Raw genomic sequence first — 40795 nt, 5'->3', positions numbered from 1 at the left:
GATGCGCGAGATGGTAGCGGCGCTGAGTTGCTCCTCGAAGGCCGCAACAGCACGCTCGAGGTCGCCGGATAGATCGAAGCGTTTGCGGACACGTTCAAACAACGCTCCTTGGAACCCGCGCGTTTGAGGCATGGGCATGGGCGCTGCATTCCACGTGGATCTCGCTTTCGGGTGTACGACCATTGACTCATGTCGGATGTCCGCTCCGATTCAGATCTCGATCTTCAAAGAACCGTAGGCCTTCTAGTTTGCCCCCAGCATGGATAATTCCATAACACCGGATCAACGAATTTCCGCTGTTGGTGCAAGGCGGACGTTCGTCGAAACAACGATGTCCGCTAAGTGCCAACAGCGGACGCTGCCCCGTGCAGGTGCGCAATGACGCGATTTCCCGGTCCGTTCGCCGACACTGCCGCCCAGCCTACGTCTGCCCTGTGACGTCAGCAGGAGGTTGCCGCACTCTCGCTGTCATCGCCGGAGACTCACAAGAAGTTGCCGACTAAGTTCGAACCACGAAGCAGGAAACGCGCTGCGTGCAGCGGTGGGCACGCTACGCCTCGCGAACGCTAGGATTTCCGGCCCGCGCAAGTACGATCGCCGCGGCGATCGCTTCCAGCGTAATCGCTAACAGCAGCGCAGCGCCGTAATCGCCTCTCCAGTCGCGGATGAGACCGATCAATCCGGGACCCAAGGCGCCGACCGTGCCGCTGATCGAGGTGAACAGCCCCATTACCACCGTGAAGTTTTGCACCTCGAACTCCCGGTGGATGATCAGCGGCGGTAGCGTGATGAGGTTTCCGACCGAGAAACCGAACACGGCAGAGGCTAGCAGCACGAGCTGGACGTCGTCCGTCAGGCTGATGGTCGACACCGCCACGGCCTGGCTCGCCAGCGAGACAGCGGCAGCAAGGCGCGGATCGAGACGGTCGGCGACCACGCTAAGCGAGAGCCGTCCGACGAGCGCCATCAAAGTCATCACGCTGACGGCGAGCCCTGCTCTGACAGCTCCGATCTTCGGCTCAAGTATCGCGATCTGGTGCACGATGAAGCCGACCTGCGCCACGATCCCGAGCGCAAAGGGAATCGCGATGGTCCAGAACGCCGGCTGGCGCACCACCTCGCCGCGGGAGATGCTGCTGGCGGGCGCCAGCGCGGATTGATTGGGGGGCGCAGCCGTCGCGCCCTCATTCGGCGGCGGGCCGATCCAGGCGAGCGTGGCCGGGACCAAAAAGATCAGCAGGACTGCGCTCGCGGCCAGCATCGCGGTCTGGAAGCCGAGGTGGCTCACCAGAACCACTAGTAATGGCGTCACGATGACACCGCCCGAGCTGGCGCCGAGGAAGGCCAAGCTAATTGCAAGGCCACGGCGCCGAACGAACCAGGCACCGACCACCGCCGAAATGATTACGGTGCCCATGCCCACCCAGCCGAGCGACATCAACGCGAATGCCGCATAGAGGGTCCACGGCGCGGCAGCGAAGGCGAGCAGCACCATCGAGGTGGCGAGGCACGCAATGCCTGCCAGCGCCAGTCGCTTCAGGCCGAGCCGCCGCACGATCTCGTTGGTGAAGATGACGACGACATTGCCGATCAAGAGCGACAGCGTACTGGCACCCGAGATCAGCGAGGCCGGCCAGCCGTTCAGCCGCTGCAGCTCTACCAGGTAGACACCCTGCCCATACAGAGCAAAGCCGAAGATCGACAGCGCCAGCAGGAAGCAGGCAAGCACGACCCTCCAGCCGGCGTAGCGCGGTGACGTCTCGTCGTGCATGTGCCGGCCTCACTCCCATCCGCTCCCAAGCGGCGCGCATTACATAGACGCCGTAGTCGTGGAAAGCGATTCAAGAATGATATCGCGAGTGTTGCGCCCGTTTGGTCGTCGCAAGCGAAGCGACTTGCCGCCGAAGCGTTAGCGAACGCGCAATGTCAGCTTCGGGTCAAAATCGGCCCTCCGCCTGCAGCGGAGCTAGGTCCGTTCACCCGTCAACAGCGGACATACGGCGAATACATCGGCATGTTCGTTTGTGCCGATTCCGGAAGTGGCCGCCTTTTACTCGATCACTTCATCGGCGCGGAGCAAGAAGGACACGGGTACCTTCAATTCGAGCGCCTTGGCCGCCTTCAAATTGATGATGAGATCGAACTTCACCGGTTGCTGTACCGGCATGCCGGCCGGCTTTTCGCCGCGCAATATCTTGTCGGTGAATTCAGCAGCGCGAGCAAACAGATCGGGGAAATTTGCCCCGTAGGACATCAGCCCGCCGGCATCGACGAACTCCCTGAAGCCGAAGATCGTCGGAATTCGCTCTTCAGTGACTACCCGCAATACCTGATCCTTGTTTGCGTTCACGAGCGGTTCGCTCAAAACGTAAAGTCCATCTGGACGCCGCTCCTTGATGCGCGCCAGGGCTGGCGCAATGTCATCGGCGAAGCGCAGCTCGAGGATTTCGGCTTCGACATTCAGCGCGGCTGCTGCCGCCCGGACACCTGCCGTTTCAACCGCAAAACCGCTGCCTGCAACATTGGCAAGCGCAGCAAGCCGGCGCATGTTTGGGACGACCTCGCGCAATAGCTCGACACGCTTGCTCGCAAGATCGCTCGGCTGCACCGTCAGGCCCGTGACATTGCCGCCGGGCCGCGACAGGCTCTTGACTAGGCCTGAGACAATTGGATCGTTGTACGCGGCGAACACAATTGGGATGCTCGATGTCGCCTCGCTCGCGATATTCACACCATTCGCCGAACTGACGATGACATCGACCTTGCGCTGGACGAATTCTGCCGCAAATTCCGTCATGCGCTGGTTGTCTCCGGCAGCCCACCGGTACTCGATCTTGACGTTGCGGCTATCAGTCCAACCCAGTTCGGCGAGCCGTTTGGTAAAGGCTGCGACCCAAGCACCATGCGACGCCTCGCTACCCGGCACCAAGAAACCAACGACCGGAGACTTGGCCGGTTGGGCGCGCACCCCAAGCGGCCAAGCCGCAGCCGCCCCCCCTGTAAGCGTGATGAAGTCTCTACGTCGCATTTCTAATCCCGCTCCCGATACTGCCAAGCGAGCGTACGCAACTTTTTGCTCAGGTCCAAGGGGCCGAATGTCGTTGGGTAGAAACTGATTTCAGGAGAGGTCTGCTTTGGGCCCAAAGCAACAGTGGATTGGCGAAGTACGCCCTTGGTCGACCGCTCGGTAATTACTCCGGTGGCTTGACGCCAAGATCGCGCAGGATCCAGAGCATCACGTCACTGTCGCGCTTGAAAATACGAGCCGTGGTTTCAAAATCGGTGGGGGAAGACAGTAGAAAGTTGTTCAACATCTGCTGGACCCTGGGGTCGGATCCCGCCTGAATCAATATCCTCGAGAGCCGTTGAACGATCTCCTGTGGCGTGCCGGCAGGTACGGCGAAGGTGGTAAATGCGCGCAAATCGTAGAAATCGCCGACAGCGCCCTGCTCGGTCATTGTAGGTGTGTCCGGATACGGTGGCAGGCGGCTGCCGACCACCCCGATGAGGGTCCCAGTTCCCGCCTGGATGACGGGTGCTGCTGCGGCATAGCTTCCCGAGGCGCCGTCCAGCGTCTGCCCCGCGATGTCATTCCACATCGGCGCCTCGCCGCGGTACTGGATGACTTGAAATTTGATGCCGTACTGTTTCGCGATCGTCTCTATGAGGACGTGCGGCGTCGAACCCACGCCGTACGATCCCCAGTTCAGGCTGCCGACCTTCTTTCCATATTCGACAAACTCTCGGAGATTCGCTGCTCCTGTCTTCTTCGCCGCTACCACCGGACCGCCGGCCCCACTGACCATCGTTAGATAAATGAAGTCCTTTTCAGGGTCGTATGGAAGGTCTTTCACCGTAATCCGGTTTTGGATGAGTGACGAAGAAATCGTGCATAAGATGGTGGTGCCGTCCGGTTCTGCGCGCTTCGCTTCGGTCACCCCGATGACGCCACCTGCGCCGGCCTTGTTTTCCACGATAACCGGCTTACCCACCTCTCGCGCTAAGTAGTCACCGAACGCGCGCGCGATCCCGTCTGTCTGGCCGCCTGCGGGGTACGGCACGACAATACGAATCGGGCGTGTCGGCCATGAGGATTGCGCCTCCGTCTTCCTGGGAGAGGCGCACAAAACCGCCGCCGACCCAGTCACGAACGTTCGGCGTGTCAGCTTTTTCATTTTCCTGCCCGTTGATATTATTGTCCATCGTCTGGGTCGCTAGGACCCAGCGGGAGTCAAAAATAGCGCAAAGCTTCCCGCCTGTCTTGGTAGCCGACTAGAGCACTGCAATTCACGCGAGGCCCTTGAACGTCAGGCTGGCATTTCCGCACGCTGAACTGTGTCCGATACGTTCTTAGACGGGGTGAGAAGGCACCCTTTTGGCGCAAGGCGGACCGTCAACGTTCCAAAACGTCCGATACGGGCCTACCCGTGTGGATCGTAGAGATGGTGACCGGGATCCAAATTTCGGTCAAACAGGAGGGATGCGCCGTAGGAGATCCGATCGATGCGCTAGTCAGCGGACGGTTCTAAAAAATTCGCGGATTTCCTTCGCCAGTTGCTCAGGCTGCTCCAAGGCTGGGAAATGTCCACCTCGCTCCATCTTGGTCCAGCGGGTGATATTTCCATACATGCGCTCTGCGAGCGAACGTGGAGGACGCAAGAATTCCTTCGGAAACTCCGCGTAACCGCAAGGCACCTGGATGCGCTCGCCCGGTGGCACAATCCATGGACTATGGAGCCGAGCATAGTACGGCCAGAAGCTCGATCCGATCGCGCCCGTCGCCCAGTACAACATGATGTTGGTTGCGAGCACATCCCGGCCAAGCCAAGCGTCGGCGTTGCCGTCGCAATCGGTCCAGGAGCGAAATTTTTCCAAAATCCATGCAGCAAGTCCCACCGGTGAATCGGACAGCGCGTACGCAAGCGTTTGCGGTTTAGTACTCATGATCTGGATGTAACCGGTTTCTTCCTTCAGCCAGTCTGCAAGTTTCTCGAAGTACTCGTTCTCCTCATGCGTAGGAGTATCGACCGCCGGGCGCTCGCGCGGGATCGTCAGGAGCGATATCTGGATACCGCGTACGTTCTGCGGATACGCATAAGCAAGCCGCGAACTCACGAACGCTCCCCAATCTCCGCCCTGAGAGCCGAAGGTCTTGTAGCCCAGCACATCGATCATCAACTTCGAGAATGTATCGCTGATCTCAGGAATGCTGAACCGACGCTGGTTTGGTCTGAATGAGAAACCATGCCCTGGTATCGACGGAGCGACGACCGTAAAGGCGTCACCCGGATCGCCACCAAAGCTTGCTGGATCGGTCAGCATGGGAATAATTCTGCGAAAATCTGCGAACGAACTCGGCCAACCGTGCGTGAGCAGCAACGGCATCGGGTCGGGACCCTTTCCCGCGACGTGAATATAGTGAAGGTCGATCGAGTCGATCTCCACCGTGTATTGAGGAAGTTCGTTCAGCGCCGCTTCGTGCATACGCCAGTCGTACTCGTCGCGCCAAAAATCGACGAACGACCTAAGATACTGCAGGTCGACCCCGTAGTCCCATCCCGGCGCAACCTCATCGGGCCAGCGTACTTGCTGCAGCCGTTTCTTCAAATCCACGAGCGTCGCATCCGGTACCGCGATGCTGAATGGTTTGGGGGAATATGGCTTATCGCTCACGTTTCCTCCGCGCTAGTCTAGAGAAGAATCTGTCGATTTCCCGCGCGGCCAAGTCCGGGCACTCATAGTGCACGAAGTGGCCTGCATCGTCAGCGAAGGAAACCTCGACTTCGGCGAAGTACTGGTCCAGGACATCGGCCCAATCGGCCTTCAGGATCGGATCGTGGCGCCCCCAAAGAACGCGCGTTGGCACAGTTATCTTCGGAGGCCTCTGCGCGGTGCCGGCCATGACGGCCAGGCGGCCGGCATTCTGACCGATGTACCAGTTGAAGCCGCCTTGCATATTGCCGGGCCGCATGAAGTTGTCGACCCATCGATCGAGAACGGCGTCAAAAGCATCTTTCCGGTACGACCAGTGGCGCAGGAAATGGCCGATGTACGCCCGACAGCTCTCGCGTGAGGAGGCCACCAACACCGCAGCGTAATGCATCTGATGGAAGCTTTGATACCAGATCTGATTGATGTGACCGGGCTCGCTCCAGCGACTGCCCACGCCGTGCGTCGCGCAATTGAAGAAGAACAGGCCCGTAGCCCGTGCTGGGAAGCTCACCCCAAGAACCTGCATTACGTTGGAGCCGACGTCGTGACCAACGAAGCCGCAGCGACCAATGTCCATGGCATCCAGCAGCGCGACAATATCGTCGGCGAGTGTGACGGCGTTGACAGCGTCAGTCGGACCGGGATGGGAGTTCTCGCTCTCTCCGAATCCTCGAAAGTCGGGAGCTATCAGCCGATAACGGCTGGCGAGGCGCGCAAAGATCGGCTCCCACGTTGCCCAGAACTCGGGCCAGCCATGTAGCAGCACCAGCGGCGGGCCCGAGCCTGCCTCGGCGACGTGATGACGGACGCCATTGACGGTTACGAATCTGTGCTTGATGTCGACCATGCTGACGTCGGGGTTACCGTCCTCCATGACTGACATGGGCGACAGGTCCCGAGTGGGGCTCACTCGCACTGGCAAGGACCTTGGCGACAAACCGGGCGATGGCTTGCGCCATCGCTTCAGGCGCTTCCTCCTGCAGGAAATGGTATCCAGGGATCGTGACGATGTCCTGATTGGGCCACTTGCGGCAGAACTCCCGTTGAGCGCCGATCAGAAAGCCGCCGGGTTCTGCATCGATGAAGAGCTTGGGAAGGGTGCTGACCGATAGCCATTGGGCGTAGTTTTCGACGATCGCCACCACGTCCTCCGGCTCGCCTTCAATCGGCAGGTCTCGTGTCCAGGCCAGCAGCGGCAGGCGGCTGGGACCGGGATTGCGCACGTAACGGCGATACACCTCCACGGCGTCGGGGGCGATGTTTCGGAGGGGCAGCATGTATTCGATGAATAGATTTTTTTCCAGAATGATTTCTTCTCCCCGTGTCGACCGTTGAGCCTGGAAGAACGGGCGTGTAAGCGCTGGCCAGTCGTTCCAAGACGGGAATGGACGCACAATTCCTTCCATGTAGGCGATCGCCTTTACCTTGTCTTGGTTCCGGAAGGCCCAGTCAAATCCGAGCACTGAGCCCCAGTCATGGACGACGAGTATGACGTTGCGGCTGATATCAAGCGCGTCGAACCATGCATCGAGGTACCGGCGATGATCGACGAAACGATAGCCTCCGTCGGGAGCTGGCCCCGAATTCCCCATGCCGACGAAGTCCGGCGCCAGACACCGCCCAAAGGGCAACAGGTGGGGGATGATGTTTCGCCAAAGATAGGACGGCGTCGGGTTGCCGTGCAGGAAGACGATTGGGTCGCCGTCCCCGACATCCACATAGGCCATATCCGTTCCGAGCACGCGCACGCGCTTGCGATAGCAGGCTTCCTCGGTGGAGATCGGCGGATGCAGCATCGTTTGAAGTTGGGCCATGATGGGTCTCCTGTTCGTTGACACCATCTAATCGTATTTGCTAGTGTCGTTGGAGTCAACCAGCAAAGCGCGTATGCTCGTGTCATATGAGACCGTCAGAAACATTCTCGATTCCCGATGAGCTAGCGACGCTCTACGACTTTGCGAACTCGTTGGACCTGCGCCGCTATCGCGATCGGGATGGGCAACACTCCCCCTTCGACGCCTTGGGAACGCCGTCGCAGGCAACCGACTGGTTGAGAGCTCATGGCCTGTGGTCGTCGAATCAAACGCTCAACGAGCAGGACTATCACCACGCGCTCGCGCTACGCGCCGCGTTGCGAGACGTCGTCGCGATAGATCCCGCCATGCGCAACGAAGACATTGGCGCGCTGCGTCGGCTAGAGGCTGCAGCAGCGCCTTTCCCGTTGACCTTGGGAATTCGCGCTTCGCCCCCGATGCTCGAGCTTCGACCGCTCCAAGGTGTTGGTGTTGCGAAAGTCGTTGCCCAGCTATTTCGGCTGTTTGAGCTAGGTGACCTGGATCGACTCAAAATCTGTGCCTCAGACGATTGCCAATGGATCTTCTTCGATCGGACCAAGCCGGCCAATCGACGATGGTGTTCATCCAACCGATGCGGCAATCGAGCCAAGGTTAAGCGCTATCGGACCAAAGGTAACGCACTCGGTCCGCATTCACACGGCTGACTCTCGTGGAAAGCAAGCGAGTGTTCGCTCGCGCATGGGTTGGCGGTCGCAAAAAGCGGGTAGTCAACGTCATCCGTACGGTCCCCAGCAAATCAAGGGTTCGCCCGCGGCGCTCGCCGCGTTCTTCCGTCCTTTCCCGACTACAGTGTCGAGCAGCATGTCCTTGTCGAGCAGCTTCATCGCGGCCCGCAGGTCGTGCCAGTCGCGCGTCTCCACCGACATGGTTCGACGCAAGCTGTTCGGTGAGACAACGCTCTTAGCGATCTCACCGATAAGCATTTGCTTGATCGGGGAGGCAGTTCGCGAACTGATAAAGAAATTACACCCTACTTTGCGCCCCGTGACCCAACGCGACAATGCCGTGAGCACATTGCTTAAAAGTCGAACGGTGGGCAGATACATTTCAGCAATATAGAAATCACATCAAGCTCTGGACCGCAGGGCTTACGGCAACCATTCGTTCCCCCTCTTGTTTGTTTGAGTGAAAGGACGAAGCCATGAAAAATGCAGCTGTAGCATTAGCGATCGCAACCACGTTGCTGACATCGCATTCGCTAGAAGCCCGGGACCGCGTTAGTGCAGGCATGGTTGTCAGTTCCGTTACCGCCGGCCTGATAGCAAGCGCTCAGGGATGCAGTCCGGAATGTGGCGGCGCACTGTACTGGGGCACTGCCCCCGCGATCTTCGGATACGGCTACCGCGCGACGTACTACGGCACCGGATTCAGCTATCAGCCAGCCTATTATCCGGGATACGCGTATTACGTCGGGCCCCGATACCGTGGCTGCTGCCGCCAGTAGTTTGCCGAGTGGGGCGTCGAACCGCATCTGGCGCCAGCCAGATGGCCTGCTACCGGCTTGGGCAACGGCCGAACCAGGTACGCCACCAGAAGTAGGAGAGAGCTAGCGCGATTAACAATCCGCCTCCGGCGCCAAGAAAGGCGAAGCGGTAGCAGGTGAGAAGTCGCGGCCGGATGCGCCGTGAGCATCATGTGCTGCCACTGACATTCCCGCCCTCGATTTGGCAGGGGCTACGGGGAGGGGAGGGAATCGGCGATTATTCGCCGGACAACCGGTTCAGCAGCGAGGCGGCGGCCTGAAGGCGATCCGCGTCATAGATCAACTGCTCGATGTCCATGGAAACAGAGACCCCCTCGGCGATGCTACCGGCTAGCGCGCAGGCTTCTGCGGCCTTGGCGATTCGCGTGGCTTCGGTCAGCTTGGTATGAATCTCACTCAGCAACAGCTTGATCGCTGGCTCGATTGCAGCCCTGTCCATGGCAGCTTCCTCCGGGTAGCAAGGTGGCCACCACACATGCTCTGTGCTGCCCCGAAGTCGAGCAAATCCTGAGCAATCTTATGGCTTTGTCAGCCGCAAGCCGAGCATCTTGTGATCGAGCGGCTTGTCTGAAAGGCTGGCGGCTTCACAGGCATTCATTTCCGTTTCGGCTTTGCCCGCCTCGGCTTGGGTGAACGGCCTCCCCCGATCGTCCCGAGCCGCTCGACCAGGTCAACGATGCTTCGTCGGAGCCCAGCGTCCACAATTTTGGAAAATGACAGGACAAGCAGCTGTCCGTCCCTTGTTCCGAGCAGTTCGAGAAACGTGTTCGCCGCCCCTCTGTCCTCGCCGGCTTCCCATCCGCCAGGCGCGCCTTCGAAAAAGTACGAAGCCGGCACCTCAAGGACTCTGCCGATCTGCTGCAATCGGCTCGCGCCGATGCGGTTCGTGCCCTTCTCGTATTTTTGAATCTGCTGGAAGGTCAGTCCGATATGGCCGCCAAGGATCTGCTGCGACATGTTGACCTCGATCCGCCGCATCCTGACGCGGCCGCCGACGTGAACATCGATCGGATTTGGGGTTTTCGCCGCCATGATCAACTCCGCAGGTTGTGGCGGCCGGAGTGAACTACGCGCCGCGCAACTAGGGATAGGTATACGGATTATTTCCGTATTTTGACAAGGGCTTTGTGGCCTCGTGAGAGCCGAATTCGACAAACTATTCCACGACTTCGGCCACTTCGACTGGTTTAGACCGATCTGGGAGGTGTTCCTGCCCGCATTCCAGAGCTGCGCCGGGTCCGGCGCGCTGGCGTTTTGAGCTATTGAAACAGCAACTGGGACAGCCGATTGCGGAGGTGGGATTGAGAGGCTCGAGCCACCCGTCATTGGCTACACAGCCTGTTTGCGTACGTAAAAACCGCTCGGGGGAGATTATTTCCGCGCTTTGGAAATGGCCTTGATGGCATCGCGGGGATCGAAACCGATCGCTTCCGCCCATTCCATCAGTTCGACGACCTCAACCAGCTTATGCCCGGTTTCGACGTAGCTGACGTAGTCCTGGCGGCGTTTGAGAAGCTTCGCGAGATCAACCTGGCGCAGACCAGCCTTCTTGCGCTTCTCAACCAGGAATAGGCGAAGCGCATCGTGTCGCGGCGAATCGAGGTTTCGAGCCATCCCCTTGGCATCTATACTGATTCCTTGCTTATGCAAAAAATCTGTATTGAAAGCGGCAAGATTCTAGCTCGCGCGTTCCGGGAAATGGTGCGCGTAAAGAGAGCGGACCGCCGTCAGCAGGGTCTAGATTTGACCACGTTGGCTTTGCCAGGTTTCGGGCGAATCCGTCCAGGCCCCGCTATTGGCGGACAAAGGTTGTCAGGCGGCACTGGCGTATTTCAGCCCGCCGCCTTTTTAGATGTTGCGTGATCTGCGAGAGCCTCATGCGAAGGTTGGCAATCTGGGAACTGTTGCCATGACCATCATGCCTTGTCATGGCAAGCGGGGCGAAAAGGCGCCGTTCCCTCTATCCGAGAAAACGACGAGTCGCCGCGCCCCACGCGTCATGGCGACATAGAGATGCGCGGCGTCCATGAGCTCGGGATTGAGAATCAACCGACACATCTGCCTCGAGGCCCTTTAGCAGGAGGGGCGCCTGATTATCCGGCACATAGATCCTGCAACAATGAAGCGGCTACCGCCTCCTCAGCAATAGAAAGACGATGTTTCGTCATGCTCAGCGCGAGTTCATCGTCCCAGAGCGCCCTGACGGCTTTTCCGGCAAGTGTCTGTCCATGACCTGACGCCCTTCCAACGGCGGCCTCGTAGTCGCCCGCGCCAAACCGCCAGGCCTGCGCGCCGTACTCGCGAATGACGTGATTGCCAATCTGCACACCCGCCCAATCGAAATCGCCGTGGTAGCAGAGCCGGGCGCGCGCCTTCACCAGTTGCGATAGCAGACACCGCTGCGCAGCAGCCGGCATGCCATCGGTGCAGACGAGCGGCGCGCAGGAGGAGCCCAAATGATCCGCGGCGATCGCGACCAAGTTGGGATTTTCGCATACGAACACTTTTCGGCCCGCCACATCCCACGATGGTGGCGAGCGCAACAGCGACCGCAGCGACGCATAAACCGGTTCTCCCGGCAAAAGGCCGTGGTTTCCCGAATCGCGCATCGGTACGTTGAGGAAAAGCACTGGGCGCGCCAATTCGTTGACGAGTACGCCTGCTTTTGCCCAGATATCCCGGTCGCGTTCTTCCGCCGCCGCGGCGTTACTTGCTCCGAACTCGCTGTCTTCACCAGACTCGAACTCCGCGACTTCGTTGTCGCGAGCCCTAGCGGTCACTCGGCGCAAAACTGCCAACACCACGGTTGCAGTCGGCTTGCCGCTGTCGAGCGAGTGGGCATCGCCCAATACCTCGGCGGCCAACTGCGAACGCGTGATGCCGCTCGCGGGGAGGCGCTGCAATACCGCCTCGACGCGTTGACAAAGATCGCGCGCCACCGGCGGGCTCTGCCTTGCAACGCGTTTGAGCAAACCGATGCCGGCTGGAGCTTGCAGCAATCCGATCAATTCTGGGTGGATGCAAGTCTTTAGAACCTCCGACCACAGCGCTTGCAACGCGAGCCGCGCCGCTGCGAGATTCGTAATCGGCCCATCAAGCTGTTCGAGTGCATCACGCAGCGACGTGGCAATGCCCGCGTTCTGGAATGCGGCATCGAGAATCCTAACGTCAACCTGCAAGGACTGTGCGTTGCGAACCGGACGACCGAGCAGGGAAGCCAGCACGGAATGTTCCTCGGTTGTTAGCTTGTCGATGCGGAAGCCCTCAACCGCAGCGCCGGGCGGCGTCCGTTCGAAGCGCCGGCGCAAGCGCTTGCGCAGCAAGGCGTTGCGCTCGCCTCCGAGAAGGCGCTGCAGACGTGGATCGAGGGTGGGACTCATGTCGGAGCGAACCTGCGGTCCGGGTCGTTTTCTCGGGTCTTGGCACGGCCGTCCCAGTTCCAGCGCGAGACGAACACCGCGTCGATGCCTTCGCGCCGCTGCAGATGGCAGATGGCGACCCCGGGCAGTGCGGCGTAGCAGCCCCATTCGCGCTCGCTGGTGATGACGAAGTCGAGGTCGAACTCGCGGATCAGCCCCATGCAATGGGCCCGTGCGGTATCGTCGATGCCGGCGAACGCCTCATCTAACAGCATCAGGCGCGGCGCCAGCGCGTAACTCCCCTGACTGTAGAAACTGGAGACCGCAGCAAACAACGGCACGGTGAGGCCGAGCGCTCGTTCTCCGCTCGAGGCTGGACCGGAGAGCTTGCGCCATTGCCCGTCCTGCCAGCGCTCGACACGAAAGCGGTGCCAGCGGCGATAGTCCAGCGCACGGGCCAGCTGGTCGATCAAGCCCCCCGCATCTTTTCCAGCGCCTGCATCGGCCCGCTCGCGTTCGGCAGCGATACGCTGCTGCAACATGTCGCCGACCACCCTCCGGTCTTCGGCCGACCAGAGGTCCGCGCTCGTGTTCAGCAGGCGCTTGCGTGCGGCGTCGAGACCGACCGGAGCACCTTCCTCTTCAGTCAGCGGGGGCCACAACAGGCGGTAGCGTACTCCGGTGGAAGTCGGGCGTTGGCGGAGTTCCTCGTTGATCGCTTCGCGCTGCGCTTCGGCCGATTGCAGAAGGCGCTGAATCTCGGAAGCGATTTCCGCTTGGAGATGGTTCTCGAGCACGGCGCGCTCTTTCGCCGTCAATAGCTCGCTGCGCTGGGAGATCTCCTCGGCCAGGCGTGCGGCGAGGCGATCCGGCGGTTCGGGCCGGTTCTGATACACGATGCGCACGATGAGTCCCCAGTCGCTCTGTTCAGCATGCGATTGGTGACCGAGCGAACTAAGGGCGCGCTGCAGATCCGTCAGGTCGTCGCCGATCTGCCGCTGCAGGCGTGTCCACGCCTGATCGTCATCCTTAAGTTCGGACAACGCCTGTTCGGCGCGCCTAGCCACGGTGAGCGCGGGATCGATTGTCCACGGACTGTCCATGTCGGGCAGGTCGGCTCTTGGCAGCGCAGCCGCCAGCAGTCCGGTGGACGCAAAGTGCTGAAACTTCGAGATTGCCTCGGCGCGCGCGTCGCTGCGTTCTCGGAAGGCTGCGTTCGCAGTCGTCGACTTTTCACCCGCGATCGCGCGCGCCTCGCCGGATTTGCGCAGGACGTCCCGAGCGGTGTTCAACGCCGTGTCGTGGACCTCCACGGTCGCGCGCACCTCGGCTAACTGCCGTTGCAGCTCTTCGACCTTGGCGCCGACCGACGCGCGCAGCACGCCGAGCCGAACGACGGCTTCTTCTGATTCGATCTGGGCGACGCGGAATTGATCGTGCCGTTTGTTCAGATCGTCCCGGGTTTCGTTCTCACGGCTGCGCTGCCGCCGCATCTCGGGCAGTGCAAGACGCACCTCGTGAGCGACCTGCGCGAGGCTGGATTGGGCATCGTGATAGCGGTTCAGCGCCGTCTCGACGGCCGGCAGCTCGATCAATGATGCGGGCAGACGCAGATCGGTGGCATCGGCGGCGAGTAGTTGCCGCACCGTCTGGAGGGCCTGCTCGGCAGTCTGGTATTGACTGTCTGCCTCGGTCAATTGCTGACGGGCGATCTGAACCTCGCGCGCGCTGGCTACCGCCGCGAGGTGAGCATTTCGCAACGGCGCCTCGGCGGGGGCGAGGCGCCACTCGTCGGCAGCCTGATCCTGATCTCGAACGAGTTGCGCGACCTGTCCTCGGACGGCGGTGAGTTCGTCCACGATTTCTCTGAGGCGCCCAGCGATGTCGGCCAATCGCTGCACCCGCGCTGCTGCGCGGGCCGCATGGCCAATGTAGACCGCCGCCGGTTTGGTCCATGCGCCGGCGAGCGCGGCGAGCCGGAATCGACCGTCGGGGGCGACCCAAGCTTCGCAATCCGCGGGATCGTGGTCGGTGCACGCGATGCCCGACAGAAGGCGCTCAACAAACGCGGAGGGTACCGCGCCGTCGGCGGCACCGTCAGCCTGCAGCCAACCGATAAGCGATTGCACGTGCGGTCGGCGCTGCACCATCCGGACGTCATGCAGCAGTTCCATTCCGTTCGCTGCTTCCAGACGGCCGTCCGGCGAAATCCAAGCATCGAGCAGGCCGGATGCCTCTAGGGCGGCCTCGAGGCCTGCGCGCTGCACGGCCGTCAGTCCGCCACGAAAATCCACCAGTTGCCAGAACGGCGCCCCCTCGCGCGCGCTTCTGGCATCGGCGGCGCGCGTATACGGGTGGGGCGGTGCTGCATCCATCCCCGCTTCGAGGCGGTCGCGCTCTTGTTCAAGCGCATCGCGCTCCGTCTCCAGCGTCAGGCGCTGGCCGTCGAGTACGACGCGCCGCTGCGCCAGACGTACGCTGGCGCTTTGCTGGGCCGTATTCAGACATTGCAGCGCCGGGTTTTCGCCACCCAGGCCGCCGACCCAGTCAGTGAGGGCCTCGAGCGCCGCCCTTCCTTCATCGGGGCTGACATGCAATTGCTTCAGATTGGCGAAATGGCGATCCCAGGCCTGTATGAGGTCGCGGGCTTCGCGCTCGACCGCATCATCGGCTTTCTCGCGTCGATCCGCCGCGTCCTCGAGCGTGCTCTGCCTTTCGTCACGCGTTTTCTGGCATTGCGCATGCAGGAGTTCCGCTGCAGTCACCTCGGCATGACGCCGCCGCAATAACGCGATCTGTTCGCGCCGCTCGACGCTCACGCCGCGAAGCTCGGCGCACGCGTTTTCGAAAGTCTGTGGCGACAATGCGGTCAGATTGGCGGCATCGAGTGTCGCAAGCGGGCTGCCGCCGTGCAGGCTGGCGATACCGGCGGCTTCGGCGTGCGCCGCGCTGTCCTGACGCTGCTTCGCCAGCCGACGTTCGGCCTGCATCATGCGCTGGTCGGCTTGCGCGGTCTCCTCGGTGCTGCGCGTCAATCGCTGTTTCGCCTCATCGACCGCAGCCGATGCGGCTTGCAACGCACTTTGTCGTGCCTGGGCTTCGCGCTCCGCCGATTCGAGACGGTTGGCGTCCTGCATTGTCGGGTGTTCCCGCAACACATCAAGCCGGGCCTGCTCGCGCTTGAGTGCGATTTCCGCGTTGTCATGATCGGACCGGGCTGATTTTTCCTTGGCCTCGGCTGCCTCGAGCTTTGTCTGCGCGTCGGCACGCGCCCGACTGGCGTTGTCGAACTCAGTCTGGGCCTGACGTAAGGCGCGCGCCTGCCGTCGGCTTTGGGTGCCGGCGTAGATCCGGTATCGCTGTTCGAAGCGAACCACCGCTCTTTCCAGCGACTGATAGTCTTCGAGTTGACGACGATCCTCCTCCAACTGTCCGAGAGCTTGGGCGACGTCGCCGAGCAGCTCGGACGCAAGCGGCGGCAACGCCTCAGTGAGTGCGTTCGAGAGAGCCGTTTCATCGGGCTTTTTCGACAATTGCGGCTGGCGCAACTGGATCAACGTATCCATCAGGGCGTCATATCTTCTCGTGCCGAGGTGGAACAACCGCTCGTCGACAGCGCGCCGATAGCTGACGGCGGTGTCGAACACCTGGCCGCGGCCCTGGAGCGCATCGCGCAGGCGTTCCCGGGTCAACACAACCCGCTGCTCGCTCATCAGCCAGAGACCCTGATTGATGCGCTGGCCGCCTTCGGAATCCTCCACCACGAAGAACCAGCTGTCGACCTGGGGACGCGCAGCGACTGCGGCAAGGCCGGCGCCGAGCGTGAGGTAATGCGGCGTGCCATCCTCGGCGAGGCGGCCGAATTCAATCCAGGCATAACCGATCCGCCGATCGTAGTCGTTCATCAGCAGATTCCAGGACATCCTCTTGCCGATGTCGCCGTCGGGTTCGATGCGCGACGATTTGAGCTGTGCGTCGAACAGGAAGGGCAGCGTCAATGACAGCACCTTAGACTTTCCGGTGCCATTGTTGCCGCGCAGCAGTAGGTGGCCGTCACGGAACCAGAATTCCTCGCTGTCGTAGCGGAACAGCTCAACCAGTCCAAGGCGCAGCGGCTGCCAGCGTTGGCGCGTCGGGACCGGCAATGCTGGTTTCTCCGAGAGCGCGGTGAACAATGCCGGGCGGTCGTTCATGGCGGACCGTACAAGGTACCGGCAACGGCCCTCGGCTCGTCACGCTCACGAAACTCGCGGACTTCCGCATCGCCAAGCGCGAACCGGGCGATTGCGGGGCGCGGATGGAGCGCGTCGGCTTCACGCACGATCAGTTGCAGCTTTTCCAGTCGCCCGATCGCGATCTCCGCAAGCTCGCGCTCGGCGCCAGGCTCTCGCGCCGATTTGCGCCAGTATTTGCCATAACGGTGCTTGCTCTCGCGCAAGTGGTCTACGACGTCTTGCTCCCGTATCAACCCGACCTGCAGCCCGGGTGCGCCGACGGGGCGCTCCCTGTAGACCGAAGCCAGGAACTCGGCCACCAGAAGAGTGGCATGGGCGTCGGTGCCCTCGGCGGGCATCGCCACATCCGTCAGTGAGCCGGCCTCGTCCACCAACGCCAGACCCTCGGCGCGTTGCTCCGCGATCAATCCGGTCGCGTCGCACAGGCGGACCGCCATGGCGCCGCGTTGATTGACGAAATAGGCTCGGGAATCCGCGTCCAATGTGTCGATATAGACGACCGGATCGTCAAGCAGTCGTCGCGCCATTTGGCGGCGCAGAACGGTTCGCCGACCCTCATCGCTGTCGGCTACATGCTCGTCGACGAGGGCATGCAACCGCTGTTCGAGCGTCAACGGCGCGTCTTCCGAGCGGAAGGTCGACGGCCCGCGCACTGCGGCCAGCATGCCTGCGAGCACGCGGCGCTGCACGTCGTACAGCGCGTCCGCCTGCTCGCCGCCGGAATGCACGAATGCGTCTTCGTCGCCCGCGACCCTCTGCACTACGCCCAACTCGAGCAGGGTGCGGCACACCGCCACCAATTCACGCCGCTCGTGCGGCGAGCCGAGCGTGAAGCTGAAGCCGGAAGCCGCGAGCGTCGGTTCGGCGGCGAACTGCAGCAGCCGCTCACCCAGCAGCCGCAACGTGATCTGCGGGTCGGCGCGCTCGAGCACCGCGCAGGCCAGACAGAGCAGCACATACCGGCGGCGATCGTAGAAGGGCAGGCCGCGGGTGGTGTTGGCGAGATCCGCCGGCAGCTTATAGAGTCGCGCGCCCTCGTGTTCGATCTGGAGCGTCCAGCCGGTTTCACGCCCGAAAAAGTCGCGCAACGCGTCGGCTTGGCGGCGGACCGCGGGGAAGTCGTCGTGATCCGGACTCATCAGCGGCGTCATCAGCAGCGCGCGCACGGCGCTACGCAACTCCTCCTTCTGAAATTGCCGCTGTTGCTGGCCGATGTTGCGGCTGTCTATACCGGCGATGGTCATTACGGGCTGCCTTGCGTCGGTGTAATGGTGATCAAGTGGTCGCGCCCCGAGAATACGCCTTGGGGCGTGTTGATCACGGCGCGGCTGCCGACGGCGAGCGGAACGAGGGTAATCTGCAACAATCCGTCGCCGGTCTGCCGTTCTGCGAGGGTATCCGGACCGGCTTGCTCAGCGAGCACTTCACCGAGAAGTCCGAGGAACAGACCGAAAGCGTCGCTGTCGAGTTCGCCGAGGTCCGAAAGGCGTGTAGGCTGACCGGTGGCGAGGCGCGCACGCGCCGCCTCGACCTGCAGCGATTCCTGAGCGAGTTCATTGGCCAGGCGCGCGCGGGCTTCCGCACGGTCACGTACGCGGGGCAGTGGTCCGCGCGGCGCGGCCTCGCCGTATTCGCGCAGCCGGGGGTGTATCGTGAGAGGCGGCGCGTCGGCCCAGCGGGTGGAGGCTGGTAGGTCCGTCGCGGCATCCAGATTCAGCGAAAAATGGCGTGCCGGGTTGAGCGCGAAAGCCGCGCGCGCCAATCTGTGCGCCTCGCCATCGCTGCTGCAGCCGGCGAACCAGCCGGCGAGCATCCGGAAGTCCGCGGAACGGTCGCTGCGTCCGCTGCGCCGCTCGTTGAGCGCGGCGATCGCGCCCAGCAACTGCGGGATCGCCGACCGTGCCCTCGCTCGCAACAGCTCGGCCTGCGAGGGTTCGTGGCCGGTGCGGAAGAACCATCCCCGAAGGCCTTTCCAGCGTTCGCGCCATGCATTGAAGTGAAGGGTCTGAGCGTCGGCGCGTTCCTCCGCATCGCCGGGCGCGGCGTCGCGTGCATCGCGGGCGGCCACCTGCTTCAGCAACGCATCGATGCTCGGCTCCAAGGCAAGAATATGTCTTGCGATGGTATCAGAGGAGCGCACGAGATCGCCCATGAACCGCTCCAGATAGTCGATCAAGCGGCGCTTGTAGTTCGCCACCGTAATGGCTTCGGCCTGCTGCAACTCGATGCTGCGCGCGACGCCGGCCATGAATGCCTGCGCATTTTCTGCCAACCCTTCGAAAACGCGCACCAAATCCCTCAGCGTTTCGTGAACTTTCGCAACGTCGGCTTCGGCCTCGCGGGCCAGTGCCAGAAGCGCCTGCAGCCGGCTGGCGATGTCTTCCAGCGCCACTGTTTGCAGTTCTGCGCGCCGTTGCAGCGTCTGCAGGAAGAGCGTCAGCGCCGCTTCAACGGCTTCGCCGCCCTGCGACAGACGGTACAGGAAACGCGCACGGTAGAAGTCGCTGAGACTGGAAACCCGGGCCGTGTCGGGATGCGATTCAAGGTTGCCCCATGCGGCAAGCTGAGTCAGCGCGGCGTTGACATCCTCAATCCGCGGCGGTTCGCCCGACCAATTTGCCTCAGCCAGCACTTCGTCGGGTCTCAATTGCAGACGGTATTGACGTTTCGCTGCCGCGAAGACGTCCAGGATGCAGCGATACAATCGAGATTTGTCGGCATTCACATGCCTGAACAATTCCGCCGACTCGCTCACGGCTCCCATGGGCTTGCTCCCCGGAAAGTCTCGCTGTGGTTCCCAATTCCCTGGCTACGGTAGTGCAATTTGCGTTGCAGTCGAATTGGATTCCGTCCACGTTCTTTAAGTTGTGAGCGCCCCGGGGCCCAGCAGCAAGGCCCCGAGGCGAGCCGCCGATACCTCGCGGTTCAAACCCTACGCGCTGCTAAAGACCGCGCATGGCGCGGCCGCTTGGGCGATTAAAGACGCTCGACCGCACTGACACGAGGTCTTCGCGGCCTCGACGAAAGTTCGGAGATGCCACCGGCACGGAGGTAGCCGGGCCTTGAAGCGCCTACGGCGGTTTGACTGCATCTCTCAGGGTTTTTAGAATTCTCACCGGGTCTGTCCCGACAGCTTGGCAGATGGTCAAAAACTCCACGATGTCAATGCGGCGTTCGCCGCCCTCATATTTGGCAACGAAAGACTGCGGTTTATGAAGTCTCATCGCCAGGTCGTGCTGAGTTAGACGTGCGCCCTTGCGCGCCTTGATCATGAGTCGGCAGAAGGCACTCTGGCCTTCTGAATGGACCGATTTGTCGAGTTTTCGCGCGCGAGGAGCCATGGGCGCGGGAAAATGATCCGATCATCGGATTATCCCAAAATGGGATGTATTTTAACTCTCTTGCTTCATTCTCAGCCAAATCAGTGGACTTCACGGCCGCGGGAAGCACATTGCGGCAAGCGTCCCTTTGGAGGCTAAATTGGTGATGGATAAGCCGTTCCGCCCGCTTAGCAGCGGTGCCAGCCACGAGCCGGCCGGGCCTGGCTTGGGACGCTCGCAGGTCGACCAGCTCGAGCAAATCAGGGAGCGGGATCGTGCAATTTTGGAAGTCGGCGCGGTCAGATACATCAAGCTTGGTGAAAAAGGAAAGTGGGTAAGTCGAGCACTGAGCCAAGGAATCCTTCCGTTCGGCTATCGCGCGGTTGATCACCGGTATTGCACGAAAGGCAATTGGGAGGAGGTCCGCGGCCAGCTCGTTGGCATGGGGCGAACGAACGGAGGGGCGAGCCAGGGTTTGCGCGAGTTGAAGGATTTTTACAGCCTGCCTGACGATACGCTTTGGGTCACGATAGCAGACGGGCACGTTTGGTGGACGTTTGCTGACGGGCCGGTCATTGAGAACGATGAAGCCGATCCCGAAGCGCCGACGCGTTTCCGGCGGACCCGCAAAGGGTGGTGCAAGACCAGCTTGAACGGCGTTCCCTTCACGGTGCGCAGCCTGAGTTCAGCCCTGATCAGCACCGCCAACTACAAGATGACCATTTGTGCGATCAAGCAGGCCGATTACTTGCTTCGCAAGATATGCGATCAAATCGATCCGTTTCGGGCAGCCGCAAACGCCTTGCAAACCGAAACGACACAACTGGCAGTCAAGATGATACGTCAGCTCGACTGGAGGGATTTTGAGACGCTCGTCGACCTGATCTTTATGCGCGGCGGATGGCAGCGGATCAGCGCGCTGGGCAGGGAACAGGCCGATGTTGACCTTATCCTCAAGCAGCCGGTCACCGGCGAGACCGCATGGGTTCAAGTCAAGTCTCGTTCGACCCAACCAGAGCTTGACCAGTACCTTGACCGCTTCCAGCGGCATGGAAGCTGCGACCGCTTCTTTTTCGTCTACCACAGTGCCGCCAAGCCGCTTTCAGCACCCGCAGACGCCAGGATACATCTCTGGTCCGCGGAGCGGGTCGCGAGCGCCGCGGCGGAGGTCGGACTGATGGACTGGCTAGTCGATCACGCGGCCTACGCAGGTGACTCCGGCCCGGCAGTTCGCCGGACCGGAGCTTTATAGATCCGCCTCCCAGGAGAGGATTCGGAACTTACGCCACCTCGCGGCTGCGCCCGGATGCAATTTCCTCAAAGGTCTCTCCAGTAGTCCCCAGGACGGCCTGCAAGCCGCATACGGCACGGAGGCGGCGTATGGTTACATCGCAGTACTGCGGATCGATCTCGATGCCGTAGCCCCGCCGGCCGGTCTTTTCCGCAGCGATCAAGGTAGTGCCCGAGCCGGTAAAGGCATCAAGCACGATGCCCTTGCGGTTTGAGCAATCCCGAATCGCATCGGCGACCATCTCGACGGGCTTAACCGTAGGATGGAGATTCAAATCGGAACGATCCCCGCCAAAGCTGTTAACGCCAGCGTAGTTCCAGACGTTGGTGCGATAGCGCCCATGCTTGCCCAGCTCGACATTATTTACGTGCGGAGCGGTGCCTGACTTGAAAACAAACACGAATTCGTGCTGCGAGCTATAGAGCGAGCCCATTCCGCCGTTATTTTTGGCCCACACGCAAACGTTTTTGAGCTCCGTATAGGCGGCGTCGCCGGCTGCCAGTATTTCCCCCAGGTGCCGCCAGTCCATGCATTGAAAATGGATGGAGCCGTCGGCCGAGTAGGCTGCTAGATGCCGAAAAACCGAACCGAGGAAGCCCGTAAATTCGGTTTCCGACATCTCGCCGGAGGCCATCGCAAACTCGCGATGCTGAATCGCTCCTAAGCCGCCAACGTGGCCCGAGATAGGCACGTTATACGGCGGGTCGCTGAAAACCATTTGAGCGCGCTCAGGGCCGAGCAGGGCCTGATAGGATTCAGCCTTGGTTGAGTCGGCGCAAATCAGGCGATGCGTACCAATGCGCCAGATATCGCCGAGACGGCTAACGGCAGGGCCGGGAGCAGGCTCGACGATTTCATCGGCCGGATCGTTATCGTTTGCTGCGGGCACGTCGCCTATCAGCACATCGATGTCGGGCAGGTCAAAGCCGGTAAGCGTGACATCGAAATCAATTTCAAGCTCCGTCAGGTACTGCAGTTCAAGCCCTAGCAACTTGCGATCCCAGCCGGCGTTTTCCGCGAGCTTATTGTCGGCGATCACATAGGCGCGAATCTCCGCCTCACTCAGATCCGAAAGGCGAACGGTCGGCACTTCAGCGAGCCCGATTATTTTTGCAGCCTCAACCCGGCCGTGACCGGCCACGATGCCGTTGCCATCGTCTATGAGGACAGGATTGGTAAAGCCGAACCGACGAATTGCATTGGCGATCTGGCCAATCTGTTTTTTCGAGTGGGTGCGGGGGTTGGAGGCACGCCGTTTCAGTGCGCTCACAGCCTGATATTCGATCGAAAGGGAATTCATAGGAAGCTCCATGGGTTAGGAGCTCGCAAAAAAAATGCGCAGCTCCGGTTTAATCCGAAACCACGCAATCTGCCCATGCAGCGTCGAGGTACCTTAAGAACGGCTCCGGCCCATGCCGGCTATCCGCTCGCAACGAGGGGTTGATGCGACCCATGCCGCAGCGCCGTCACTCGTCTCAGGCCATAATGAACTACCAACCCAAGCATTCCAGGTCAACAACACGAACGCGCTACAGCGCGACATAAGCAGCAGGGCTCAACGGATAAATGCAGGTGTGATTTGTTGGACACATCAAATTCTACCGTAGACCAAGGGGACCATACTTTTTGTGAAAAGAGAGCAGCGCCTCACCTAGGGGGGACGGTTCGCCCCGCACAGCCTTGAGGAATTCTTCTGTCTCAACATTAACCTCCGTGCCCGGCTCAGCAGCAGTAGCGTTGCGAGCCTCCGCTTCCGCTATCCATTCGTCTGGCATCAGCTCCGCCGGCGCGAGTAAGAACCCGCCCCCTTCAGGCTCTGGTTCAGCCATAACATTCAACAAATCGCGCATGACTGCCGCAGCGCCCGCGTTGCCTCCGAACGCCATGGAACGCGTTTTGAGAACGAGGAGCTCGAGCAAGGTGCGCCGCTGAGGTTCGCCATCGATGACGGCGCTGTGTTTGGTACCAGCAACTCCGCGGGCGAGGGCCTTCAGGCTGACCGATCCCTGCGGTCGACCTTTGTAGTTGCCCGACTTACCCTTAGCTATCCGGTATTCTTCAGGCGGACGGACCCGGCCTTCGGCGGAAACCCCGTCAGGTCTCGATGCCATGGTACTTCTCCTTTGCCTCTTTCAACAATTTCTGGATATGCGCGCAGTCCGCCTCATATTCGGCTTTGAAGGCATCGAACACGTCGGCTTCCCACGGGGGTACCCCGACCAACTGAATAAGCCGCACTGCCAATTGCATCGGCACTCCCTTTGGCGCTACGAGGACGCCGCTCGATTGCGGCCAATGTGGCGCTTCCAACAGGCCTGCGATTTTGAACTCTTTGAAGATCTGTCGCAGCGAGCGAATTTTTCCCGACAGGGCCGGCTTCGCCATGGCGAGCAACATGGCCTCGTAGGAGTGCATTTTGACTGCCCGCCCATTGCGCGCAACCCTCACGGAGCCAGCTAGCAGCGCAGCAATATCAGGCTCTTTCCTGGAAGATTGGCGGCCGGAGCGGCCGGGCTGTGGGCGAACTCCAAAGCGTGTCGCTTTCGGAGGTTTGCCATAGCCGACCTCATAGTCGGCATTCGAACGACAGTCAGATTTCGAGCGCACTTTCCACCTCCGATGCTTTGCGCTTCGGAGTGAATTTTTCCCGCAGCCCGAGAAAAAAAGCACGACGAAGCGCGTTTAGATAAACGCGTTCATTGCAGATGCTCCTTTTCTGAGCTCCTCACAGGCAACTCGGGCGCGGAATTCCACCGCGCAGAGCGGCCAGTCGACTAGGTCGGTTGGCAGTGAGAGGCGGCTCGCTATAAGTCGGAGCTTCCCATCGGGTCAACTCCCATCAGGCGCAGCTTGCGCATTGTGAGGGCAATGTGACTTGGAGCCTCACCTCTGCTCAAGAAACAGGCGGATTGCGCTCCCAATCAGCCGGCCTGAAACTATCTCACTAGAAGCCGTGCAAGCTTTGTAAGAGGCGCTCGCACCCTAAATGCAAATCCCGTCCCCTGTGCCCGATACCCGTGGGCGAAGCGGCAATTCCCGTTCGTATTTCGCCGGGAATTTGTTCAACAAGACCCCGTAAATAGGCCGTTCCGCGACGGCGAATCCGAAAAAGATGCGTGAATTTGCGAATTTGCCCTGTTAATTCCCGTTTGGTTGTGGAGACCGGTTCGCATTTGACTGCGCACACCACCATCCAGACCCATCGAACCGCGGAAATCGTCGTCGATCGGAAACACGCCGTTTCTGCCGGGATTTTTCGCCGGTAAGGCGTCCCGCGCCTTTTTGAGTCGGCGTGTCTAAAATCTCGTCGAGCGGGACAGCAGAGGATCAGACGGTGGCGAGCATGTCAGCGAGAAGCTTGGCGTGGGGCGATAGATCATCGAACACGCGCGCGCAGAGCATCAATCGACGTGTCGCCCACTCGTCCTTGAGCAGCAGGACGCGGAGTAACTTGGCCTGCCGGCATCGACGGGCAGCGGCTTCCGGAACAACTGCAATGCCAATCCCGCGAGAGACGAATTCGCAAACTGCGTCAAGGGTTGCGAGCCGGATGCGAAAGCCGAGATGATACCCGAGGCGCGCCGCCTGTCGCACAATGTGTTCTTGCAGCGGGTTGCCAGGGCTAAGGCCCACAAAGGGCAGACCCGCAACGGCTTCGAACATGACCGGGCGATTTTGAACCGAGAGGCGGCGCTCTCGGGGTGCGATAATGACCAGACGGTCCGTGCGGAAGGGACGCTGCTGCAGATGGCGGAGGTCGGCCCAGGCGGCTGCAATTCCCAGATCGGCGGCTCCGCCCGCAATCGATTCCACGATGGCGTGACTCGGTCGCTCCTCAAGATCGACATCAATATTGCTATGTTCACATAGAAAGGATGCCAGTATCTCCGGTAGAAACTCGGCAGCGGCGGCGGTATTCGACAGCAGCCGAATATGAGCGCGTAGGCCCTTCGCATATTGACCGAGTTCTCCCATCATCCGGTCAACCTGATTTTGTACGGACTGCGCGTGGTGAACCAGCGCGCGTCCGGTGGACGTCAGGGCTACACCCCTCCTTCGACGTTCAAGCAGTGGAACGCCGAGCCTGTCTTCCATTCCCTTGATCCGGGCGCTGGCGGAGGCGAGCGCCAATCCGGCCCGTTCCGCGCCGATCGTGATGCTGCCGCCCTCGGCGACAAGCAGGAAAAGCCGCAAATCAACCAGATCGAAGCGCATTCAACGTCAACCACTCCTCTGCCATCGTCTTTGACGAAGGCTGGAAACGGAACTTCCATATTGTGAGGGAGCGTGGGTGCCGTCAAGCTGTCCGCCATATTGCTGCGGTGAGCTCCCGTGATCACATCCCTGGAAAAAACGCGCGAAACTTCGGCCGGTATCATGGAATGGACGGCGGTGACACTGGCGGGCGTTATCGCCACCGCCAGCCTCTTGCGTTTCGCAGCCCCAAGCGCCGCGTATTGCCCGCGGACAGCACCAATCGTCATGGCGGAGCAGTCGGGCACGCAAGCTGAAACAGCGGCAATTATCAAGGACATGATGCGGCATGACTGAACCGGTAACGAACTGCACCGGGCGGCGACGTGCTGAACAGTTTTGACGTGACGTGGATTGTCATCCTCGGCGTTTTCCTGTTGGCAGGAATCGTCAAAGGCGTCGTGGGAATGGGCCTGCCTACGGTGGCCATGGGCCTTTTGGCAATTACGATGCCCCCGCCCGACGCCGCCGCGATCCTTCTGGTCCCTTCGTTCGCGACCAACGTCTGGCAATTGCTGGCCGGCCCATCGTTTTTTGGCCTGTGCAAGCGGCTCTGGACGATGATGGTCGGTATCGTGATCGGCACCGTCAGTGGCGCGGGATTGATTGCAGGCGCGCATTCCACAGGGGCGCTCGCCGCGCTTGGCGTCGCGCTCACCCTCTATGCGGCCCTCGGCTTGCGCTCAAAAAAATTCGTGGTACGCCCGACCCACGAACCCTGGCTTTCGCCGCTGATCGGCGTTGTCACCGGCCTGATCACCGGAGCCACAGGCGTTTTCGTCATTCCCGCGGTGCCATATCTGCAGGCGCTTCAACTCGAAAGGAATGATCTGATTCAAGCTCTCGGTCTGTCGTTCACGGTCTCGACAGTGGCCCTGGCCGGTGGATTGTTCGGGCAGGGCGTGTTTGAAGCGTCGACGTCGCTTCTCGGTCTGTCGCTGCTGGCGCTGGTTCCGGCCCTGCTGGGAATGTTCGCGGGCCAGCACCTGCGCGAGCGGATGAGCGTCGAGACATTTCGCCGGGTGTTTTTCATCGGGCTGCTCTTGCTGGGGCTGTATCTGACGTTCAAGGGCCTATCTTGAGCGATGATGCGCGAACTTTAAGGAGGCGGAGATGATCCGTTTTGGAGCAAATGTGCTGTGGAGGCGTGCCGCGAGCGATGCGTTTACCGACAACCGGTACAGCAGAGTGCATCTTTGGCGATTTGACGGAGGCGCGCAGATCGCAGCGTCTTCTTCACCGCATGTCGTGCCGCTCCCTTATTCATCGGCCGAGAATGTCGATCCCGAAGAAGCCTATGTCGCGGCATTGTCGAGCTGCCATATGCTGACCTTTCTGTTTCTTGCGGCAAACAAAGGGCTTGTCGTGGATACCTACAGCGACGAGGCCGAGGGCGCGATGGCGGAAGACGAAATTGGCCGGCTGAGCATCACCAAAGTTCTGCTGAAGCCGAAAGTGACCTATTCGGGCAAACCGCCCGATCAATCGACTGAAGAAAGTTTGCACCGCCAAGCTCACGAACAATGCTTTCTGGCAAATTCCGTTCGGACCTTGATAGAAACCAAGCTCTGAGCAACCCATATCGGAACAGCGCAACACTCAAGGCCGTTAGCGCGTGCTTTGATCCCGCATTGTCCTCATCTCAGCCGGCCCATATCATGTCGAAGTCGACGCCGATTCTGCTGCTTCCCGGATTGAATGCCTCGGCACGGCTTTATGCCGAACAGACCCCGTATCTATGGAGATTCGGTTCGGTCATGGTTCCAGATCACACCCGGGACGACACGATCGCCGGCATCGGACGACGAATCCTTGCCGACGCGCCGCCGCGATTTGCCCTGATCGGCCATTCGATGGGCGGATATATCGCCTTTGAAATCATGCGTCAGGCGGCCGAGCGGATCGACCGCTTGGCGCTGCTCGATACCTCGGCGCGATCCGATACCCCCGAACAGACGAAGTCGCGGCTCGAATGCATTGCCATGGCCGAGCAGGGCCGTCTGGCCGAGCTTAATGACAATGTCTTTCCGGTCATCGTCCATGAAAGCCGGTATGACGACATGTCGTTGCGGGCGATCTGTGATGCCATGTCGGACGATATTGGCCCGGCCGCCTATGTGCGACAGCACAAAGCGATCATCACCAGGCCGGATTCAAGGTCGGCGTTGGCCGCCATCCGCTGCCCCACTTTGGTTCTGGTAGGCGATTCGGATCTGCTTACACCGCCGGATCTGGCCCGGGAGATCGCCGATGAAATCGCCGGAGCCCAGTTGGTTTTGATACCGAGCTGCGGCCATTTGTCGACGCTGGAGCAGCCTGCTGTGGTCAACGCGGCATTGGGACGCTGGATGGCCGCTTGACAAGTGCGTTGCGCCGAAAGGCGGTGAAACAGTCAATTTGAAGGGAATCCCCATGTCCGACAACATCGTGATCACCCGAATTGATGGGGCGACCGGCATCATCACCATCAATCGGCCCGACGCGCTCAACAGGTTCGACCTGCCGATGCTGGAGGCGCTCGGAGGCGCTCTTGCCGATCTGGAAATCAATGCCGAGGTGCGTGTCATCGTCGTGACCGGCGCCGGCGACCGCGCCTTCGCAGCCGGCGCCGACATCGCCGATCTCAACTCGCGCAAAGGCCTGGCGCATTATCTGGATTTTGCCGACAGGGTGCATCGCCTGTTTCGCCGCTTCGAGCGGTGTGAAAAGCCGACCATCAGCGCAATCAACGGCCTGGCGGTGGGCGGTGGATTGGAACTGCTGTTGGCCACCGATATCAGGATCGTCGCCGATCACGCCAAATTAGGACTGCCTGAGATTGCGCTCGGGCTGTTTCCAGGCGGAGGCGGCAGCCAGCGTCTCATTCGCCAAATCGCCCCTTGCAAGGCCCGCGAAATGATGTTCACCGGCGACAGCATTTCAGCCGCGGCGGCGCTCGACATGGGTCTCGTCAACCGGGTCGTGCCCAAAGAGCAACTGCTTGCGGAGACGATGGAGCTGGCGCGACGCATCGCCAGGAAATCGCCGCTCACGCTCAAGCTTCTCAAGCGCACGCTGATGGCCGGCGCCGACATGCCGTTGCCCGCCGCTCTGGCGCACGAGCAGGCCATGGTCAGCCTGCTGTTCGACAGCGCCGACGCGCATGAAGGCTGCGCGGCGTTTCTTGCCAAACGGCCGCCGGTGTTTGACGGCCGATAGATCAGGACCGCCGCGTCCGGATTGCCCATTTTAGCCCGCCCGACGCTGGAACAGCGACACGATTGCGGCAAGGCCAAGCAACGCCGGCGATGCCCACAGTCCCGCGGCAACCTGGCCTGTCATATCGGTGATCGTTCCCGCCAGAATTGGTCCGATCGATTGACCGAGCGCGAAAGCGACGGTCAACAAGGCGACTGCGGCGGTCAGAGCCGAGGCGGGAAGCTGGCGCTGGGCCAGGATGGTGACGGCGGCCGGCCCCGCCATGAAACTGCTGCCGAATACGACCGCGGACAGAAAGGCCGAGAAAAGGCCGGGTTGAATCAAGACCGGCAAGGTGCCCAGCATGGTGATGAAGAAGATCAAGGCCGGCCCGCGCCCGCCCGGCAGTTGCGCCAGCACTCGGCCCCACAGCAATGTCGAGATCGTCGAAGTAAGCCCGAGCACGATCCAGAATGTGGCGGTCTGTCCACCGCTGGCACCCTGATCGCGCAACAGCGCGATGATGAAGGTCATCCAGCCGACATAACCGGCGCCGAACAGCCCATAGCCGAGAATGGCCGGCGTCAATCGACGAAATTCCGCGAGCCCCAGCATTGCCGAGGCGCCCTTGGCCGGCGCAGGCACCGATCGCGCCGCCAACGCCGCAGGAACTGCACCGAGCAAAGCAAGACATCCCAGGATCACCCATCCCTCACGCCAGCCCTGCGCCCCCTCTTGCAGCGCAAATGGAACGGCGATGCCTGACACCACGATGCCGAGACTGCTGCCGGCGACGTAAAGGCCCACCAGAAAGCCCTTGCGTTCGGCGCTGCTGCCAGGACAAATCGCCCCGGCCAGCGCGGCTCCTAGAATGAAGGCGAAGGCGGTCGATACGCCGCCGATCGTTCTCAGCAAAAACAACATCCTGAAATCGGAGGCCGCGGCCGAGAGCGCCAGAATGAGCGCGCTCACCAGGAAGCCGAGCTGAAAGGGGCGCTTGGCGCCCCAGCGCCGCGCCGACAGCGCCGCGGCGAGCGAGCCAAAGATATAACCGACGGCATTGGCAGTATTGAGCGCGCCCGCCTCGACATAGGTCAAGCCGAGGGTCTCGCGCATCGGCGGCAGCAGCAGCGCGTAAGCGAAGCGGGAAAAGCCCAGCGCGACCGCCGCCCCGATCGACAGTCCCAGCGCTATCAGCACCTCGCGCTGCAAGCTTTCGCGCGCGACGTCGCGTGTCATCTCCATGACGTTGAACACTCCAGCCGGTCGCCCAAGATATCACGATCGTTGCCCGAAATGAGGCGGCCGGGACAGTTTTTGGGCATGGCAAACAGTCGGACTTGACGCCGGCCGGCGGGTGCGCCGCGGAGCGACCGGCGATCGTTGTTGCACACCTTCGATTGCGTGAATCCGCCCGCCGAATCGGCACTTCCAGCATTGCCGCAAGCCCGGGCAATCGGTCTGCGCATCGGCTTCGGCGCCATCCGCGAGCCGACCACGTCGCCGCCGAGCTGTTTCCACAGGCGCCCCGCAAGCTTATATTCGACACCGAGATTGCTGCCCGTTTGGAAGCGCGCATGCGATCCGGGTTCACCGCCATGAACATTTACGATCCCCTGATACTTGCATTGCCGCTTTATGACGAGCGCCATCGCCAGTTGGCCGCGCGCATCGAGCAATGGGGCGATCGCATCTCGCCATGCCTCGCCGAGCTCGACAATCTGCACGCCTCGGAATTCGGCCGGCGGATGACCCGCATTCTAGGTGATGAAAAATGGTTCGAGTTCGCAGCCGGCACGCAAACGGCTGCGCCGGATTTCCGTTCCATCGCGCTGATCCGGGAGGGGTTCGCATTCATTCACGATCTCTGCGACTTCGCATTTTCCATTCAAGCCCTGGCGGCCACGCCGTTGATCCGCCATGGCACGCCGGCGCAACGCGAGCGCTGGCTGCCGGATATTATCGCCGGTCGCCTGATCGGGTCGCTGGCCATTTCCGAGCCCGATGCCGGCTCCAACGTCGCCGCCATCGCGCTGCGGGCGGAGCGCAAGGACGACGTTTACGTGCTCAACGGCAACAAGACCTGGATCTCGAACGGCGACATCGCCGACTTCCATTCCGTTCTGGTCCGCACCGGCGAAGGTCCCGGCGCGCTCGGGCTCAGCATGCTGCTGGTGCCGGCGGATGCGGCCGGCCTGACCGCAGAAGCGATCGACTTCATGGCGCCGCGCGCCTTCGCCTCGCTGGCCTTTCGCGACTGCGCCGTGCCGGCGGACCACATCATCGGCAAGCCGGGAATGGGATTTGCGATCGCAATGGACGTGCTCGAAAGCTATCGCCTGACGGTCGGCTCGGCCGCGATCGGCTTCGCCCGCCGGGCCCAGAGCGCGGCCATCGCGCGGTGTCGATCGCGCCAATTGGGCAACGGCACACTGTTCGATACCGAGTTCGCCAAGGACACGCTGGTGGATGCCGAAGTCGCATCGACGGCGGCGGCGCTGCTGGTGGCGCAAGCGGCTTGGCTGCGCGACCATGATCGCAGCTATGCGAAGCATTCAAGCATCGCCAAGCTGTTTGCTAGCGAAGCATCGCAACGCATCATCGACGACGTGGTGCAGCTGTTTGGCGCCGCCGGAATGGTGCGTGGCTCGCTACCCGAGCGGCTGTATCGGCAAATTCGCTCACTGCGCATTTACGAGGGAACCTCCGAGATTCAGTACAACATCATCGCCAGCCATTTGCAGAGGCGGTCGTGAGGCCATGCCGATGAAGAAGCAGCCGACCCGCTGGTTTCTGAGCCGGCCTTTGCCTGCCGCCAAGGCGCATCTGTTCTGCTTTCCCTATGCGGGAAGCGGCGCATCGGCTTTTGCCGGCTGGCAAGCCCAGCTCGGTGCCGACATCAAGGTCCAGGCACTGGAAATGCCCGGTCACGGCCAGCGGTTCGGCGGGCGGCCGGAAACCGATATCCGCCGCCTTGTGGGCGAAATCGTCGACGCGATCACACCTCTGCTCGACCGGCCGGTGTTCTTCTTCGGCCACAGTCTGGGCGCGGTGTTGGCATTTGAAGTGCTGCGCGAATTGAGATCCTTCCCGATCCGCCACTTGTTCGCGTCCGGCTGCCGCGCGCCATGCCATCTACCCTCGCCGCAAATGCGAGACATCGTCGCGCGGAGCGAACGGCCATTCATCGAATTGGTGCATGGCTATGGCGGCCTGCCGGAAGAAATCGTGCAGGACCGCGATCTGCAGGCGGTCTTTCTGCCGATCCTGAAAGCAGATTTCACCATGATTGCCGACTACGTTTATGACCGGCGCGATCCACTTCAGGTGCCGATAACGCTGTTGACCGGCGATCGCGACACCCACGTGCCGGAGCATGTCCTGGCGGCATGGCAAAACGAGACCGTGCACAAGGTTTCCCGGCAACGCTTCAAGGGCGGTCACTTTTTCATCGCCGACGCTCAAGTCGATGTCGTGCGCTTCGTCGGCGCCGCGATCCGCCGGCAGCTGGCGCGCGACCATCGCCCATCGACGGCACCGTTGGCCTAACCAATCGGAGGCGCAGCATGGACCCGCAAAACCCGATAGCGGCGGTCACGCACCACGACCCTTATCCCTATTATGCCGATCTGGTCGAGTCACGGCCGTTCTATCGCGACGATGCGCTGGGTATGTGGGTCGCGAGCAGCGCGGCCGCAGTTGACGCGATCCTCACGGATCGGAGACTGCGGGTCCGGCCGCCCGGCGCGCAGGTCCCGCCGGCCCTTGTCGGCACGGCGGCGGGAACGATCTTCGGCCATCTGGTGCGGATGAACGACGGCTCGCCGCACCAAGCGTTGAAGCCCGCCATCGCCGCCGCCATCGATGGCGTTGATCGCCATCGGGTGGTTTCTGAGGCGGTTCGGCTCCTCGCGCGGAGCGTTGGCGCCGATATCGGAAAGTGCAATCTTAACACCGTGCTCTTCACGCTGCCCGTGGCAGTGGTCGCCCGGCTGCTCGGGGCGACCGATCAGGAATTGCCGATCATCGTCGAAGCGATCAATGATTTCGTCAAATGCATTCCCGCACATGCGACCCCCGAGGCAATTGCCGCAGCCAATCAAGCAGCGACGCAGCTTCTCGGCATCTTTCGACAACCTGCCGCCGGTCGCACCGACGGCCTGTTCTCCGAACTCGTCCGCGGAACCCGGAAGGACAGCGACATCGATTCCGGCGCGGTGGCGGCGAACGCGATCGGGTTGATGTCTCAGACCTGCGAGGCCACTGCCGGATTGATCGGCAATACACTGGTCGCGTTTGCACGGAACCTCGATTTGTTGACGCTGGCGAAGCACAAGCATGATGCGATCGAAGCCATCGTGTCGGAAGTGGCTCGTCATGATTCTCCCATCCAGAATACACGCCGCTTCGCCGCCGAGGCCTGCCGTGTCGCCGGCGTTACGATAGCGCAAGGCGATGCCATACTGGTGGTGCTTGCAGCCGCCAACCGCGATCCACAAGCCAACCCGGCCCCACACCAGTTTACGCCCGGCCGAAACACTTCGCGTATTTTTACCTTCGGCGCAGGATTGCACAAATGCCCCGGCGCGGCGCTCGCCAACTCGATCGCGACGATCGTCGTTCGCGAATTAATTGCCGGCGGCTTCGATGCGCGCGACCACGCGTCCGTCCGCTATTGGCCTTCTGCGAACGCGCGGATTCCGGACCTTGGCGCCGTCGCCGGCTGAAAGCGCCGCCGGGCTGTGGCGGAACGTATCCCAGCGCGACCCCGCCGCGCCCGCGGCCCTCGCATCGGCCAACTCTCAGATCAGAACTCCGGCGCGATGATCCGATGCATCTGCGGGCACGAGTGCGCCGCCTTCCGTTGCCTGACGGCCCTCGGCAAAGTAAGCAAACAGCGCATAACCATTCCAGATGCGCCGCCATTCCGCGTCGACGGCAGCCGGACCGAACTGCCTTTCGACTTGACCGAGATAAGACTGGATGATTGTGGCGGCCTGCTGGGCATGACCGGCCGATACATTGTCAATCGACAGATGCGCCTCCTCGTAAATCGGATCGAGACCCCAGTGCCGCAGTTTTTGAATTTCATGAAGCCTGAGTTCGCCTAAGCCGAACATCTCGATACCGAGATTGTATCCGACGATCTCCGGATAGAAACCGTCGGGAAAAAGACCCAGGCAAAGCTGGTTGATTGGAAATGCGTAGAAGGTGTCCGGAATCTCGTCTTGATCGACAAATGCCTCATCGCGAATGTGCGGCAGTATGATCTCCATGCTGCCCAAAACACGATGAATAAGAGTGATATGGTTCTTGCGGATATCGCCCATGCCCATCTCGTCGGCATAGATAGCGAACAGCATTCCATCGCTGATGCGGTTGTAGCGGCCTGCATTTCCGATCCGGAACACCCATGACCCATCGATCAGACTTCCCAGGGCAAACGTCTTCTGACCAAAAATAACGTCATCGCGCGACGGAACCTGCTCAAGTGGAGCATAAGGATCGACCAGCTTGGTCCAATATACCGATTTTACCCGCTCGATCAGTGCATCCGGCGTATAAGGGAAAAAGCTTGCGTCGGTATATTTCCCCTCGGCACCCGTATCGAACAAGGTTCGGGCCGCGCTCAAGCCCGCTTCCGCCCGTTGTTGGGCGATAGCGAGGACATGGGGGAAGTTCTCGATATTGACGAGGCGATACAGCAGCGTCCGATCGTCAACCTTGCCGGCAACTTCGAATACGACTCCGGCCGGGCTGCACCGGCGGATGCTGTCAAGCCGTTCGATGGACGTTTCCTCGCTTGGACGCGCGGACGTGATGACGATTGGCTGGTCGATGGTATCGGGAATATGCTCGACCCAATCCTTGAAGGTGCGAGCGTCCTGCTCGGTAAAGATGCCGAACATCGGTCCGCCGAGCTTCAATGCATCGGTGAACCGGCATCCTCCCGCCGTGTTCTTTCGGACGTACCATGAGCGCTTGAAATCCTTCAGGAATGCCGCGATGTCCAGATCCGGATCAGTAAACCGTTTGGTGAGCGGTATATCCCCAACCCGAACCTGGCGATGTTGCTTGCCGGCGAACGGCGCATGGCGCTTGACGATATCGGCTACTTTTCCGTCGAGCGTTTGGTTGGCGCTTCGTTCGGCCATCTCAGCAAGCATGCCGGCATGTTGAACCTCGAGCTCCACGCCGAGCGCTATCGACCGCGCGACGCGCCAAACCAGCATTTTTGCCGCTCCGGCATCGGGCAAATCCAGATAGTTCGCGAGAATCGCTTTCACTTCCGACTCGGTAATGATCGGCGCCGTTCCGACCAGCACGTCGTCAATACCCAAAGCGTGATAGGCATAGTGAATGCCCACCACTTCCGGCAAATAGTTGACGGGATAGCGCGACAGAGACAACAGGAAGGCGGCGTAAAGAGCTGTCGTGGCTCCCATGCCGGAGCGGCGCGGAAAATCCGTGTCACCCACCGGCGATAGAAAGGCGCCAGCCTGTTCGAACAGCCGACTGCGTGTGGTGGCGATCGAACGCGCCGTGTTTCCTTCGCCCTGCAGTCGCCAATAATGCCCAAACAGCAGATTGACGATACCGGCCGGTTGGGTCGCCGGCTGAGAGATCATGTCGAGCCAGCACCCCGCCAGCATGGCAATGCCGGCGCGTTCGCGAAACATCGCGATCCGCGCCTCGCTCCCAAGCGACAATGCCTGTTGCAGACGGCAAACGGCCGCCGAGCGCCGGGTGTCGATCCATTGGTCCAGTATCCGCTGGTCGATCCCGCCATTGACCAGCGCGTCGAACGGAACCTTCGCCGGATCCATTGTTGCCAAGGTCGCATCGAGAACGTGCTTGCACGCCAGCAATGTGCCCTCGCTCTCCTGATCGCGCATCAGCGCGGAAAATATCTCAACCGCGCCTTTTGCAAGGATCGCGTCCGCGGCGGTTCTCGCCGATGGACTGAAGCGGAATGTGTCGATTGCGCTGCCGTGGAACAGGTCCCGCCCGATGGTTTGCGTGGCGCTCTCGATCATGACACAATCTCCCAGAGAACAGCTTACTCAATACAACTAGGCAAGGCGCCTGGAGTTGCATATCATCGCAGCCCTGTCGTAATTTCATTGCCGCCGGTATGTCTTTCCGCGCTGGGTGATTGCTGTCGTTTCCTGCATGAAAGACCGTGGCCACGCCGATGACCCCCGCAAAAATCTACCTGCACGGCTGCCGTTACGTGATCGGGGAGGACGAGCGTCCGGTCGCGGACATCGCGAACTTCTCGGACTTTCTCGTGCAAAATCAGATGATCGACGACGCCGACCTGTGGGGATGGGATCGCTACCGCCTGACCAGGCGCAGCGCGATCGAACTCGGCGCGGAAGCTGCGCAGCGCACATTGGCCGCGTTCGGCTCGCGTCGCCACGAAGTCGATGCAGCCATCCTTTGCGGGACACGGTTTCCGAGCGACGTCGATGGACATGCCGATGTGGTGGGCCGCTTTCTCCAAAGCCTCGACCTCCGCGAAACCATTCCCTATGGCGTCAGCCTGAACCGATGCGCGACGCTGATGGCCGGCCTCAGTCTTGCAGAATCGCTGGTCGTGAGCGGCAAACATCGCGCCATTCTGCTGACGGCTTGCGATACGTCGGACAACGAACCGCGGTTGCGTCCCTTCGCGACCTTCAGCGACGGCGCGGCCAGTTGCGTCATCACGCGCGACATCTCCGGCGAGTTCGAACTGATAACGACCGCCGCGGCGGTCGATGCCGCGGCGATGCGGCCAAACGGCGAGATATCCGCCGCGCTGGCACGGCGCGTCAATGCGGATCTCGAATCCCGCAGCGGCGTTCCGATCGATAGAATAAAACGGCTGACGCATAATAATCTGTTCAAGCCGATCGTCATGATCAAGGAACAGCAAGCCGGTTTCCGCAAGGATCAACTGTTCATGGACAATATCGGCCGCATCGGCCACGTCTTTGCCAGCGATCCGCTGATCAATCTCATTGATCTGCTCGGTTCCGGCGCGCTCGACAAAAACGACCTCGTCGCCATGGGTTCCAGCGTCTCGGGCGCGCGTTTCGGGGCGCTGCTGCGCGTGGTTTGACCGCACCGGGCAGCGTGTGGAAAAATGCGCTTCACCAATTCGCGTGCAGGTCCTAAGCATGCAGATGAAAGGTCTGCGTCGACGCGAGCGCCGGATCGCCGCGGCGAACATGCATGATGCCATCTTCCGGAGACATGATCACCGTTCCGACCGTTCGCTCACGCCGGATATCGCCGTTGCCGCGAACGCGAATGGGCTCATGACAGAAAATCTCCATATAGTCCTTGCTGGTCGCTGCGGTGCCCAACTGCTGCAGCCGCTCCCTGCATGCCACCAACCGGCGAACAGAAGAATTGCGCGCAAACGGATTGATCGCGTCGGCGGCCGCAAAATCCCGATTCAGGAAATGATTGGTGTGCACCAATTCTGCGCCGGAGGCCACCGCCATTTTGCCTTCGAGGAGCTCGACCGTAACGGCGCTGCGGCGATCGCAGATCGTCAAAGCGCGCGAACTCGCAAGATGCAATCGCGAGAGACCGTCGATACATGTTTCAACGTCGGAACAGGTATCGAGCAGATGACGGATCGCAAGATAAGGCGGCAGGCCAAGGCACCACGTTCCTCCCAGAACGAGGTTGAGACCGATCGCAAGTCCATCGCTGTTCATTCCCAAATAACCAAGCAGTCCGACGAACGATAGAACCAGCACCCGGCGTCCGCTCGACGGATGCGTGATGTCTAATATCATCATATGATCATCGAGATCGCCGTTGAGATCGATCGTCTGAGCAAGAACGGAGTGTTTGGACTGCTTGCGACACAGTGTCGTGCAATCGCCACCGGTCGGAACCCTGTTGTATCCCATCACCTCCCGCCGCACCTGCAGCAGCAACGACTCCTCGATACCGATTTCAGCGCCTGCGGCCAAACCGCGAATTTCGTCGAACAATGCGGGAGTGTCGCGCGAGATAGCCTCGCCGTAACGGGTTATCGTTTCGCGCAGATCCGCCAGACTGGTTCTCTGGTAGAAAATGCGGTTGAGCCGGCAAAGATCGTCATCCAGGAAGCCGCGTATTTGCGCGCCAAGCGCTCGGCCGTGCGCCTCGCCGATCTGAAAGGCATCACCACTCAATTTGATGGGCGTCATTGGCATCATCGTGTCACGCCGCGGCCGATACGCTCGCCGGCGCCGATAGTTTCCCGTGCTCGCGCAACCCGGCTTCAACGATCGGCCACTCCTTCTTCAGGATGCTGTAATAGACGGCGTCGCGACGACGGCCATCGGGCATGTAATTGTAACTGCGGAACACCCCTTCCTCCGTTGCGCCGATGTTGGCCAAACCCTTGCGCGCCTGAATGTTAAGAACATCGGTCTTGAACTCGACGCGCTCGGCCTCGAGGGTTTCGAACGCATACTCCAGCAGCAAATATTTCGCCCATCTGTTGATACCCTTGCCGCGATACGCGCGCCCCAGCCACGACCATCCGATTTCGAGCCGACGCTCGGCCGCGGCAAGATTACCGAACGCCATGCTTCCGGCGAGGCGCCCCGTCGATTTATCGACGATTACAAACACCACACGTCGGCCGGCCCGCGTATCGTCAAGGGCGAGCGCGATGAATCGGTCGAGATCCTCCTCGTTATCGATCCGCTGCACAAAATAGCGCCAGATGTCCGGATCGGAAGCTATGACTGCCAGATCGGGACGGTCGGATTTTTCGATCGGCCGGAGACAGACGCGATCGTTTTCCAGTTTGACATCGGCCGCGATATGCCAGGACATGTCACCCCTCCTGCTCGCTGAATCTGCTGATCAGGCTCACAATGTCGCGCGGCGTTTGAAGGCGGGCGATGTCGTCCTCGGTGAAGTGTATCAAAGCAGTCTTTGTCTTCTCGCAAACGGAGGTCATCAGAAGCACCATATTCAGGGAAGTCAGTCCGTAATGGCCGTAGAGGTCGGCATCAAGATCCACCGCATCGGCCCTGTGGGCTGGCGCGGAGATCAGTCTGGCAAGGTCCTGCGATACGACGGTCTCGATCGAATTCATTGAAGTTCTCCATAGCCGCGCTCAATGTGCTGCTGGTAGCGAGAGAGAATTGCCTTGCGCCTCGGTTTGTACTGAGATGTCAGCAGCCCGTTTTCTATGCTGAACGGCTCGTCGGTCACGATGAAGCGGCGGATCTTTTCGTCGGAGCTGTGCATTTTGTTGATTTCAGCAATATGCGCCTCGATCTCGTCCCGAGCGGCATCGCCGTGAGGCGCGCAGACGACGGCCAAAAGGTAATCGTGGCCGAAGCCCGCCAAAACACAGTCGGAAACTGCGGCGCAACACTTCAAGCGCTCTTCGATCTTGCGGACCATGACGTTGCGTCCGTTGGCGAGAACGATGACATCGTCGGCGCGGCCGAGAACATAGAGGTATCCATCCGCGTCGATGCGGCCGATGTCGCCGGTATAGACCACTCCATCCGGGCGGAAGATTCGCTCGGATTCGCCCGGCGCCGAAAACAGGTAGCTCGTGTTCACGGGGAACTGGCTTTGAACCATGATCACGCCGTCGTCGTCGAGCAACACCTTCTTGCCTTGGAGCGGGCGACCGACGCTGCCCACCCGGTTGGCGTCCGGCGTGTTTTTCGTAACGATGCAGGTCTCGTTCATGCCGTAGCCTTCGAAGATCGGCATTCCGCATGTGTCGAAAAACTGCAGCATATCCGGGCTCGCCGGCGCCGACCCGGTCCACAGATAGCGAATGCGACGTCCCAACACTTCCCTTGCCTGTGATCGGAGCAGCTCGATCCTGGCCTCGGCAGCGTGCGCCGCCTGCGGCTTCGCATCGGCCCGCGACATGATCTCTTTGCGCAAGGTTTCGAAGAACGCCGGGACGCCCATCACCACCGTCGGCTCTTCCTGCTTGAGAGCTTGGAAAGCCAATTCATAGGTAGCCACCACGACGTCATGTCCGTAGGCAAGCGCCGAATAGATCCAATAGCGCTGCTGCAGAAGAGAAAGTGGCAGGAACACGAACAGTTTGTCGGACGCCGAATGATTGAACAACTGCTGCACGGCGGTGATCGAGCTATCGACACTTCCCACGGTTGCCGCCAATCCCTTCGGCTGCCCCGTGCTTCCGGAGGTGAACTTTATCGTCGTGACATCGGCAGGCTGATAGACGACGGGCGCGAGTTCACAATCGTCAGATATGTCGGAAATCGCGGCAAGAAGACCCGTAATCGGCAATATCCGGCGATCGTCCGTTGGGCGATTGGTAAAAATCAGGCGCAACCCATAGCGATCAAGCAGATCGGCCGTCGCCGCAAACTTGCCGGCCTCAAAGCCTGCGGTAACCGCCTTGATCTTCAGCGCGGCGAGATCGAGCAGCACCCATTCGAGACAATTGCCGGCGAGGATACCGATCCGATCGCCGGAACGAACACCGAGCCTGACCAGGTGGGCCGCGACCCGGCGAGCCATGGCATCGAGTTGTTCGAGCGCGATCCGGCGCTGATGACCCGGCTGGAAAAAGGTGATCGTATGAGCCGAAGGCGATCCCCCTTCGGCGACGCAAGCTATGACCGATCTCATCATCTCACTCACTCTCGATTCCCTGCTGTCGCGCATGGCCGGCCTGCGGCCGTTCACGAAGCCGCACGCATCGCGACTTGGCGTTCGATGTGCGTGGCCATTGCGCGGGGGCTTTCAAGTTGCGGAAGATCCGCCAACGGCACCGATACGTTGAACTCCTTTCGGACCCGCGCCAGCAACCGCACGGCGAGCAGCGAAGTTCCACCGAGCCGGTAAAACTCGCTAGCCGGCTTGATCGTTGAGGTCTTGAGGATGTCCGACCAAATCGTCATCAACCGGCGCTCCAGTTCAGTTTCGCAGGCGTCGAGGGGCGGGGTTTCCGCCTGAGGCGCGACATCCTCCACCTCGTCCTGCAGCCGCCTGCGATCGACCTTGCCGTTGGCCGTAAGCGGCAATTGCGCAAGCCAGACGAACCGGCGAGGAACCATGTAGTCCGGAAGCGCCGCGGCCAGTTGTCTTCGAAGTTGACCTTCCAGT

The 40795-nt window shown here is 61.0% G+C and carries 37 protein-coding genes; 11 read left to right on the top strand and 26 right to left on the bottom strand.

Annotation, left to right across the window (positions count from 1 at the left end; all coding sequences use genetic code 11):
• Nucleotides 1-550: 550 nt before the first annotated feature.
• The 6 genes from VGP39_RS02050 to VGP39_RS02025 all read right to left on the bottom strand — a co-directional run bounded on the left by VGP39_RS02050 (nucleotide 551) and on the right by VGP39_RS02025 (nucleotide 7526).
• A complete protein-coding gene (locus tag VGP39_RS02050; protein WP_327566440.1) occupies nucleotides 551-1771 on the bottom strand; it encodes an MFS transporter in 1221 nt (406 codons plus the stop codon).
• 279 nt (nucleotides 1772-2050) lie between these two features.
• Entirely contained in the window at nucleotides 2051-3028 is a 978-nt protein-coding gene (locus tag VGP39_RS02045; RefSeq protein WP_327566439.1) for an ABC transporter substrate-binding protein, read from the bottom strand.
• A 163-nt stretch (nucleotides 3029-3191) separates the two neighbouring features.
• Nucleotides 3192-4175 carry a tripartite tricarboxylate transporter substrate binding protein gene (locus VGP39_RS02040; RefSeq protein WP_327566438.1) on the bottom strand — a complete coding sequence of 328 codons (984 nt, stop codon included), beginning with the start codon at nucleotides 4173-4175 and terminating at the stop codon, nucleotides 3192-3194.
• Nucleotides 4176-4512: 337 nt separating this feature from the next.
• The gene (locus VGP39_RS02035) at nucleotides 4513-5673 is read right to left on the bottom strand and encodes an epoxide hydrolase family protein (RefSeq protein ID WP_327566437.1); all 1161 of its coding nucleotides are present in this window, start codon (nucleotides 5671-5673) and stop codon (nucleotides 4513-4515) included.
• Nucleotides 5663-6595: an alpha/beta hydrolase gene (locus tag VGP39_RS02030; protein WP_327566436.1), complete on the bottom strand. Its 933-nt coding sequence runs from the start codon at nucleotides 6593-6595 to the stop codon at nucleotides 5663-5665. Before VGP39_RS02030 ends, VGP39_RS02035 begins: the two co-directional genes overlap by 11 nt.
• Complete coding sequence (locus VGP39_RS02025; protein WP_327566435.1) at nucleotides 6573-7526, bottom strand: haloalkane dehalogenase; 954 nt, start codon at nucleotides 7524-7526, stop codon at nucleotides 6573-6575. The genes VGP39_RS02030 and VGP39_RS02025 overlap by 23 nt, the downstream gene beginning before the upstream one ends.
• Nucleotides 7527-7612: 86 nt before the next feature.
• Here VGP39_RS02025 and VGP39_RS02020 point away from each other — a divergent pair, with 86 nt between their 5' ends.
• A complete protein-coding gene (locus tag VGP39_RS02020) occupies nucleotides 7613-8212 on the top strand; it encodes a CGNR zinc finger domain-containing protein (RefSeq protein WP_327566434.1) in 600 nt (199 codons plus the stop codon).
• 69 nt (nucleotides 8213-8281) lie between these two features.
• Here the strand turns inward: VGP39_RS02020 and VGP39_RS02015 are convergent, their stop codons facing one another.
• The 9 genes from VGP39_RS02015 to VGP39_RS01975 form a co-directional block, all read right to left on the bottom strand.
• The gene (locus VGP39_RS02015; protein WP_327566433.1) at nucleotides 8282-8434 is read right to left on the bottom strand and encodes a hypothetical protein; all 153 of its coding nucleotides are present in this window, start codon (nucleotides 8432-8434) and stop codon (nucleotides 8282-8284) included.
• Between the two features lie 834 nt (nucleotides 8435-9268).
• A complete protein-coding gene (locus tag VGP39_RS02010; protein ID WP_327566432.1) occupies nucleotides 9269-9490 on the bottom strand; it encodes a hypothetical protein in 222 nt (73 codons plus the stop codon).
• 155 nt (nucleotides 9491-9645) lie between these two features.
• Nucleotides 9646-10083 carry a helix-turn-helix transcriptional regulator gene (locus VGP39_RS02005; protein ID WP_327566431.1) on the bottom strand — a complete coding sequence of 146 codons (438 nt, stop codon included), beginning with the start codon at nucleotides 10081-10083 and terminating at the stop codon, nucleotides 9646-9648.
• 339 nt (nucleotides 10084-10422) lie between these two features.
• Complete coding sequence (locus VGP39_RS02000) at nucleotides 10423-10701, bottom strand: helix-turn-helix transcriptional regulator (RefSeq protein ID WP_327566430.1); 279 nt, start codon at nucleotides 10699-10701, stop codon at nucleotides 10423-10425.
• Nucleotides 10702-11144: 443 nt separating this feature from the next.
• The gene (locus VGP39_RS01995; protein WP_327566429.1) at nucleotides 11145-12431 is read right to left on the bottom strand and encodes a TIGR02679 family protein; all 1287 of its coding nucleotides are present in this window, start codon (nucleotides 12429-12431) and stop codon (nucleotides 11145-11147) included.
• The gene (locus VGP39_RS01990; RefSeq protein WP_327566428.1) at nucleotides 12428-16603 is read right to left on the bottom strand and encodes a TIGR02680 family protein; all 4176 of its coding nucleotides are present in this window, start codon (nucleotides 16601-16603) and stop codon (nucleotides 12428-12430) included. The genes VGP39_RS01995 and VGP39_RS01990 overlap by 4 nt, the downstream gene beginning before the upstream one ends.
• The gene (locus tag VGP39_RS01985; protein ID WP_327566427.1) at nucleotides 16600-17889 is read right to left on the bottom strand and encodes a TIGR02678 family protein; all 1290 of its coding nucleotides are present in this window, start codon (nucleotides 17887-17889) and stop codon (nucleotides 16600-16602) included. The genes VGP39_RS01990 and VGP39_RS01985 overlap by 4 nt, the downstream gene beginning before the upstream one ends.
• Nucleotides 17889-19409, bottom strand: coding sequence for a TIGR02677 family protein (locus tag VGP39_RS01980; RefSeq protein WP_327566426.1), 1521 nt, complete (start codon nucleotides 19407-19409; stop codon nucleotides 17889-17891). Before VGP39_RS01980 ends, VGP39_RS01985 begins: the two co-directional genes overlap by 1 nt.
• A gap of 307 nt (nucleotides 19410-19716) precedes the next feature.
• Nucleotides 19717-19917 carry a helix-turn-helix transcriptional regulator gene (locus VGP39_RS01975; protein ID WP_327566425.1) on the bottom strand — a complete coding sequence of 67 codons (201 nt, stop codon included), beginning with the start codon at nucleotides 19915-19917 and terminating at the stop codon, nucleotides 19717-19719.
• 214 nt (nucleotides 19918-20131) lie between these two features.
• Here VGP39_RS01975 and VGP39_RS01970 point away from each other — a divergent pair, with 214 nt between their 5' ends.
• Nucleotides 20132-21217 (top strand): restriction endonuclease, encoded by a 1086-nt coding sequence (locus tag VGP39_RS01970; RefSeq protein ID WP_327566443.1) that lies wholly within the window; start codon nucleotides 20132-20134, stop codon nucleotides 21215-21217.
• Between the two features lie 28 nt (nucleotides 21218-21245).
• Here VGP39_RS01970 and VGP39_RS01965 read toward each other — a convergent pair whose 3' ends face one another.
• The 4 genes from VGP39_RS01965 to VGP39_RS01950 all read right to left on the bottom strand — a co-directional run bounded on the left by VGP39_RS01965 (nucleotide 21246) and on the right by VGP39_RS01950 (nucleotide 25471).
• Entirely contained in the window at nucleotides 21246-22556 is a 1311-nt protein-coding gene (locus tag VGP39_RS01965; RefSeq protein ID WP_327566424.1) for a DNA methyltransferase, read from the bottom strand.
• 298 nt (nucleotides 22557-22854) lie between these two features.
• Entirely contained in the window at nucleotides 22855-23367 is a 513-nt protein-coding gene (locus VGP39_RS01960) for a DUF5681 domain-containing protein (RefSeq protein ID WP_327566423.1), read from the bottom strand.
• Entirely contained in the window at nucleotides 23351-23671 is a 321-nt protein-coding gene (locus VGP39_RS01955; RefSeq protein WP_327566422.1) for a hypothetical protein, read from the bottom strand. The genes VGP39_RS01960 and VGP39_RS01955 overlap by 17 nt, the downstream gene beginning before the upstream one ends.
• Before the next feature lie 912 nt (nucleotides 23672-24583).
• Entirely contained in the window at nucleotides 24584-25471 is an 888-nt protein-coding gene (locus tag VGP39_RS01950) for a LysR substrate-binding domain-containing protein (RefSeq protein WP_327566421.1), read from the bottom strand.
• A 117-nt stretch (nucleotides 25472-25588) separates the two neighbouring features.
• Between VGP39_RS01950 and VGP39_RS01945 the strand changes: the two genes are divergently transcribed.
• The 5 genes from VGP39_RS01945 to VGP39_RS01925 all read left to right on the top strand — a co-directional run bounded on the left by VGP39_RS01945 (nucleotide 25589) and on the right by VGP39_RS01925 (nucleotide 28708).
• Nucleotides 25589-25807, top strand: coding sequence for a hypothetical protein (locus tag VGP39_RS01945; RefSeq protein WP_327566420.1), 219 nt, complete (start codon nucleotides 25589-25591; stop codon nucleotides 25805-25807).
• A gap of 29 nt (nucleotides 25808-25836) precedes the next feature.
• Entirely contained in the window at nucleotides 25837-26592 is a 756-nt protein-coding gene (locus tag VGP39_RS01940) for a sulfite exporter TauE/SafE family protein (RefSeq protein WP_327566419.1), read from the top strand.
• A 31-nt stretch (nucleotides 26593-26623) separates the two neighbouring features.
• Nucleotides 26624-27082, top strand: a complete 459-nt coding sequence (locus VGP39_RS01935) for an OsmC family protein (protein ID WP_327566418.1) — start codon at nucleotides 26624-26626, stop codon at nucleotides 27080-27082.
• Between the two features lie 86 nt (nucleotides 27083-27168).
• Nucleotides 27169-27870 (top strand): alpha/beta fold hydrolase, encoded by a 702-nt coding sequence (locus VGP39_RS01930; protein ID WP_327566417.1) that lies wholly within the window; start codon nucleotides 27169-27171, stop codon nucleotides 27868-27870.
• Nucleotides 27871-27922: 52 nt separating this feature from the next.
• Nucleotides 27923-28708 (top strand): enoyl-CoA hydratase/isomerase family protein, encoded by a 786-nt coding sequence (locus VGP39_RS01925; protein ID WP_327566416.1) that lies wholly within the window; start codon nucleotides 27923-27925, stop codon nucleotides 28706-28708.
• A 30-nt stretch (nucleotides 28709-28738) separates the two neighbouring features.
• Here VGP39_RS01925 and VGP39_RS01920 read toward each other — a convergent pair whose 3' ends face one another.
• Nucleotides 28739-29932 carry a YbfB/YjiJ family MFS transporter gene (locus tag VGP39_RS01920; protein WP_327566415.1) on the bottom strand — a complete coding sequence of 398 codons (1194 nt, stop codon included), beginning with the start codon at nucleotides 29930-29932 and terminating at the stop codon, nucleotides 28739-28741.
• A 332-nt stretch (nucleotides 29933-30264) separates the two neighbouring features.
• Here VGP39_RS01920 and VGP39_RS01915 point away from each other — a divergent pair, with 332 nt between their 5' ends.
• Genes VGP39_RS01915 through VGP39_RS01905 form a run of 3 tightly spaced genes read left to right on the top strand, consistent with a single transcriptional unit; the run spans nucleotide 30265 to nucleotide 33414 of the window.
• Nucleotides 30265-31443, top strand: coding sequence for an acyl-CoA dehydrogenase family protein (locus tag VGP39_RS01915; RefSeq protein ID WP_327566414.1), 1179 nt, complete (start codon nucleotides 30265-30267; stop codon nucleotides 31441-31443).
• Between the two features lie 4 nt (nucleotides 31444-31447).
• Nucleotides 31448-32236 (top strand): thioesterase II family protein, encoded by a 789-nt coding sequence (locus VGP39_RS01910; RefSeq protein WP_327566413.1) that lies wholly within the window; start codon nucleotides 31448-31450, stop codon nucleotides 32234-32236.
• A gap of 17 nt (nucleotides 32237-32253) precedes the next feature.
• The gene (locus VGP39_RS01905) at nucleotides 32254-33414 is read left to right on the top strand and encodes a cytochrome P450 (protein WP_327566442.1); all 1161 of its coding nucleotides are present in this window, start codon (nucleotides 32254-32256) and stop codon (nucleotides 33412-33414) included.
• A gap of 75 nt (nucleotides 33415-33489) precedes the next feature.
• Here the strand turns inward: VGP39_RS01905 and VGP39_RS01900 are convergent, their stop codons facing one another.
• A complete protein-coding gene (locus VGP39_RS01900) occupies nucleotides 33490-35724 on the bottom strand; it encodes an iron-containing redox enzyme family protein (protein WP_327566412.1) in 2235 nt (744 codons plus the stop codon).
• Between the two features lie 158 nt (nucleotides 35725-35882).
• Between VGP39_RS01900 and VGP39_RS01895 the strand changes: the two genes are divergently transcribed.
• Nucleotides 35883-36794, top strand: coding sequence for a hypothetical protein (locus VGP39_RS01895; protein WP_327566411.1), 912 nt, complete (start codon nucleotides 35883-35885; stop codon nucleotides 36792-36794).
• Between the two features lie 52 nt (nucleotides 36795-36846).
• Here VGP39_RS01895 and VGP39_RS01890 read toward each other — a convergent pair whose 3' ends face one another.
• The 5 genes from VGP39_RS01890 to VGP39_RS01870 form a co-directional block, all read right to left on the bottom strand.
• A complete protein-coding gene (locus VGP39_RS01890; protein WP_327566410.1) occupies nucleotides 36847-37881 on the bottom strand; it encodes a C45 family peptidase in 1035 nt (344 codons plus the stop codon).
• 13 nt (nucleotides 37882-37894) lie between these two features.
• Nucleotides 37895-38518, bottom strand: coding sequence for a GNAT family N-acetyltransferase (locus VGP39_RS01885; RefSeq protein ID WP_327566409.1), 624 nt, complete (start codon nucleotides 38516-38518; stop codon nucleotides 37895-37897).
• 1 nt (nucleotide 38519) lies between these two features.
• Nucleotides 38520-38783 (bottom strand): phosphopantetheine-binding protein, encoded by a 264-nt coding sequence (locus VGP39_RS01880; protein ID WP_327566408.1) that lies wholly within the window; start codon nucleotides 38781-38783, stop codon nucleotides 38520-38522.
• Entirely contained in the window at nucleotides 38780-40321 is a 1542-nt protein-coding gene (locus VGP39_RS01875; protein ID WP_327566441.1) for an AMP-binding protein, read from the bottom strand. Before VGP39_RS01875 ends, VGP39_RS01880 begins: the two co-directional genes overlap by 4 nt.
• 50 nt (nucleotides 40322-40371) lie before the next feature.
• A partial coding sequence (locus VGP39_RS01870; RefSeq protein ID WP_327566407.1) for a phosphopantetheine-binding protein occupies nucleotides 40372-40795 on the bottom strand: 424 nt, incomplete at its 5' end.

It is taken from the genome of Bradyrhizobium sp. (assembly GCF_036009065.1).
GTDB lineage: Bacteria > Pseudomonadota > Alphaproteobacteria > Rhizobiales > Xanthobacteraceae > Bradyrhizobium.
This window is presented reverse-complemented; position numbering and strand designations above follow the sequence as displayed.

What these genes read in the sequence shown, in the direction of transcription:
- VGP39_RS01955 (WP_327566422.1), bottom strand. Translation starts at nt 23,671, where the DNA reads ATGCACTCCTACGAGGCCATGTTGCTCGCCATGGCGAAGCCGGCCCTG.
- VGP39_RS02015 (WP_327566433.1), bottom strand. Translation starts at nt 8,434, where the DNA reads ATGTCGGTGGAGACGCGCGACTGGCACGACCTGCGGGCCGCGATGAAG.
- VGP39_RS02030 (WP_327566436.1), bottom strand. Translation starts at nt 6,595, where the DNA reads ATGTCAGTCATGGAGGACGGTAACCCCGACGTCAGCATGGTCGACATC.
- VGP39_RS01990 (WP_327566428.1), bottom strand. Translation starts at nt 16,603, where the DNA reads ATGAACGACCGCCCGGCATTGTTCACCGCGCTCTCGGAGAAACCAGCA.
- VGP39_RS01985 (WP_327566427.1), bottom strand. Translation starts at nt 17,889, where the DNA reads ATGACCATCGCCGGTATAGACAGCCGCAACATCGGCCAGCAACAGCGG.
- VGP39_RS01980 (WP_327566426.1), bottom strand. Translation starts at nt 19,409, where the DNA reads ATGGGAGCCGTGAGCGAGTCGGCGGAATTGTTCAGGCATGTGAATGCC.
- VGP39_RS01975 (WP_327566425.1), bottom strand. Translation starts at nt 19,917, where the DNA reads ATGATCAAGGCGCGCAAGGGCGCACGTCTAACTCAGCACGACCTGGCG.
- VGP39_RS02005 (WP_327566431.1), bottom strand. Translation starts at nt 10,083, where the DNA reads ATGGCGGCGAAAACCCCAAATCCGATCGATGTTCACGTCGGCGGCCGC.
- VGP39_RS01880 (WP_327566408.1), bottom strand. Translation starts at nt 38,783, where the DNA reads ATGAATTCGATCGAGACCGTCGTATCGCAGGACCTTGCCAGACTGATC.
- VGP39_RS02020 (WP_327566434.1), top strand. Translation starts at nt 7,613, where the DNA reads ATGAGACCGTCAGAAACATTCTCGATTCCCGATGAGCTAGCGACGCTC.
- VGP39_RS01950 (WP_327566421.1), bottom strand. Translation starts at nt 25,471, where the DNA reads ATGCGCTTCGATCTGGTTGATTTGCGGCTTTTCCTGCTTGTCGCCGAG.
- VGP39_RS01885 (WP_327566409.1), bottom strand. Translation starts at nt 38,518, where the DNA reads ATGTCCTGGCATATCGCGGCCGATGTCAAACTGGAAAACGATCGCGTC.
- VGP39_RS02010 (WP_327566432.1), bottom strand. Translation starts at nt 9,490, where the DNA reads ATGGACAGGGCTGCAATCGAGCCAGCGATCAAGCTGTTGCTGAGTGAG.
- VGP39_RS01935 (WP_327566418.1), top strand. Translation starts at nt 26,624, where the DNA reads ATGATCCGTTTTGGAGCAAATGTGCTGTGGAGGCGTGCCGCGAGCGAT.
- VGP39_RS01875 (WP_327566441.1), bottom strand. Translation starts at nt 40,321, where the DNA reads ATGATGAGATCGGTCATAGCTTGCGTCGCCGAAGGGGGATCGCCTTCG.
- VGP39_RS01900 (WP_327566412.1), bottom strand. Translation starts at nt 35,724, where the DNA reads ATGATCGAGAGCGCCACGCAAACCATCGGGCGGGACCTGTTCCACGGC.
- VGP39_RS02040 (WP_327566438.1), bottom strand. Translation starts at nt 4,175, where the DNA reads ATGAAAAAGCTGACACGCCGAACGTTCGTGACTGGGTCGGCGGCGGTT.
- VGP39_RS02025 (WP_327566435.1), bottom strand. Translation starts at nt 7,526, where the DNA reads ATGGCCCAACTTCAAACGATGCTGCATCCGCCGATCTCCACCGAGGAA.
- VGP39_RS01960 (WP_327566423.1), bottom strand. Translation starts at nt 23,367, where the DNA reads ATGGCATCGAGACCTGACGGGGTTTCCGCCGAAGGCCGGGTCCGTCCG.
- VGP39_RS01995 (WP_327566429.1), bottom strand. Translation starts at nt 12,431, where the DNA reads ATGAGTCCCACCCTCGATCCACGTCTGCAGCGCCTTCTCGGAGGCGAG.
- VGP39_RS01895 (WP_327566411.1), top strand. Translation starts at nt 35,883, where the DNA reads ATGACCCCCGCAAAAATCTACCTGCACGGCTGCCGTTACGTGATCGGG.
- VGP39_RS01905 (WP_327566442.1), top strand. Translation starts at nt 32,254, where the DNA reads ATGGACCCGCAAAACCCGATAGCGGCGGTCACGCACCACGACCCTTAT.
- VGP39_RS01965 (WP_327566424.1), bottom strand. Translation starts at nt 22,556, where the DNA reads ATGAATTCCCTTTCGATCGAATATCAGGCTGTGAGCGCACTGAAACGG.
- VGP39_RS01930 (WP_327566417.1), top strand. Translation starts at nt 27,169, where the DNA reads ATGTCGAAGTCGACGCCGATTCTGCTGCTTCCCGGATTGAATGCCTCG.
- VGP39_RS01925 (WP_327566416.1), top strand. Translation starts at nt 27,923, where the DNA reads ATGTCCGACAACATCGTGATCACCCGAATTGATGGGGCGACCGGCATC.
- VGP39_RS01910 (WP_327566413.1), top strand. Translation starts at nt 31,448, where the DNA reads ATGCCGATGAAGAAGCAGCCGACCCGCTGGTTTCTGAGCCGGCCTTTG.
- VGP39_RS02045 (WP_327566439.1), bottom strand. Translation starts at nt 3,028, where the DNA reads ATGCGACGTAGAGACTTCATCACGCTTACAGGGGGGGCGGCTGCGGCT.
- VGP39_RS01920 (WP_327566415.1), bottom strand. Translation starts at nt 29,932, where the DNA reads ATGGAGATGACACGCGACGTCGCGCGCGAAAGCTTGCAGCGCGAGGTG.
- VGP39_RS02050 (WP_327566440.1), bottom strand. Translation starts at nt 1,771, where the DNA reads ATGCACGACGAGACGTCACCGCGCTACGCCGGCTGGAGGGTCGTGCTT.
- VGP39_RS01890 (WP_327566410.1), bottom strand. Translation starts at nt 37,881, where the DNA reads ATGACGCCCATCAAATTGAGTGGTGATGCCTTTCAGATCGGCGAGGCG.
- VGP39_RS01970 (WP_327566443.1), top strand. Translation starts at nt 20,132, where the DNA reads ATGGATAAGCCGTTCCGCCCGCTTAGCAGCGGTGCCAGCCACGAGCCG.
- VGP39_RS01915 (WP_327566414.1), top strand. Translation starts at nt 30,265, where the DNA reads ATGCGATCCGGGTTCACCGCCATGAACATTTACGATCCCCTGATACTT.